The following is a 57,671-nucleotide window of genomic DNA, read 5'->3' as shown; positions in this document are numbered from 1 at the left end:
TCCAAACTTTTAAATAATTGTTCTATTTATTAAATTTGATAAATTCGCCTCAAATAAAGATAGTGAAATTATGAAATACACACAAATAAACAATTCCTTATTCATCAAAAACAGGTTTAACTTCAATAAACTACTACAAAACAACGCGATAGCTATATTCCAATCTAATGATGAATTTCCTAGAAGTGGTGATCAAAACTTTCTTTTTAAGCAAAACGCTGACCTTTTTTACCTTTCGGGCATAGATCAGGAACAATCTATATTATTACTTTACCCAAACTGTCCTAATCCGTTATACAAAGAAGTCCTATTTTTAAGACAGACTAATAACCACATTAAGGTTTGGGAAGGCCATAAGTATACAAAGGAGCAAGCAATGGCAGTTTCTGGAATTAAGAATGTTTATTGGCTTGAAGAATTTGAAAACATTTTACATAGTATAATCCACTATGCAGATTCTATTTACCTTAATACAAACGAAAATGATCGTTATGCACATTCTGTCAGTTATAGAGATATTAGATTTATTAAAGAATTAAGAGATAAATATCCTTTACATAAATATGAAAGGGCAGCGCCTTTAATGCGTGAACTACGAGCAATTAAATCTGAAATTGAGGTAGAACTTACCCAAAATGCATGTGATATCACTAAAGACGCGTTTTTAAGAGTGTTACGTTTTGTAAAGCCAGGGGTAATGGAATATGAAATTGAAGCAGAAATTATACATGAATTTATTAAAAAAAGAGCAACAGGCCATGGTTACACACCTATAATTGCTTCAGGAGAAAATGCTAATATTCTGCACTATAATGATAATAACCAAATATGTAGGGATGGTGAATTGATTCTAATGGATTTTGGAGCCGAGTATGCAAATTACAATGCTGATTTAACAAGAACAATTCCTGTAAATGGAAGATTCACTGCTAGACAAAAAGAGGTTTACAATGCTGTGTTACATGTAATGAATGAATCTAAAAAACTGATGATAGCAGGCGCCATATGGAATAGTTATCATGAACAAGTTGGAGAGATCATGACTGAAGAATTAATCAAGCTAAAGTTAATTTCAGCAACCGATGTGAAAAATCAAAATCCTACTTACCCAGCTTATAAAAAGTACTTTATGCATGGCACATCTCATCATCTTGGTATTGATGTACATGATTTGGCTGGCAGGTATACTCCTTTTGCTGTAGGAAATATTTTAACTTGCGAACCCGGAATTTATATCCCTGAGGAGGGTTTTGGCGTAAGGTTAGAAAATGATATACTTGTTACTAAAGATGGGAATATCGATCTAATGAGAGAAATACCCATAAATGTAGAGGACATCGAAGAAATTATGAATGCTTAATCCAACCTTCTACAAATTTATAAATATTAAAATCTGGTTTTAATGCAGCTTCTTCGATGGCAAGACGAAGCTGTTTCTTGTCTATATCCTGCATTTTATAATGTTGAATAATTCTTAAAGCTTTTTCGGCTAATAAAAATTTTCTACGGTCATTAACCTTATCAATAGGCTTAATTATCCAATTATACAGTTCCAGTATACCATTTTTTTTATCTGCAATGGTTTTAAAAACAGGAATTTCTGCGGTTTGTTGATGAATCATCTTTTTAAGGTTGTTGGCAAACATATCAGCGCCTTCCCTATCTGCTTTGTTTACTACAAAGGCTTGCGCAATCTCCATCAATCCAGATTTAATGTTTTGTATTTCATCTCCTGATTCTGGGACTAAAACAACTATTGTTTTATCTGCCAATCCTGCAATTTCCACTTCTGACTGACCAACACCAACAGTTTCAACAATAATTAAGTCAAACTTTGCTGCCCTTAAAACATCAATCATCTCTAATGTTTTAATAGATACTCCACCCAAAGCACCTCTAGTAGCTATTGAACGTATATACACATTTGGATTATTAAATTGTTGAGCCATTCTTATCCTATCTCCCAATAACGAACCGAAATTAAATGGAGAGGTTGGATCTACTGCCAAAATGGCCACTTTTTTGTCTTTATTTACAAAGCAATTAACAATCTCATTTACTAACGTGCTTTTACCTGCACCTGGTGGACCTGTAATTCCTATAACAGGGATGGCGTTTTGAATTGAAATAGATTGAAGCAAAGCTGATGAAGGTTCGATTTCATTTTCAACTAGTGTTAATGCCCTAGCCAAGATCCTAAAATCACCTTGCTCAATTCCTTTTTTAAGTGGTTGATAAGAGTTCATCAATACAAATAAACATATTTTTCTTATCATTACCTGCCTGATTTCCGTTTATCAGATGTAATATTATTCCTTGTAAATGAACCTTAACTTAAACAAACAACAAAAAGCGTAACTTTGCTGCCTTTATATTTTTAAATGAAAACCTATTTTAGATTATTATCTTTTGCTAAGCCAATAGAAAAGTTTGCTATACCATATGTTATTGCAACTCTTTTTGCAATAATTTTTAACACTTTCTTGTTCACGTTGCTTGGCCCAATAATGAACACCATATTTCTACAACCATGTGAAGACCAAGTTGCTGTTGCTACCAAAGGATCTTCTTGGAATCCAATGAACTTATTCGGTCAATATGTCGATCAAATTATTGCTAGTCATGACAAAATTTATGCACTACAAATTATATGTATAGTAGTTATAGCAACCGTTTTATTGGCGAATTTTTTCCGTTATTTCTCTCAGCGTTTTATGGAGGACTTAAGAGTTCATACATTGCTTAACTTAAGAAAAGCTGTTTTTAATAATGTAATGAATTTACATGTTGGTTATTTCAATAATGAGCGAAAAGGTGATATCATATCGAAAGTTGCTTCTGATGTTCAAGTAGTTCAATTTACAGTAACAAATACCTTACAAGTTGTTTTTAAAGAACCTGTGCAATTGCTGTTCTTCATTGCAGTACTAATTTCCATATCATTAAAACTTACCTTGTTTTCACTACTTGTAATTCCGGTTTCAGGTTTTATTATTAGCAAAATTGTTAAAAGATTAAAGCAACAATCAACGCAATCTCATGAATCATTTGCTAAAATGATTGGATTTTTAGATGAGGCTTTAAGCGGGATTAAAATAATTAAGGCATTTAATGCAACCTTCCGAATAAAAGATAAGTTTCATCAAGAAAACAAATTCTATTCTAATTTAAATAGGAAGATGGCAAGAAGGCAACAACTAGCCTCTCCTGTTTCTCAAACCTTAGGGATTTTTGTTGTCGTTTTTATTCTACTGTATGGTGGTGGAATGATTTTAAGTGGAAATAGTGATTTAGCTCCTGGGGAATTCGTGATTTATTTGGCAACATTCTCTCAGGTAATGCAACCAATAAAAGCGATAACAGATTCTTTTAGTAGCATACATTCTGGTATTTCTGCTGGAGAAAGAGTTTTAGCTTTAATTGATACTAAACCGGAGCTTGAAAATAAACTAGATGCTAAAGATTTAAATGGTTTTAATAATTCGTTAGTTTTAGAAAATGTATCATTTAACTACGGCGACAAACAAGTATTAAATAACATTTCGTTAACTATAGAAAAAGGGAAGACGGTTGCGTTAGTTGGTCAGTCTGGTGGTGGTAAAAGTACATTAATGGATTTGATACCGCGCTTTCACGATCCAAAATCAGGGACGGTTAAGATTGATGGGTATGATTATAAAGATTTAACCGTAGAAAGTATCCGCTCACAAATGGGAACGGTTAATCAAGAATCATTTTTATTTAATGATACAATTTATAACAATATTGCATTCGGCAAGCCAGATGCAAGCGAAGAAGAAGTTATAGCAGCAGCTAAAATAGCTAATGCGCATGAATTTATTTTAAATACTGAACAAGGCTATCATTCTCTTGTAGGTGATAGGGGCAATAAACTCTCTGGTGGGCAAAAGCAACGCATATGTATTGCTAGAGCAGTTTTAGCAAATCCTCCCATCATGTTATTGGATGAGGCAACCTCTGCATTAGATACTGAATCAGAAAAATTAGTACAAGACGCGCTAAATAATTTAATGCAAAACAGAACTTCTATTGTTATTGCGCACAGATTAAGTACTATTCAACAAGCAGATCTTATTGTTGTAATAGATAAAGGTCAAATAGCCGAAAGTGGAAATCATCAGCAATTGATAAGTCAGAATGGGCTTTATAAAAAATTGATAGACATGCAAACTTTTAATGACTAAGCTAGGATGTCAAAAAATAAAATTACCCGTTGGATAGACCGAAATAATTATAAAGTTTGTTTACAAATTAATAGAAAGTACTATAGAAGAAAAAGTAAGGGATCATTACCCTACTTCTTTATAGATATTCTTTTATATCCTTATCTTATTGTGAGGCTACTATTAGTTTTGCTTCAGATATTTAGATTTAACAAAAATTTACTCCAATCTTATTCTGACCAAAAACTAACCACTTTTTCATCAAAATTATCATTTCAAATCTCAGTTTTATTTGGGCTTAGATACTTTGTTAAAGAAGAATATACTCCAGTATATTATCAGAAAAATATGCCATTAGACAAGCTGTGGTTTAATATTCAGAACAGTCCTAAAGTTTCTATAATTATCCCTGTCCACAATCAACTGCAATATACATTAGATTGTTTACGTTCCTTAAAATTAAATCTTGCAGATAATATTTCTGTTGAAATCATTGTAGTTAATGATGCTTCTACAGATAGCACAGCCGAACAAATTAAAAAAATAAATGGCGTAAGGTTAATTAACAACAGCACCAATCTAGGTTTTTTAAATTCTTGTAGAAAAGCTATAGAAAGTGCTAAAGGTGAATTTATCTGTTTGCTAAACAATGATACCATCATTTTAAAAAATTGGTTAGAAGAATTACTCAATCCAATTGAAAACGATTTGTCGGTGGGACTTGTAGGTTCTAAATTAATTAGACCTTTTGGTTTACTGCAAGAAGCAGGGGGCATTGTTTATAAAGATGGTTCTTGTACTAATTTTGGCAGCTATCAAGATCCAAATTATCATGCTTACAACTACTTAAGAGAAGCTGATTATTGCACTGGCGCAAGTATTTTGTTTCGTAAATTAGATTATGATGCATTAAATGGTTTAGATACGCTTTACATGCCTGCTTATTACGAGGACACGGATTTTTGTTTTGCTGTTAGGCACAAGCTGAACAAAAAAGTAATTTATAATCCCTTATCAGAATTAGTGCATTTTGAAGGTATTACCTCTGGTAAAAATGCAAAGAAAGGTAACGTAAAATCTTACCAAGTTCTTAATCAGATCAAATTTGCTGAGAAATGGAAGATAGAGCTTAGCAATTATTTAGCACCAAAACAAGCGGAAGCGAGTGTTTACAAATATGTTAAGCAGCAAACTTTAGTAATTGTAGATTCTTATTTACCTCGTTATGATAAAGAATCAGGGTCACATCGGGTTTACGAATTGATTAAAATTTTCAAATCTTTAGATCTGCATCTCATATTTATTCCTGATAATGGCAAAGCAGAACAACCCTACTACGATTTGTTAACCAGAAATGGGATAGAAGTAATTTTAAATTATGCTGGTAAACTGAAGTTTAGAAATGATATTGTGGCTGCAACCAAACATGCAACCTATATTTGGGCATGTCGTCCAGGCTTAAATAAAAAGTACAGCTTCATTCGTAAACACAAACCTAATGTAAAATGGATTTACGATACTGTTGATCTTCACTATATTAGACTTGAAAGAGAAGGAAAGTTATTAAATTCGGATAAGACCTTAACAAGAGCAAAAAGGTATAAAGCACTCGAGTTATCTCTGGCAAAAAAAGCAGACATTACTGTTTGCATTACCGACGTAGAACAACAGCTGCTTATCAATGAAGGGATATCAAACACGATGGTCGTACCCAATATTCATGCATTACCATTAAATACAGTTCAAAATAAATTTGACCAAAGAAAAGATCTGTTATTTGTTGGAAGTTACGATCATACCCCAAATGTTGATGCAGCCATTTGGTTATGTAATGATATTATGCCTTTGATTTGGAAACAAAATCCAGATATTAAAATTCATTTAGTAGGTAACAATCCTAAAAAAGAAGTATTATCGTTGGCAAACGATAAAATAAAAGTACATGGTTATGTTGAACAGTTGGAGCCTTTCTTTAATTCTTGTAGGGTTTTTGTTGCTCCCTTACGTTATGGGGCCGGTATGAAGGGAAAAATTGGCCAAAGTTTAGCATTCGGACTTCCCATCGTAACTACCACAATTGGGGCTGAAGGTATGAATTTAGCTGATGGAGAGCAGGTTTGCATTGCCGATGACCCACAAGAGTTTGCTGTTAAGACTATAGCACTATATGAGAACCCACACCTATGGCAGAAGATTAGGGAAAATGCGGCAGCATCTATTCTTAATTATTCTCCAAGTGAAGTGAAGATTCAACTCGCAGATTTATTCAATCGTTTAGCTCATCAATAAAATGGATCCATTGATTTCTATCATCACCATCAATTATAACAATAAAACTGGGCTTCACAAAACAATTAAAAGCGTAATTGATCAAACCAATAAAAACTTTGAATTTATTGTAATTGATGGAGCTAGTACCGACGGAAGCACAGCATTGATAGCGCTTTACCAAGAACATTTTACCTATAAGGTGAGCGAACCTGATAAAGGAATTTATCAGGCCATGAATAAAGGGATTAAAATGGCGAAAGGCCAGTTTCTTTTATTTTTAAATAGTGGTGATACTTTATCAAACAGCACCATACTTCACCAAGTGACACCTTATTTATATTCTTCTACTGGTATAATATATGGTAATTCTGCCTATCTTGAGCCCAATGGCAAAGTTATTCGGACTTATCCAGATGAATTAAGCTTTGATTTTTTCTTCTCTCAAAACCTTTCTCACCAAGCTAGTTTTATAAGAAAATCTTTATTTACGGAGCTATTTCTTTACAATGAAGATTACAAAATTGCATCAGACTGGGAATTCTTTATGTATGCCATTTGCAAAGCAAATATAGCTTATCGGCATATTGATTTAGTTATTTGCGATTATGATGTGTCAGGAATTTCATCCATTACGACAAATCATAAAGTCATGAATGAAGAACGACGGTTGACTTTAGAAAAGTATTTTCCACTATTCATTAAGGATTATGAAAAAATGAAAGTATTCAATTCTAAAAGAGGAAGACATTTTCTATATATCCAAAAACACAATTTTGCTTATAAGATTTTAAAAGGAATGATGAATCTCATCCTCTATTTTCTACCAAAGGCAAAATAACTACTTGCTTACATTAGCCAATTCTTCTGCAATTAGGAGATCTAGGACTTGATAAAAACTAAAATCATAATCCCATTCTAATTCGCGTTTCGCTTTCGCATTATCTCCATAAATGTTCTGAATTTCATTAGGTCGATAGAATTTTGGGTTGGCAACACATTTATCCCTGGATATACCTAAAGCACTAAAAACATGATAAATAATTTCCCTTAAACTGATGGATTCTCCAGAACACACCAGATAATCACCTGGTTTATCTTTTTGGAGCATTTTATACATAGCTTCTACATAGGCTGGAGAGTAGCCAAAGTCACGCTTAACATCAATATTTCCAACTTCCAAATGAGTTTGATTACCTAAGCTAATCTGGATACTTTGTTGAATTACTTTTTTGACGAAAAAACTATCATTCCGTAAATAGGATTCGTGATTAAACAGAATTCCACAGGCAATATACATTCCGTAGCTTTCACGATAATTTGTACACGTAAAGTGCGCAGCGACTTTAGAAGTGGCATACGGACTCAAGGGATGTAGAATGCTATTCTCGGTAATTGGAAGTTGATTTACCTTCCCACACATTTCGCTGCTACTAGCCTGATAAAAACGAATTTCCTTATTAATGGATTTAATACTCTCTAGCAGATTAAAAACACTCAATGTATTGAATTCGAAGGTGGTAATTGGCTCTTCAAAAGATAGTGAAACAGAGCTCTGTGCGGCTAGGTTATAGATTTCATCAGGTTGGTATTTTATGAGGATAGTTCTAACTTGCTCGATATCCAGCAAATTACATTTTACAAGCTCAACTTGCTCCTTAATTTTAAGATAAGCTAAACCCGCCCAGTTTGGTTGATCGTTCCTCACTAAGCCAATTACTGTATAGTTATTTTTCAATAATAACGCAGAAAGATAGGCACCATCTTGTCCTGTTACGCCTGTAATAATCGCTACTTTCAATTTGATTTGATTGAATTAAATATCGAAATGCATTCTTTCGCCGTTTTCTCCCAACTAAATTTTTCGCATTGAGCAAGACCCTTCTGCTTAAATTCTTCCCTTAACTCATCGTTAGCTAAAATAGCAGAAACCTTTGTCCTTAGATCCACTTCATCTTCCAGTTCAAAATAAATTCCCGCATCTCCTGCCACTTCTGGGAATGAGCTATGGTTTGCTAGAACCACTGGGCATCCGCAACTCATTGACTCTAGAACGGGAATTCCGAAACCTTCATATACAGATGGGAAAACAAAACATTGGGCATTGACATAATACGTTGCCAACTCTACATCTTTAAAATTCCTTTGGATAACCTGTTCAGCAACACCATGGCTGCAAATTAAAGCTAATTCTTCCGCACTAAATTCATTCCCGCCAGCACATACCAAATATAAAGCTGACTGTTCTTTTAGAATGGGCGCAATAGCTTTAAAAAAGAAATCAAAATTTTTATAATGTGCCCGATTTCCTACAAACAGAATATAAGATTTTGGTAAATCCAAATCTAAAATAGAAGTGGCATCAATACTGCCTGCTAAATGAACCACTTCAATTTTTTCTGATGGCGTATTTGGATAAAATTTTAGAATATCTTTTTTCGTACTACTTGAAATCGCGATAATCTTAGTTGCCTTCTCAATCAGTTCTGCTTTATGATTTAAGGCCAGATCATCTGATTTAAAATAAGTAGGAAAAATTTCATGGATCAGGTCATAAACATTTAACACATATGGTTTATCACCAATAAGAGGTAAAAAGTAGGGGTCGTAATAAGTGGGGACAAATAGATCAAATTGTTTACATGCTAAAGCATTAACTATGTTTTTTCGATTTTGCCTTGCTGCATATCTATTTCTTCTTTTTTCCGAAAATTTAAACATGGCGATGAGTTTTAACCTTTCCATAAAACTCATCCCTTTCGCTATCTTTTCGTTATAGTGGATATTTTTTGTTAGAATAATTGGGCAAGTTGCTTGATGATTCTGGCTTTGGTTAAGTTCATAAATCAATTCGGTAAAATATCTAGAAATACCTCCAAACTTTTGCATGGAAAAAATCTGACCGTCAAATAAAATTTTCATTATTCTTTATGATGTAATGAGGTTGCAATTATTTCAATTTATTTTTAATCACTGTCCAATCTTTTTGTAACAAGGTTTCACGTTCTGGATTTTGGGTTAAATCGTATTTTCTCACCATTTTCCTCATTTTACGAATTAAGAAAGGATCTCTTTTCTTCTGAAACGGATTACCTGTCAACTTTTTCTTGGTGAACAAATGTACCCCATGTCCATCGGTATAAAAATTGTATCCGAACTGGTTGCCTATATGCTCTAAAGCCTTTGCAGTAAATAAAGCAACATGCTGTCCAGTTTCAGGGATAAAATACCACCAATCATCTACGGACTTTAGTGGTGTTGCGGGCTGCAAAACGGTACTTAAAATGATGGTGTCTGAATAGGATGTCATAATTTTAAAGGTCCCAACTGGATCAGGAAGGTGTTCAAAAACTTCAAATGCCGTGATGGCTTCGAAGGTTGAATCCGCTGGTAAGTCACTCTGTTCAAAGTATTCTGCAAATAAATTTTTACAATGAATATCCGTATGATAAAAGTTAAACCCTTTATCTCTCATTTGCCTGGTAAATATTCCATATCCACCTGCGTAATCTAAGAATTGAGCATTGGGATCGAAGTAATGGTTAAGAATTGGGATTACTATTTCACGTAAACCTTCATTTCTGGAAACTAATCCAATATCCAACTTTGTTATGGCTGATGAGTAAGCTTCCTCTAACCAATAAGGTTCTTCTGTTTGGATAAATCCAGTTTCGCTGCATTGATAATACTTGATATCATGTTTGTTAAGTACTTTAGCAGTAAACAATAGAGTAGTACTACCACCAGTTATTTTACTTTTCATTATTTCTAATTGACTTTTTTATAGCTTTCCATGTTTTTGAAAATACATTCTTCTTTTTCATTGGAGGAATATAAAATTCTTTTTGTTGGGTGTAAATATCAGCCTCTACATTTTGTGTTTTATCTGATGGATAAATTATTTCGGTTATCGAACCTAGGTCTTTATTTGCTAGTGGATGATCTCCAAAAGTATGCGTTCCTTGTTCACCAATACCAATGTTCTGCACCAAATTTACATTAGGCATGATGGATAAGTAGTGTTTCGATAAATTCAAATAAGCATATTGATAATCCCAGGTATCTATTTCCCCTTGAGCAACTTTAGTGAAAATTTCCTTCCACTTTAAAGCAAAATTTTGGTGTGCTTTAAAACCAGTAAAACCCTGATCAAAATTTACTAAAGTTTTAATTTGGAAATCGTAATCTTTCCATACTCTTCTCCAACTTGCCCATCCCCAAACATGGGTTAAATCTGAATAATAATAGCTTCCATCTCCACGGATAATCCCATCTTGAAAGTTTGATCCACTAATGTGACCTATTGTTTCATCATCTTTAAAACGATTTAACAAAGTACTACAAAAAGCAAAGAAACTAGGTTCTGGCAAACAATCATCTTCTAAAACAATGCCCATTTCTTCTTGCTCAAAAAACCAGGTAATCCCTTCACTCACCGCTTTGCCACAGCCTAAATTATGTTCCCTAAATAAAGTTTTAAGTTCACAATCCCAATCAATCGTCATAGCAAGCGCCCTTACATCGTTACAAATTTTAGCTTCAGCTTCGTTTCTTGGACCATCTGCGGCAATATATAATCTTTTAGGTTTAACAGCTTTAATGCGATTTAACACCTGAACAGTAAGTTCTGGCCTATTGAATACCAATAAAAGAATAGGGGTATGCTGATGATAATTCAACATATCACTGAAGTTTGAATATATCCACAAAAAAAACATTATTTTTTTGATCAATCAATCGCATAAGCGTTAAGTCTTCACCTTGTTGACTATAACTAATCTGCGCATAGCTTAGTTTTTTGCCAAAAATTTTTCTGATGAATTTTTTCATATCCAAATATATTCAAATTTTATAAACACAAGCATTGATTAATGCAACGTGTATTTAAAGCAAGTTGGGTAAATGTTTAGTTAATAAAAAAGCGGCCCTTGAGCCGCTTTAATTATTTAAATATTTTGATTAAAGTTTTCGTTTTACCTCTACTTGTTCGTAAGCTTCAACAATATCGCCTACTTCAATGTTGTTAAAGTTTTGGATATTTAGACCACATTCGTAACCTTTAGATACTTCCTTAACATCATCTTTGAAACGTTTTAACGAAGCCAATTCACCTGTATAAATTACAACACCATCACGTACGATACGGATTTTACTGTTTCTAGTAATCTTACCATCTAATACCATACATCCTGCAATGGTACCAACTTTAGTAATTTTAAAGGTATCTCTAATCTCAACGTTAGCCACAATTTTCTCTTCGAATTCTGGAGCCAACATACCTTCCATTGCCGCTTTAATCTCATTGATTGCATCGTAGATAATTGAATATAAACGAATATCAATTTGTTCAGCCTCTGCTAATTTACGGGCTCCTGGCGAAGGGCGTACTTGGAAACCGATGATGATTGCGTCTGAAGCAGATGCTAATAATACATCAGATTCTGAAATTTGACCTACTGCTTTACCAATAATATTAATTTGGATCTCTTCAGTAGATAGTTTCAATAATGAATCGGCAAGTGCCTCGATTGAACCATCCACGTCACCTTTAACAATTAAGTTTAACTCTTTAAAGTTACCAATTGCCAAACGACGACCAATCTCATCCAAAGTAATATGTTTCTGTGTACGTAAACCTTGCTCACGCATTAATTGTAAACGTTTATTCGCAATCTCTCTAGCCTCTACTTCACTTTCCATTGCGTTAAACTTATCACCCGCAGTTGGAGCACCTTGCATACCCAATACCTGTACCGGTACTGAAGGTCCTGCTTCGGCAACTTTTGCACCACGTTCGTTAAATAAAGCCTTCACTTTACCACTATAACTTCCTGCCAAGATTGGGTCTCCAACTCTCAGTGTACCAGCTTGAACTAGTACTGTTGTTACGATACCTCTACCTTTATCTAATGTTGCTTCGATAACTGTACCGGTAGCACGTTTGTTAGGATTAGCTTTTAATTCTAATAATTCTGCTTCTAATAGTACTTTATCTAATAGCAAGTCTACATTTAATCCGCTTTTGCTTGAAATTTCTTGGGATTGGAATTTACCACCCCAATCTTCAACCAAAATATTCATTACCGATAATTGTTCTTTTACCTTATCTGAATTAGCTCCTGGCTTATCAATTTTTGTAAATGCAAATACCAATGGAACACCTGCAGCTTGAGCATGATTAATTGCTTCTTTAGTTTGTGGCATCACCGCATCATCTGCAGCGATAACAATAATTGCAATATCAGCTACTTTTGCACCACGAGCACGCATTGCTGTAAAGGCTTCGTGACCCGGTGTATCTAAGAAGGTAACTTGTTTACCAGAGTTTGTAGTTACTTTATAAGCACCAATATGCTGTGTAATACCACCTGCTTCACCAGCTACCACATTTGCTTTACGAATATAATCTAGCAATGAGGTTTTACCATGATCCACGTGACCCATTATCGTAACAACAGGCACTCTTGTTTCTAAATCTTCAGCTGCATCCTCTTCTTCAATTACGCTATCAGCCTCTTCATCAGCTTTTACAAACTGTATTTCATAGCCAAATTCATCAGCAACAATTGTTAAAGTCTCAGCATCTAAACGTTGGTTAATAGAAACGAACATACCTAAACTCATACAAGTACCAATAATTTTGGTTACTGGTACATCCATCATATTGGCCAATTCATTTGCTGTAACAAATTCTGTAACCTTTAATACTTTAGACTGTAATTGTTCTTCTGCTGCTGCTTCTTCTGCAGTTAACGCAACATCATCACGTTTTTGACGACGTAATTTTGCTCTTTGTGCAAACTTACCAGACTTACCTGCTCCACTTAAACGAGCAAGTGTTGCTTTAATCTGATCTTGTATTTCTTTTTCTGTTGGTTCTTCTTTAGGCCCGCCTGATGTTGGTGCACCTGGTCTAGCATTTCTAAAGTTTGGACGACCACCAGCTGTATTGTTAGTATTATTTCTAAAATCCGGTCTGTTTGTAATTGGGGCAGCGGTACCTGCAGGACGAGGAGCTTGTTGACCTTGTTGCTGCTGAGGTTGACTTTGACCGCCTTGATTACCTTGACCTTGTTGAGGTGCATTTGGACCTCCAGGAGTCTTTTTACGTTTACGCTTCCGTTTAGCTGCTTCACTATCTCCTGATGAAGCTACTGGTTGATTTCTACGGTCTGGCGTTGTTGGCAAAACAATTTTACCAATAATATTTGGACCTGATAATTTTACCGAGCGAGCTTTAATTACTTCATCTTCTGCTGGAACTTGCGCTACCGGAGGAGTTGCTACCACTGGTTCAGGAGCTTTAGGTTTTTCTTCAACCTTAGTTTCTTCAACTGGTGCTTTTACTTCCTCAACAGGAGCAGGTTTTTCCACTACTGGTACTTCTTCAGCTTTCGGTGCTTCCACTTTAGGAGGCTCAACAACTGGTAAAGGCTCTTTTTTAGCTTCAACAACCGGTGCAGGTTCTTCTTTTTTTACAGGGCGAGTTTTAGGATTTAAATCGTTAAGATCTATTTTACCTACAACTTTAACGCCTGGTAATGAACTTTCTTCTGCTGGTGCAGTTTCTTTAACAGGAGCCTCCGCAACTGGCTCAACTGGTTTAGCTTCAACAGGTTTTTCTTCCTTAGGCTTCTCAGCGGGAGGAGTATATGAATGAAGGTTTTTGATTAAAATCCCCTCGTTTTCAAAATCTTGTTTTTTTCTAGGCACCTCAGGAGCTTTCTCAGCTACTTCGGGTTCATCACGACGAATTTTACCTATAACTATCTGATTGGCTTCTTCTTTTACGATTTTATCCCCCTGAAACTCTCTCATCAATGTATCATACATATCCTTAGAAAGTTTTGTAGTGGGCTTATTTTCCACAGCAAAGCCTTTCTTACCAAGAAAATCTACCGCTGTAGCAATTCCTATGTTAAGCTCTTTAGCTGCTTTAAATAAAATTATGGCTTTGTCGTCTGACATCTATTATCCTATTATTTACTAATTATATACAAAAGTAACGTTTATTCCTTGTTTATTCAAGCATAGAACGTTTATTCAAATTCCGATTGAAGAATACCAATTACTTCTTTAATTGTTTCTTCTTCTAAGTCGGTACGTTTTACTAATTCATCTACTGATAAAGCTAATACACTTTTTGCTGTATCGCAACCAATTGCCTTTAACTCATCAATTATCCAGCTATCAATTTCATCTGAGAATTCTTCGATATCCACATCTTCATCTTCTTCACCTGCTTCACGATAAACATCAATTTCATATCCAGTCAATTTGCCTGCCAATTTAATGTTATGACCACCACGACCGATAGCTAATGAAACCTGATCTGGTTTTAAGTAAACTGAAGCATGTTTTGTAACATCATCTAATTTAATAGATGTGATTTTTGCTGGGCTTAAAGCACGTTGAATGTATAATGAAACATTGTTCGTGAAGTTAATCACATCAATATTTTCATTTTTTAATTCTCTCACAATACCGTGGATACGAGAACCTTTCATACCAACACAAGCTCCTACCGGATCAATTCTATCATCATAAGACTCAACAGCAACTTTAGCACGTTCTCCTGGTTCGCGAACAATTTTCTTAATGGTAATTAAACCATCAAAGATTTCTGGAACTTCGATTTCGAATAAGCGTTGTAAAAACTCTGGCGCAATTCTAGAGATGATAATTTTTGGAGTTGCATTAACCATGTCAACTTTAGAAATTACAGCACGAACTGAATCTCCTTTTTTGAAATAATCTGCAGGGATTTGTTCTGTTTTAGGCATCATTAATTCGTTGCCCTCATCATCTAATACCAAAGTTTCTTTTTTCCAAACTTGGTAAACTTCACCTGTTACAATCTCACCAACTCTATCTTTATATTTTTTGAAGATTTCGTCTTTCTCTAACTCCAAAACCTTAGAAACCAAAGTTTGACGAGCAGCTAAAATAGCTCTACGTCCGAAACTTTCTAAAGTAATTTGCTCAATGTAATCATCACCAACTTCCATATCCGCATCTAATTGCTTTACTTCAGCAAGTTCAATTTCTAGATCATCATCTTCAGAAAACCCATCTTCCATCACTTTTCTGGTTCTCCAGATTTCCAAATCCCCGTTATCAGGGTTTACAATTACGTCACAGTTTTCATCTGTTCCATATTTTTTACGCAACATACTGCGAAATACCTCTTCCAGTACACTAATTACTGTAGGGCGGTCGATATTCTTGAAGTCTTTAAACTCTTGGAATGAATCGATTAAGTTAATATTGCTCATTTTTCTATTTAAATGAAATTAAAACCTTTGTTTCTACTATATTATTAAATTCAATTTGGGTTTCTACCAGTTGAACTTTTTTACCTTTTTCTTTTACTTTTTCTTCTACACCTATGGAAGCATCGTTAACCGAGAGCAACTTACCTTCTTTCACTTTACCATCTGCTAGCTTAACGCTTAAATCTCTGCCAATGTTTTTAAGATATTGACGATTTAATTGAAGTGGCTCACCAACACCTGGAGATGAAACTTCTAAATTATAGGCCTTATCAATTGTATTTTCTTCTTCTAAATGAAAACCAACATGTCTACTAATTGCTGCACAATCCTGAATGCTTATGCCTTCATCACCATCTACATGGATAATAAGTTTGTTATTTGGCAGCATCTTGATAGCTACTAAAAACAGCTCAGGCCTGTCTGCAATCTTTTCCTCTACGAGTTCTTTAACTCTTTTTTCTACTTGCATATCCTAATTTGTTGCAAAAGAAAAAAGGGGACTCTGTCCCCTCTTCTTCCTCTATTACCGTGCAAATGTACGAATTATTTTTTCAAAAAAAAAGTTATACCTATTTCTAATTTAGATGTTTAATAAAAATTATCCCAATTTGTATTTTCATTGACAGTTATTGTTGTGTTAGTATCTAATAAGCGAATAAAGGCAACCAACATTGTAAAATCCTAAATTAATTTTCAAGGCAATCCATACTTTATTTTTTGAATAAATCGTATGCCCCTTTAATATAACGCAGTTAGTAGAAAGCTAGAAAATAATATAGGCCAAAGTATAAATTATCGTCTTAAAATTTGTTGCTGAGTTTTTACTTTATGTCCAACATTTGATTTCACAATCTCTTCGCTTCTAGCAAACTGCGCATTCAACATTGTTTCTACAAGATATACTTTCCCTTTCACGAATGGAGTTTTTGGTGTAAAAACCAGGCTATCGCCTATAACATCTAATTTTCCAGGCCAATTAATTTCCATACTTGTTGAATCATCGTCTTCTGGTGTTTGCAACACAGAAACCAGCTCTTGATAAATCGTGTCTGTTTTAATATTATTCTTAATCTGATATAAACTAGCCTCATTAATAGCTCCAATTATAATTTTTGAGCTATCTGCAGAAAACTCAATTAACAATGGCTTACTATTTGTACTATTGCAAGCAAATAGCAACCATAAAAGATTTAAGGCTATTAAAATTCTTATTTTGTTAAACATCTAACTAAATTAACATGATGAACCCGACATAATTAAATAATTATTAAACATAGAGTAGCTGAGCCTGCGATCTCTTAGCATATAATTAAAATGAGCGACAGATGAAATGATTATTTATTAATCAAAGGCTCCATTAGATCGCTAAAAGCATAAATATAAACAGATGAAACTTATTCTCGAAATTTTACTAATGGGCTTGGCAATGATGCTTGGAGCTTACATTGTTCCTGGAGTTTCCGTTGATGGCTTTGGAAGTGCTATTATTGCGGCTGTTTTAATTGCATTAGCTAATGCAACTATCGGATTAATTTTAAGAGTTTTTACTTTTCCATTAAATGTATTAACACTTGGTTTAATCTCTTTTGTTATTACTGTCTTAATGATTTTATTGGTAGACAACTGGATGACAGGTTTTAATACTTCCGGTTTCTTAGCCGCTGCTATTTTAGCAATTGCAGTATCATTAATTAAGATGATATTAGATTCTTTATTTGGAACGAGCAAGAATTAACTCGGACTTAAAAAAGATGCATTTTCACCGTCGTGTCTACGTCAACTCACCGTCGGTTGACCGTCGAAAAGCCCATATCGACGGTCAACCGACGATATACGGACGGCATACCGACGATCAACTGATATTAAATTGTACTTTCGGATTGAAAGAAACAACCTAATTAACCACAAAAGCCACAAAGATTTTTTTCTTGTGGCTTTTATATTTTCGCTTTAAGCTTTGGTCTGTTAGCATCACTTGCTTAAAATACTTCTGCTGATAACCATTTTTTGGATTTCTGAAGTACCCTCATAAATCTGAGTAATTTTTGCATCACGCATCAATCGTTCTACATGGTATTCCTTCACAAAACCATAACCTCCATGTATTTGTACAGCTTCTACAGTAACATCCATAGCAACTTTACTTGCAAAAAGTTTAGCCATAGAACCTGCCAATGTATAAGATTTTCCTTGGTCCTTTAACCAAGCTGCCTTATAAACCAACATACGTGCGGCTTCAATGTGAGTAGCCATATCTGCCAATTTAAAAGCAATAGCTTGATGATCTGAAATCGGTTTACCAAAAGATTTTCTTTGTTTTGAATAGTTAAGTGCTAATTCATAAGCTCCTGCAGCAATGCCTAAAGCCTGCGCAGCAATACCAATTCTACCACCTTCTAATGTTTTCATTGCAAAAGAAAATCCAAATCCATCTTCTCCAATTCTATTTTCTTTTGGGACTTTTACATCATTAAACATTAATGAATGGGTATCAGAGCCTCGAATTCCTAGCTTATTCTCTTTCGGTCCAATGGTAAAGCCAGGTGTTCCGGCTTCAACAATAAAAGCATTAATTCCTTTATGTCTTAATTCTTTATGGGTTTGCGCAATAACTAAATAAGTGCTGGCTGTACTTCCATTAGTAATCCAGTTTTTAGTACCATTCAACAAATAATAATCTCCCATATCTTCAGCGGTAGTTTGTTGAGATGTAGCATCTGAGCCTGCTTCTGGCTCTGATAAGCAGAATGCACCAATTTTTTCTCCTGAGGCTAATGGCTTTAAATATTTTTCTTTCTGAGCTTCGCTACCATAGGCTTCAAGTCCATAACAAACTAATGAATTATTTACAGAGACAACCACAGAAGCTGATGCATCAACTTTAGAAAGTTCTTCCATTACCAATACATAAGAAACAGCATCCATGCCGCTGCCATTATATTTGGGACTAACCATCATCCCTAAAAACCCAAGTTCTCCCAGTTTTTTTACCTGTTCCGTAGGGAATTTTTGATGTTCATCTCTTTCAATAACTCCAGGCTTCAACTCCACTTGTGCAAAATCTCTCGCAGCCTGTTGTATCATCAGTTGTTCTTCACTTAACTCAAAAAGCATAATAATAATTTAAATAAGGTTAGATTTTCCAAATTTAGTATTTCTATTTGAAATTACTATGCAACCATAGTAATTTTTATAATAAAATGCCTCCTTTTACTATTCTGACAATATTTGGCGTTCCAAACCACGATTATTAGTTAAAAACGCTACGTTAGCGTAAGATTGTTATTTTTGTTAAATGAACCTGGCTCAACAAATATTGTTTTTCTTTAGTGCTTTAGGAGCATTTAACGGTTTTATCATCAGCATCTATCTGCTCTCTTTCAAAAAATCAAAATCAGTTACTTCTTATTTTTTAGGCTTATTGCTCTTGGCACTTTGCTTAAAAATCGGTAAATCTTTTATTTTTTACTTCTATCCAACCTTACCGGGGATCTATATCGAAATAGGTATTTTAGGGAGTTCTTTTGTAGGCCCTTCTCTTTTCTATTTTATTAAATCGGCATTAGAACAAAATTCTAAAGTGAGTGTCCTACAGAAATGGACGTATCTATTTTGGGCCTTGGCAATTGTAATTCCCAGTATCATTATCCCTTTTGATAGCCGACCCGATATATGGAATAATTATATCGGAACAATAATTTCTGTCCAGTTTACCGTGTATATTTTATTATCTGGTTGGCTGCTCAGAAATGTTTTTACTAGGCTTTTTACCGCTAAAGAAAAGATCTCATCAACAGAAAAACTATTGCTATCTGTATTTATAGGTAATGTAATAATCCCGGCTACCTACAAATTATCTGTTTTCACTTTTTTTAATGGCCCTTGCATTAGCGGCGCCTTATTTTTCTCACTTATTCTTTACCTGAACGTTTTCTTATTTATTAGCAGAAGGAAAACCAGCAATCTTTTTTCGAACGTCCAAGATTCAGAGCGATACGCCAATAAAAAAATTGGGGGAGAGCAGGCACTTACTTTAACAGAAAAACTCAAGCGAATTATATCAGAACAAGAACTCTATAAAAATCCTGATCTGAAATTAAATGACCTTGCCAAAAAAATAAATATTTCAAGTCATCAATTATCACAGCTACTTAACGATAATTTAGGCAAAAGCTTTGCTGCTTATATTAATGAATATCGTATAAATGAGGCTTGCCAACTGATCGCTACTAATAATGCCATTAAGTTAGAAGCTATTGGATATGAAGTTGGTTTCAACTCTAAATCTACCTTCTATACTGCTTTCAAAAAACTTAAAAATACAACGCCAACGCTTTACAAAGAATCACTGGGGAGTACTCAGCCAAGTCTGAATTTATAATTCCGAACTCCTGATTTTAAGAATCAAAACCTCTTCCACACTTGAGCTAAATACATTTGGGATATTCAAAAACCCCAAACACATGTTCAATAGACGATTTCTGCTTTTCTTCTCCTTAACACTATTAAGCTTAAATGTTCATTCGCAAACCCTTCTTAAAGGAAAAACAGTAGACCAAAGAGGCTATCTTCCTTATGTAAATATTATTTTAGTTGATCAACAAGACACTACTCAGGTTAAAAGTTTAACGAGTGATTCTATTGGTAACTTCGAATTAAAAAACATAAGAAAAGGGAAATATACTCTATCCTTCTCGTTAATCGGATATCAAAGAAACACCCGTACTATTTCCTTTGAAACTTCCGTCTTAAGGACTGTGGCACTTGGAGATGTAATTTTAATTGAAGAGCTAAATTTATTAAGCGAAGTTACGATATCAGGCGGAACACCCAGCTTCCGCACTCAAAATGGCCAGCTTAAAATTGGTGTTGCAAATAATGCATTCTTTAAGTCCGCCTCCAATTTGTTAGACGTTTTTAAAAAGCTCCCTGGCTTGCAGGTTAATCAAGACGGCACAATGCAATTAGCCAGCCGAGCAACCCCTACCTTATTTGTTGATGGAAAACCGGCCAACATGAATAACGACGAGATCCAAACTTATTTGAGCAGTTTATCACCTGACATGGTCGAATCTATTGAAATTATTAACCAACCCTCTTCAAAATATGATGGCGAATATCAGGGAATTATCGATGTAAAGTTAAAGAGGCATCAATCTTTAGGTTTAAAAGGAACTTACAATGGCCGTTTTCAGCGGAATAACTATAGTTTACTAGACAATAACTTATCGCTCGTTTATAAAACAAATCGCTTTATTTATGACTTAAAACTAGGCCATACTACTGGGAGCACATTTTATAAGTATCATGCTTTGCAGTATTTGCCCGATGCTAATGCGATGACTACCGACACGCGGACAGCTACCGCAAACCAGAATTATAATGTTCAGGCAAAAATCTCTTATGAACTTAAAAAAGGGCAAAACATTGAAGCTTTTGTCCGTAACTTCCAAATAACTAGAGAAGCCACATCACGCAATTTGTTAATTACCCAAAACCCTGATTTAAGCAAAACAATTGGGCTTATTAAAAGCAACAACGATGCCTTTCCAAAACAGCACAATTATGCAGGAGGCTTCAATTACGATGCTCAGTTTAAGAGCAGTGAACTACATCTAATTGCTTCTTTTGCCCAGGTTGATAACAGGCAGACTGAAGATATTCAGAACCGCAATGATTTTACCAATACATTGCTCAACTATTGGAAGACTAAGTCGAGAAATAACATCTTAATCCGTATGGCTCAAGTAGATTATGTTAAAAATATGAGCGTGGGTAAACTGGAATTTGGCGGTAAATTTGCTTATAGCACCACTCAAAACGATCTCCGTTATGATACATTAGGCAATGATGCTATTTTTAGTTTAGATCTTAAGCGTAGCAATCAGTTCCAATATCAAGAGTATATTGCAGCAGGCTATCTGTCATATATCGGCAATTGGAACAAATTTAATTATCGTTTGAGTTTAAGAACAGAGCATACTACTACCGAGGCTAATTCTATCACCACAAATATGATTACCGAAAGAAGATACCTAAAGTGGCTGCCAAGCTTGAGCCTTACTTACGCTATTAACAAAGATGAACAGCTTACTTTAAGTTACAGCAGACGGTTGACAAGACCAACTTTTGCTGCTTTAAATCCATTCCGTTTTTATTATAGTCCGCGCCACTATTGGATAGGTAATCCTTACCTACAACCCTCTACAACAAATCTTCTCGCACTCTCTTTTAGCAGGAAAGTGCTAAACATCTCACTAAATGCTGGGCGAGAGATTAACCCCATGGAGCGCTATCCTGAATACAATCCGGAGACCAACGAGTTGATTTTTTTGGGCCGAAACATCCCTTATAGAGATTTTGCTAACATCTTGGTAAGCTTACCGGTAACAGTAAATAAATGGTGGAGGATGAACAATAATGCTGGCCTGTATTATAATAAGGAATTAAGGCCTTATTTCGGAAACGTCTATAAAATACCTATCTATAACTATACGCTTAATGGGAGCCAAGTTTTTAGTTTAAAAGAATGGTTATTAGACCTGAGTTATACCTACGAATCAAAAAGTGGAAATGGGCTTTACATCATGAAACCTGTGTATGGAATTGACTTCGGACTTCAAAAGGCCTGGTTAAAGAATACAATTAACACTAAGCTTACCCTCTATGATGCATTCGACAACATCAAAAGAAGACTTATTTTTAGAGATAAAACTATGTTTAATAATGATTTTTACCACTACTTCGCATCCCAGCGACTCGTCTTCAGCTTAACCTATAATTTTGGCAATTCAACTTATAAAGCCCGGGAAAACAAAAAGAGTGATGAAGAGAATAGAGCCAATTGATAAAGCTATTATTTCAATAACTTATTATTATCATCTGGAAAAACAAGAATAGGCTGATATTTTTTGGCCTCTTCCATAGGAAGTGAGCCATAAGACATGATAATCAAGATATCACCAACTTGCACTTTTCTGGCTGTTGCGCCATTTAAGCAAATTGTACCGGTACCTCTTTCACCTCTAATGGCATAAGTTTCGAAACGTTCTCCGTTATTATTATTTACAATTTGAACTTTCTCATTTGCAATAATATTGGCTGCATCTAATAAATCTTCATCTATTGTAATACTACCTACGTAATTTAATTCTGCCTGCGTTACTTTAACACGGTGTATTTTCGATTTTAGAATCTCGATAATCATTCCGCAAAGTTAGGAATAAAGTTTAAAGTTTGGAGCTAATAGTTCTCAGCTCAAAGTCAAAAACTCAAGTTTAATTAAGAAGCATATTATCTATTAGTCTGGTTTGGCCAACTTTAGCTGCAACCAATGCAATGAGATTCTTTGCTTCTTTATCCTTAATAGGCAATAAAGTTTCCCCATTTGCAATTGTAAAATAATCCAGATCTACGCCTTGTGTTCCATTAATCATTTCTTTTGCAGAAGCTAATAGTTCTATTACGCTTAGTTTTTCAAAGTTATCCCTTACAAACTGTAATGCTTTGCTTAATATTAAAGCATTCTCTCGATCAACATTTGAGAGATGGATATTTCTTGAACTCATTGCTAATCCATCACTTTCTCTGATAATGGGGCAAGAGACAATTTCTAAAGGCATATTAAAATGTTTCACCATGTTTTTAATCATCAGTACCTGCTGAAAATCCTTCTGTCCAAAAAATGCAATGTCTGGATTAACAGCGTCAAATAGTTTCTTCACAATCTGTGTAACTCCTTGGTAATGTCCTTTTCTAAATTCTCCTTCCAGCAAAAACTCAGCGTTACCTAAATCTATGTGCCAATTTTCTAATTTAGGAAAAGTTGGATACATTTCTTTAACAGTGGGCATAAATACAAAATCACATCCAGCTTCCGTTAGCATCTTAATATCGTGCTCCAGTGGCCTAGGATATTTCTCTAGGTCTTTAGGGTCTGTAAATTGTGTTGGGTTTACGAAAATACTACACACTACTATATCAGCATGCTGTTGTGCAATCTCTATAAGAGATAAGTGCCCCTTGTGCAAAGCCCCCATTGTAGGAACTAAAGCTACTTTAGATTTTGCCTTTTTAAAAGGTTGAAGTACCGTTTTTAATGCTGATATTGTATGTATAATTTCCAAATTAACGACTGGTTTTTAAGGGGGCTAAGTTGAGCATTTATCTAAAAATTACAAAGCCTATTGCATAAGATATTGATAAATATTAATATTATACGTACCTTTGCACCTTGATAATCTTGAAATTAACATAATTAATATACAATATGGAGATGGCAAAAACGAAGCTACTGATTGTTACACACGAGATGTCGCCTTTCCTCGAACTTACCAAAATTTCAGAAATTACCCGTCAATTACCTCAAGCAATGCAAGAAAAAGGATTTGAAATCCGTATCTTAATGCCAAGGTTTGGGAACATAAATGAAAGAAGGAACAGGTTACACGAAGTTATTCGTTTATCGGGTATGAACATTATTATTGATGATAATGATAATCCTTTAATAATTAAGGTAGCCTCAATTCCTGCTGCACGTATGCAGGTTTATTTCTTGGATAATGAAGATTATTTTCAAAGAAAGTATGTTTTCAGAGATAAAGAAAACAAATTCTATGCAGATAATGATGAGCGTACTATTTTCTTCTGCAAAGGCGCATTAGAAACAGTTAAAAAACTTGGCTGGGCTCCAGATATTGTTCATTGCCATGGCTGGATGACTTCTTTGGTTCCAGCTTACATTAAAACTACGTATAAGAACGACCCAACTTTTAAAAATGCAAAGGTGGTTTATTCCGTTTACGAGAACTGTTTTACTGAAACTTTAAATACTGATTTGCATAAAAAAGCAGTTATGCAAAATATGACTGAAGATGACACAAAAGCTTTTATCAACGCAAACAACAATAGTTTACATATTGGAGCTATAACACACTCAGACGCAGTTGTTTTAGCTGATGAAAAGCTTGATAATGATGTGTTAAAATTTGTTAAAGATTCTAATAAACCAACTTTAGCCTTTAATTTAACCGAAAATTACGAGAACTTCTTCAATTTTTATGAAGAAATCTCTGATGAAGAATTGGTTTCAGTAGCTTAAAAGAAGCATTATTTAATAACAAATATGAAATTTATAAAACTAGACTTATTAACCCTGTTGATAAGTCTTTTTCTTTTCGCTTCATGCGAAAACACTTCAACAATAGGTTTAGAAGTAGATCCAAATAGTGCTGTTCAAGGAGATCTTGTTGATTCGATAACGATTAATTCTAGGACTCTACTAGATGATGTAACTGAAACAAGCCAAGCCTTAAGACACCCTCTTGGTTATCTCAAAGACCCTTTGTTTGGAACTACCGAAGCTAGCATAGCTATGGTTGTGAATTTACCAGTTAACGCTTATAATTTCGGTTCCATTCCTCTTTTAGATTCTGCTGTTCTTGTTTTAAACTATGGCGGTGAATTTTACGGTGACAGTACTGCTACTTATAGTATTGATGTTCATCAATTAGATGATAACATTTCTTTAAACGGATCTTTTCCAAGCAATAAAGCTTATACCCATTCATCAACTGTTTTAGGTAGCAAAACTGGGAAAATCTATCCTACAACTAAATATAAAGTTACTGATATTGTTGTTGGAAAAGCTGATACACTTAGAACAGTTACGCCTCAATTAAGAATTCCTATAAATAAAACATTTATTGAGGAGAATATTATAAGCATTAATGCAGAAAACCTAAAGTTTAATGAGAATTTTGTCCGTTACTTAAGAGGGTTTAAAGTTCAGCTCAACAAAACAAATTCTACAGGTAATGGAGGTTTAATGTTTTTCGATTTTGCTGGGACAAATTCATCTTTAGTTCTTTATTATAAAAAACAGAATAACGCAACAACAGGAGCAATAGATACGGTCTCTGTTAGCTTTCCGATAACAACAGCTTCAAATCCTATTGCCTCAACAATTAAGCACGATTATACAGGAACAGCAGTGGCAACACAATTGGCAAATCCTAACACCCAATATTCAACAACATTTTTGCAACCTTTAGCTGGTTTAAGAAACAAAATTACATTTCCATATTTGAGCAAATTTTCCACTAATGTTGGTAAAATTGCTATAAATAAGGCTGAATTAGTGATAGATTTAAGTTCTGGATCTGATGGAATTCCTTACGGAGCTGCGCCAAGATTGTCTCTTTATAGAAATGATATTGCGGAAAGAAGACAAAATCTTCCTGATAACAATACTGGAACACAAACTAGTAGTGGAGACCCACGAGCTTTTGGCGCTACAGTTTTCGGTGGATACTTTAATACAGTAACCAAACAATATGTTTTCGTAGTAACAGCCTATATACAAGACTTATTAGATGGGAAATTGACAGATTATGGTACTTTTTTAGCGCCCATACCTTCAACCGTATCAGAGTTTAGTGTTTTTCCTTCTATTTCAACAGGAGCCAGATCAGTAGTAGGGAGCTTTAAAAAGACTCCAGCTGCAGGAGACAATGTTATGAAATTGAATATTTATTATACGAAAATCAAGTAGCAAACTTTCATATCATTTATTCTATAAAATCCCCCGATAATTATCTATTTTCGGGGGATTTATTTTTATAAAAATTTTATGTGTGGAATTGTAGGTTATATCGGCTTCCGTGAAGCTTGGCCAATAGTAATTAAAGGTTTAAAAAGATTAGAGTATCGTGGTTATGATAGTGCAGGTATTGCATTGATTGACAATAATGATCTAAATATTTATAAAAAAGCAGGTAAAGTTCAGGAGCTTGAAAACTATGCAGAAGGAAAAAACATTTCTGGCACTATAGGAATGGGACATACCCGATGGGCAACTCATGGCGCCCCATCAGACAGAAACTCACACCCTCATACTTCTAATAATGGCAGGTTAAGTATTATCCATAATGGCATCATTGAAAACTACGCCACGCTAAAGGAAGAACTTGAAAGAAGAGGCCATACTTTTAATAGTGATACTGATACTGAAGTCTTAATACATCTTATAGAAGAAATATATAAGAATGAGAATACCGATCTCTTAGAAGCCGTAAGACTTGCTTTAAAAGAAGTAAATGGAGCCTATGCCATAGTAGTTATGGACCAAGACAATCCAAATGAACTTATTGCTGCTAGAAAAGGAAGTCCAATGGTAATAGGTGTTGGGCAAGGAGAGTATTTTATTGCTTCAGATGCCACACCAATTATAGAATACACTAAAAACGTAATTTACCTTAATGATAATGAAATAGCTTTCTTAAAAAGAGATGAACTGTTAATTAAAAGGCTAGATAATGTTGTTCAAACGCCATATATCCAAGAACTTGAGCTCAAGTTGGAAATGCTTGAAAAGGGCGGATATGATCATTTCATGCTAAAAGAAATCTATGAACAACCACGTTCAATTAGAGATTGTATGAGAGGCCGTATTTACCCAGAGGATGGCACAGTACAATTAGGGGGAATAAAAGAGTTTGCTGATAAGCTAAAGAACATTGATCGTATAATAATTGTTGCTTGTGGTACTTCATGGCATGCTGGTCTTGTTGGAGAATACTTAATAGAAGAGTATGCTCGTATCCCTGTTGAGGTTGAATATGCTTCTGAGTTTAGATACAGAAATCCAATTATCACAGAGAAGGATGTTGTTATTGCCATATCTCAATCTGGTGAAACCGCAGATACCATGGCCGCTATAGAAATGGCTAAAGAAAAAGGAGCAACAATTTTTGGTGTTTGTAATGTTGTTGGCTCTTCTATTCCAAGATTAACCCATGCAGGGGTTTATACCCATGCTGGACCAGAAATCGGAGTAGCATCAACAAAAGCCTTTACCGCTCAGGTTACTGTTCTTACTTTGATGGCTTTTTATATGGCACAACAAAAAGGAACAATTGCAAACTCAAAACTAGTTGAGTTGCTAACTGAACTAGATTGTATTCCTGATAAAATCCATAAGGCTCTGCTGTCTAATGACGTGATAAAGTCTATTGCAGAAAAATTTAAAGACTCAAGAAACTGTTTATTCCTTGGAAGAGGAAGTGGCTTTCCTGTGGCTTTAGAAGGAGCTTTAAAATTAAAAGAAATATCTTATATCCATGCAGAAGGTTATCCAGCTGCCGAAATGAAACACGGACCTATAGCTTTAATTGATGAGGAAATGCCTGTTGTAGTTATTGCTACAAAAAATTCTTCTTATGAAAAAGTTATCAGTAATATTCAAGAAGTGAAAGCTAGAAAAGGTGTTGTAATTGCGATTGTAACTGAAGGTGATACAGAAGTTAAAAAGATGGCTGACTACTGCATCGAAATACCAGATGCTGATGAAGCATTTTTACCTTTACTAGCCACAATACCTTTACAACTTTTATCTTATCATATTGCTGTAATGAGAGGTTGCAATGTTGATCAACCTCGAAACCTAGCTAAATCTGTAACAGTAGAATAAAATAAAAAGGCTCCAAATTGGAGCCTTTTTATTTTATAAGTTAGTTTTAAAATGGTAAATCTCCGGTCTCATCAACCGGGCTTACAAAGTCTTCTTCACTTTTAGGAGTTCCGCTACTTACAGGCGTATTCTCAAAATCGCTTTTTCTACCTAGCATTGTAAAGTTTTCTGCTACAACTTCGGTAACATATTTTTTCACCTTTTCTTTATCTTCAAAAGAACGGGTTCTAAGTTTCCCTTCAATATAAACTAATTTCCCTTTTTGTAAATATTTCGACGCTACTTCTGCAAGGCCTCTCCATAGCACAATATTGTGCCACTCAGTTTGCTCTACTCGTTTACCATCTTTATTATAGGTTTCTGAAGTTGCTAATGGGAAACTCGCAACAGTAACGCCTCCTTCTAAATGCCGAACTTCTGGATCTTTACCCAGGTGTCCAACTAAAATAACTTTGTTAATACCAGACATAGTTTTATTTGGTTAGTTTTATAAATATGTTTCAATAAAATTGCTAATAACTTTTGGATGTGGCAATGCTTTGAAATCCTCAATTAAAACAGATTTAATTTCTGCATGTAGATTAAAGTTAACAATATAATTATCTAAACCAAAAAATTGCACATATATAATTTGGTGTGTCAATAAATGCTTTTTCTGGCTTAACAATTTGATATTTACTTCATTACCAAATAAATATTTTATTTGATTCCAGAAGTCGGGTTTTAAGTATTCTTCATTATCCAAAGTTTCAATTAAAGGAAAATCATACATCTGTTCCCATATATCTCCCGGCTTTCTTTGCTTTGTTAAAACATGATCATCTTTAACTCCTATGAAATAGTTGAACCATCTTTCTCTAATCTTCACCTTTTTTAGCTTTAGTGGCAAAATATCAACTTTGTTATGCTTAAATGCAAAACAATTAAGTCTTAATGGGCAAATACTACATAACGGCGATTTTGGTTTACACTGCAAAGCGCCAAACTCCATAATTGCTTGATTATATAGTGAAGGTTGTTGATCTTCAATTAAACTTTGAGCAAGTTCAGTAAATTCCTTCTTTCCTAAAGTGGAGTTAATGGGTTCTTCAACACCGAAATATCTTGATAAAACCCTAAATACATTTCCATCAACTACTGCTTTAGATTGATTATTTGCAAACGAGGATATTGCTGCCGCTGTATATTCTCCAATTCCCTTAAGTTTAATAAGTTCATCATATTTAACAGGAAATATACCTCCATGTAATTCCATAACTTGCTTTGCTGTAAAAAGCATATTTCTTCCTCTAGAATAATATCCTAAACCTTGCCAAAGCTTTAAGACATGAGTTTCTGAAGCATTTGCAAAATCCTCAACCTTTGGAAAATGTTGTAAAAATTTATTAAAATATGGTAACCCTTGCTCAACCCTAGTTTGTTGAAGAATAATCTCTGATAACCAAATTACATAAGCATCCGTTGTACTGCGCCAAGGGAGGTCACGTTTATTTAATTTATACCACTTTATTATTTCATTTTGGAAGTTCATTCCGTCAAAAATACAATCAAATTATAGGATTTTCGTAAAACTTGCATTTACATGATAAGATTGATTGTAAATAAATCATCTTTTATTTTCCTATCTCATTAAAAAGCAATACTTTTGCAACCCCAAAACAGTTATAATATTTAACACACAATAACTTAATAATAGAAAAATATGACTAAGGCAGATATTATTTCAGAAATATCAACAAAGACAGGAATTGAAAAAGTAGACGTTCAAGAAACAGTTGAAGCGTTTTTCAAAGTAATTAAAAATAGCATGATTGGCGGCGAGAATGTTTACGTTAGAGGCTTTGGTAGTTTCGTTGTAAAAAAGAGAGCACAAAAAACTGCTAGAAATATTTCTAAAAACACTGCGATTATTATCCCAGAGCATTTCGTGCCAAGCTTTAAACCAGCAAAAGTATTTGTTGATAAAGTAAAAAACAACTCTAAAAAAGTTAAAGCAGAAGCTTAATATATCATGTTAAACAATATCCGTTCAAAACAGGCCATTCTTATTGTTGCAATACTATTGCTTGTTGGATTTTTGTTTTCTAGAGATGTTAAGGGTCTTGTAAAGCCGAAAGATGAAAGTGGCAAAATGCCAACAACTGCGCAGCCTACAGTTACACAGTTAACTATTGAAGAAGTATCATCAACAGCGAAAAACTTAATAAGTAATGTAACTGCAAAAGATATTTCTGCATTAGAAAGCAAATATAATGCTGCTTCATCAGTAGAGAGAATTGAAAATGCAAAACAACTAGCCCAAAAATGGGATGATCTTGAGCAAGCAGCCCCAAGTGCAATGTACTTAGAGGTTGTGGCTAAAGGAGAACCTACTTTAAATAATTGGGTGTTGGCAGGAACACGTTTCTTAAAGGCATTTGACAATACACAGGATAGTTTAGTACAACCTGTAATGCTACAAAAAGCAAATGCATCTTTTACTAGTGCATTAGCAATTGACTCAACCAATAATGATGCTAAAACCGGATTAGGGATTACCATTGTAAACGGTATGGGAGCCCCAATGCAAGGTATAGCCATGCTAATGGATGTAGTTAAGAAAGACCCAAAAAATTTAAAAGCAAACATGAATTTAGGCATGTTCGCTATAAAGTCTGGTCAGTTTGATAAAGCTATTGTTCGCTTTAATGATATCATTAGCAATATTAAAGCTTCACCAGATGCCTATTTCTTCTTAGCTACAGCTTATGAGAATTTAGGTAAAAACAACGAAGCAATAGACGCTTATTTAAATAGCAAGAAATTAGCAGCTAACCCAACCTTATCAAATTTCATTGATAAAAAGGTTACTGAGTTAAAAAATAAACGTTAATTAACAGATTAATAAAAACATTAAAAACTTAAAATTATGCCAAGCGGTAAAAAAAGAAAAAGACATAAAATGGCTACCCACAAACGTAAAAAACGTTTAAGAAAAAACAGACACAAGAAAAAATAGGATTTCCCTATTAGTGTATTGACATAAATAAATGCTTGAGAATTTTGAGCATTTATTTTTGATTCAATGTTTTTTGGTCCATGTGTAATAAGGCTTTATGCCTTAAAATCTGTAGCTTTTGGTAAAAGAATTAATAATCGATTCAACTCCTACGGGAGTAACCATAGCTTTAATTGAAGATAAATACTTAGTAGAGCTTCATAAGGAACACATTAACAACAATTACGCCGTTGGCGACATTTATTTAGGCCGCATTAAAAAAATTATGCCAGGTCTAAATGCTGCATTTGTTGATGTTGGTTATGAGAAAGATGCATTCTTGCATTATTTTGATTTAGGCCCTCAAGTACAGTCTTTAATAAAGCTTACTAAAATTAAGCGTAACGGCACAGTTAATGGCACTTTATTAGATAATTTTAAATTAGAATCTGACATTAATAAAGCGGGTAAAATATCCGATATTGTCAGCAAAAATTTGATCCTCCCTGTTCAAATTGCTAAAGAACCTATTTCTACTAAAGGGCCTAGATTAAGCTCTGACCTTTCTATTGCAGGAAGGTACATTGTTTTAGTGCCTTTTTCTAACGTAATATCGATCTCCAAAAAGATTAAAAGCAATACCGAACGTAATCGTTTAAAGAAGATTATTGAAAGTATAAAGCCTAAAAATTTCGGAGTAATCATTAGAACCGTTTCAGAAGGCAAAGGCGTTGCCGAATTACAAAAAGATTTATTGGATTCTGTATCCAAATGGGAAAACTTTATTAAAAAGTTACCTGAGGCAGAACCTTCTAAACGTGTTTGGGGAGAGATGGATCGTACTTCTACCCTAATCAGAGATATTTTAAATGCTGATTTTGCTAACGTTTATGTGAACGATGCAAATCTATTTGAAGATATCCGTTCTTATGTTCATGAGATTTCTCCAGAAATGGAAAAGATCGTAAAACATTACAAACATAAAGAACCAATTTTCGAACATTTCGGCGTAGAGAAACAAATTAAAAATGGCTTTGGAAAAACAGTAAATTTTGCTGGAGGAGCCTATTTGGTAGTAGAACATACAGAAGCTTTACATGTAATTGATGTAAACAGTGGTAATAGAACTGCTAGTAAAGAAAATCAAGAAGAAAACGCACTTCAAGTTAATAAAGAAGCTGCGAAAGAAATTGCTCGTCAATTGAGATTACGAGATATGGGTGGCATTGTGGTTATTGATTTTATTGATATGCACAAAGCAACTAACCGTAAAGTTCTTTTCGATTACTTACGCGAATTGATGTTGCTAGATCGTGCGAAGCACACCATTTTACCCCCAAGTAAATTTGGTTTAGTACAAATTACTCGTCAGCGTGTTAGGCCCGAAATGAATATTGTTACGGTAGAAAAATGCCCTACTTGCGATGGTACTGGAGAAATTAAAGCAAGCATTGTATTAATGGATGATATTGAAAGTAATTTAACTTACATTTTGCAAGAGCAGAATGAAAAGAATATCACACTTTGTGTACATCCTTATATTGCTGCTTACATCAAAAAAGGATTGGTTTCTTTACAATGGAAATGGTTCTTCAAATTTGGCCAACGCATTAAAGTGAGAGCCGTTTCATCGTACAACCTTACTGAATTTCATTTTCTGTCATCAAAAGATGAAGAGATTAAGTTATAATTACAACTTAGATTGAAGAGTTCAAAAAGCCTGGTTTTAAAATCCAGGCTTTTTTGTTTAAAACTTAATCTAATTTTTTAGGTGATTAGCTATAAATTCGTAACAACAAATCGTCATTCGTAAATCTAAAATCATAAATCAAATTGGCTAAAACAAAATCAGCATATTTCTGTCAAAGTTGTGGTTATGAATCTGCCAAATGGCTAGGTAAATGTCCTTCTTGTAACGAATGGAATACTTTTGTAGAAGAGGTTATTGATAAAGGCTCAGCAAATATTCCAACTTGGAAATCAGCCTCTGGAACGCAAAGGTTAAGTAAACCAAGCAAGGTAGAGGAAATTCAAAGCGCTACAGAAGAAAGAACCAGTACAGGGGATTTAGAATTAGATAGAGTTTTAGGAGGAGGATTAATTGCTGGTTCGGTTATTCTTATTGGTGGTGAGCCAGGAATAGGAAAATCTACCTTAATGCTACAGCTCGCATTAAATGTAACAGGCAAGAAAGTACTCTATGTTTCAGGAGAAGAAAGTGAACAACAAATTAAAATGAGAGCAGAAAGGATAACCGCAAATCCTAAGGCTGATTGCTATATTCTTACTGAAACCTCAACACAAAATATTTTTAAACAGATTGAGCAATTAGAACCAGAAATTGTAATTGTAGATTCAATTCAAACATTGCATTCATCTCATATAGAATCTACTCCTGGCAGTGTTTCGCAGGTTAGAGAATGTACGGCAGAGTTATTGCGTTTTGCTAAAGAAACCAATACGCCGGTTTTTTTAATTGGTCATATTACTAAAGATGGTGCTATTGCGGGTCCAAAAATATTAGAACACATGGTAGATACTGTTCTACAATTTGAGGGAGACAGACATCATATTTATAGAATTTTAAGGTCGATAAAAAATCGATTCGGCGCTGCTTCTGAGTTAGGCATTTATGCCATGCAAAGTAATGGTTTAAGAGAAGTTTCAAATCCCTCTGAAATTTTATTATCTCAAAGGGACGAAGAGCTAAGCGGAATAACAATTGGCGCTACTTTAGAAGGCGCTAGACCAATGCTTATTGAAACACAGGCATTAGTTAGCATTGCGGCATACGGAACACCTCAGCGCTCTGCAACAGGCTTTGATACCAAAAGAATGAACATGCTTTTAGCTGTTCTTGAAAAAAGATGCGGATTTAGGTTAAGCGCTAAAGATGTATTTTTAAATATTGCAGGTGGAATTAAAGTAGAAGACCCAGCAATTGACTTATCAATTATGGCCGCTATAATTTCTTCTCATGAGGATATTTTTATCTCTTCAAAAATTTGTTTTGCAGCAGAAGTGGGCCTGTCTGGTGAAATAAGAGCAGTAAATAGAATTGAGCAACGTATATCTGAAGCAGAAAAATTAGGTTTCGAAAAAATATTCATTTCAAATTACAACCTTAAAGGATTAAATAAGGACAAATTCAAAATTCAGATTGTTACAGTTAGCAAAATTGAAGAAGTTTTTAGTTTATTATTTGGCTAAAAATGTTCCTAAATTTTATCTATTGGAATTAAATTACCCAAAATATGATTTGCTGGGAGTTATTTCCACACCTTTTTTCCATAAAATAGGTTTTGGCATATGATAAAAAATATATAAATTATTATTTATCAGTCATTTACTCATACATCAAGATTAAAAATCAATCTTGGATAACTTATTGTCTTAATGCTTATATGTTCTTATCCAGCAATGGGTGCTAACAACAATAGGGATGATTGGCCCCACTGCTGCAAAGTAGTGGGGTTTTTTTTTGATAAATTATGATGATTACAATTAGAGTAACATTATTAATTTAGATTCCCTATTTAGAAAGATTTTAAATATTTTTGTATTGATAAGCGTAAGGATTACAACAATTTAAATACAAAAAAATGAAAAAAATTATTTTAGCTCTAGCACTATGTATGTTTAGTGCATTTGCTTTTGCACAAGATGCTACTTCTTATGAGGGAAAATCTTTTGGCGAAGGTGTTAAGAAGGGTAATGTGATTACTACTGCAGAAGTTGATGCAAAACTAGGTGAAAGCACAAAAAAAGATATGAAAGTTACTGGCGAAGTGGTTTTAGTTTGTCAGAAAAAAGGATGTTTCATGAACTTAGCTTTGCCAAATGGTCAAACCATGTTTGTAAACTTTAAAGATTATGCTTTTTTTATGCCTAAAGATTTAGCTGGCAAAAAAGTAGTAATTGATGGTTTTGCAGAAAGAAAAGAAACTTCTGTTGAAGATTTAAAACATTTTGCAGAAGATGCAAAGAAATCACCTGAAGAAATAGCAAAAATTACAAAACCTAAAAAAGAAATTGTGTTTGAAGCAAAAGGAGTCGTAATTTTAGAAAATTAGAAAGGTTCTCCTTTTTAATATTGATTGGTTGAACCCTGCTCTCTCCGGAGCAGGGTTCTTTTTTTTATAAATATTTTGTAACAGCTTTAGCAATTGTACATCTATACGTTTATATTTATAAAGACTTAAATTAATATCACATGATTATTGTAGCTGTAATTGCCATCCTTATTTTAATCTTTGGCATTGGAATATATAATTCCTTAATTAGCAAGAAAAACCAAGTAGCAAATGCATTTTCTGCAATTGATGTAATGCTTAAAAAGCGTTTCGATCTTTTACCAAATTTAGTAGAAACCGTTAAGCAATACATGCAATATGAAGGTGATACCCTTACTAAAATCACTGAATTAAGGGGCAAAGCTTTAGGAACAAATGTTAGCGAAAGTGACAAATTAGCGCTAGATCAACAAATTGGCACTGCAGTAAAAGGATTAATGGTTAGTGTAGAGAATTATCCAGACCTTAAAGCAAATACAAACTTCCTTAACTTACAAAGCACTTGGACAGAAAGTGAAGAACAAATCGCTGCAGCAAGAAGAAACTACAATTCTTCAGTAACTACCTATAATAATGCTGTTATGATGTTTCCCGGCAACATGTTTGCTGGCATGCTAGGTTATCAACCAATGCAAGTTTTAGCAGCGGCAGAAGAAGAACGTAAAAATGTAAGTGCTAAAGAACTTTTTAATAGTTAATGGCAACAAACTTTACAATAGAACCATCCGTTCAAAATGTGTTATCCGAATTAGAAATTCTTCGGAAAAAGATAGTTTCTAGCAATATTCAAGGTTGGGGTGCTATTTTTTTAGGTGTAGTTTTTTTAATCGTTGCTATCGCATTAGGGCAGTTAGTTGCTGGATTAATTGTAGCCGCTATTACCATTATTCCCGGAGGTATAATCTTGTATAGAATTAGCGATGAAACAGATTTATACAAAAGCAGATTTAAACAGGATGTTGTTGGTGCAGCATTAAATGCAGTAGATCAAACATTAACTCTAGATCCTTATAATGGAATTTTAGAGGCTGAATTTAGATTTTCTCAATTATTTACAACAGAACCCGATAGATACCATACAGAAGATCTGGTTACTGGAAAAATTGACAAGACAAGCTTCTATTTTGCGGAAGTACATGCAGAATATAAAACCGAAACTCAAACTAAAAATGGCAGACAGGTAACCTGGAATGACATTTTAAAAGGAATTGTGTTCACGGCAGATTTTAATAAACATTTTAATGGCGTAACGGTAATACGACCAAAAGATTTTGGAAGCTCAATTGGCGCTTGGTTCTCAAAGAATGTATATTCTTTTGGCGATAAAAATGTAGTAGAACTAGAGAATGATGCCTTCAATAAAAATTTTGTTGTTTATAGCACAGATCAAATTGAAGCTCGTTACATTTTAACACCAGCTATCATGGAAAGAATTGGCGATTTAAATGAGCGCTCTGCTTATACAGTTTCACTATCATTTATCAATTCGAGCATGTATATAGCTTTCCCCTTAGATCAAAATTATTTCGAACCACCTGTTTTTAAATCACTTCTGGCACCAGATTTATTAGATAATGATATGTCTATATTAAAGTTTATGTATGATATTGTACATGAATTGGATTTAAATACAAGGATTTGGACCAAGCAATAATCCTTCAATTATAACGGCATTGATTCTTTTTACTTGAAAAGCAAAACCAGCATTTCATTTTAATGTTAGTCCCGCTTTTACTTCAAGTCCTCGCTGCGCTGTGGGCTTTCCGTTCAATCGGGTTTATTGTACGGCAGGTTTTTATGAAACTATGAACTGCTTATTGCACTGTCAAAGTTATATAGCCCAAATTGAAGCGGTATGCTTTTTGTCTTCCCGAGCTTGTCGAAGGATAAAAAGATATAGCGGAAAGTTGGACTGGCATTAATTGTTGTGTTGTAATTGCGCTTCAAATTATCATTTATCTTTGTTATGCTCAGAATGACAATCTGTGTAAACAAAAAATCCCTCAACTTTCGTTAAGGGATTTTATTTTATGAATTAGTCTTCGACAAGCTCAGACCAACATTCCTATCTTTATTCTTAAATCTATTTAGACAAGTACATTGATTTATCTTTATATAACTTACGGAAATAAGGATCTTCTAAATCTTTAATGAAACGAATGGCTTCACCTGTAGATTTCATTTCTGGACCCAATTCTTTGGTTACTTCTGGAAATTTATCAAAAGAAAAAACTGGTTCCTTAATTGCATATCCTTTTAACTTACGTACTATATTGAAGTCTCTTAACTTATTTACACCAAGCATAATTCTTGCTGCAATATTAATGTAAGGCACATCGTATGCTTTTGCAATGAAAGGAACCGTACGTGATGCTCTTGGATTTGCCTCTATTACATAAACCTTATCGTCTTTAACTGCAAACTGAATATTTAATAAGCCGATTACATTTAAAGCTTTTGCAATTTTCTTAGAATAAGTTTCCATATCTGATATTACCTTTTCAGATAAGCTGAATGGAGGTAAAACTGCGCTTGAGTCTCCAGAGTGGATACCTGCAGGCTCAATATGTTCCATTAAACCTACAATATGACAATCTGTTCCATCAGAAATTGAATCTGACTCTGTTTCTTCTGCCCTATCTAAAAAGTGATCGATCAGCACACGGTTGCCAGGCAAGTCGCCTAATAATTTTACTACTGCTTTTTCTAGGTCTTCATCATTAATTACAATGCTCATTCCTTGCCCACCTAATACATAACTTGGGCGAACCAACACGGGATATCCAACTTCGTTAGCAACTACAATAGCTTCTTCGGCATTTTCTGCAACACCGTATCTTGGGTAAGGAATATTTAGTTCTTTTAACAAGTCAGAGAAACGTCCACGATCTTCTGCAACATCCATGTCGTTGTATGAAGTACCAATGATTTTAATATTGTTCTCATGTAGTTTTTCGGCCATTTTAAGAGCTGTTTGACCGCCCAATTGAACAATAACCCCAACTGGATTTTCAAGCTCAATGATTTCACGTACATGCTCCCAGAATACTGGCTCGAAATATAATTTATCAGCCATGTTAAAATCTGTAGAAACCGTTTCTGGATTGCAATTGATCATAATCGCTTCGAAACCACTTTCTTTAGCAGCCAACAATCCGTGCACACAAGAATAATCAAATTCTATACCCTGTCCAATTCTGTTTGGCCCTGATCCTAAAACAATTACTTTTTTCTTGTCAGATACGATTGATTCGTTGGTACCAAGTTCTTCCCCACTTGAAAGTATTTCTTTACCAACAAGTGAAATTTGAATTGGAGATTCTTCAAAGGTTGAGTAAAAATAAGGTGTTTGTGCAGCAAATTCAGCAGCACAAGTATCAACCATTTTATAAACTCTTCTAATACCTAATTCTTTACGGCGATTGTAAACATCATCTTCTGTTACATTGCCTAAAACGTAAGCAACTTGTATATCTGAAAAACCTCTCTGTTTTAAATTAAAGAAGAAATCTTTAGGAATATTATTTAATGAATAGCGTTTTAGCTCAACCTCAAGGTTAACCAATTCTTGAATTTGGGATAAGAACCATTTATCTATTTTAGTTACTTTACGAATTGATTCAAGTGGTACGCCCATGCTCATTGCATCTTTAATTAAGAACAATCTGTTCCAACTTGGATGCTCTAAACCATACATAATTTCATCAATGCTTCTATTATGTCTTCCATCTGCGCCTAAACCTGCTCTACCAATTTCTAAACTCTGAGTTGCTTTTTGCAAAGCCTCAATAAAGCTTCTTCCAATTGCCATTACTTCACCTACAGATTTCATCTGAAGTCCGAGTTCCATATTGGCACCTTTAAATTTATCGAAGTTCCAACGAGGAATTTTTACAATAACATAATCTAAAGTAGGTTCAAAATAAGCTGATGTAGTTTTGGTAATCTGATTTTCAATTTCATCCAAATTATATCCGATGGCCAATTTAGCAGCAATTTTCGCAATTGGATAACCAGTTGCTTTACTTGCCAAGGCCGATGAACGTGAAACACGAGGATTAATTTCGATAGCGATTATATCATCATTATCTGGATTTACAGAGAATTGAACATTACATCCACCTGCAAAGTTACCAATGGCACGCATCATTTTAATTGCTTGATTACGCATTTCTTGGTAACAACGGTCAGATAATGTCATTGCCGGAGCAACAGTAATAGAGTCTCCTGTATGGATACCCATTGGGTCGAAATTTTCGATTGAACAGATAATGATTACATTATCATTGCCGTCTCTTAAAAGCTCCAATTCATATTCTTTCCAGCCTAAAACTGCTTTCTCAACTAAAACTTCGTGAGTTGGCGAGGCTTCTAAGCCACGTTTCAAAGCAGCATCAAAATCTTCCTTTTTATGTACAAAACCACCACCAGAACCACCTAAAGTATAAGATGGGCGAATAACTAACGGAAAGCCTATATTTTGTGCAGCTTCTTTACCTTCTAAATAAGAATTTGCAATTTTAGATGGGGCAACACCCACACCTATATCAACCATTAATTGGCGGAAAGATTCCCTATTTTCAGTTTTTTCAATTGCTGCAACATCTACACCGATGATTTTTACGCCATGCGCTTTCCATATACCACGTTCTTCTGCATCAACACAAAGGTTTAATGCTGTTTGACCGCCCATTGTAGGCAATACCGCATCAATTTTAGGTAAATTAGGATTATTTGCATGATCAATTAAAATCTGTTCAATTGATTCTAATGTTAAAGGCAATAGATAAACATGATCGCCAATAACCTTATCCGTCATAATCGTTGCCGGATTTGAGTTGATAATTGAAACCGTGATTCCTTCGTCTTTAAGCGAAAGTGCAGCTTGAGAACCAGCATAATCAAACTCGCAAGCTTGCCCAATAATGATTGGTCCTGATCCGATAATTAGTACTGAACGTATAGATATGTCTTTAGGCATTGTGGGGTTTTAAAAAAGTCTAAAGTAAAAAGTCAAAAATTTGACTGATAGCTGGGAGAGATCCTCTGCTATGAAATGAAAAAATCCCAACTGCTCTGTCGGGATGCAAAGATAGGTTTTTGAATAGAGAAATTCTTGAATTTTTAAAAAAATATTGCAACAAAAAAGAGGGCGATTGCCCTCTTCTCATTTTATATATACACACACTTAATTATTGCAACATTTTTATTTCTCCAATATCAGTTGTAGCGCTATCTATAACGGCTACATTTTCTATTGATATGTCTTTATAAGGAGCATTTGCCTTTACCCAAACTGTATAAGTTCCTTTTTTCACCTTACTAAATACAAATGCACCGTTACTAATTTGGCTTCTTAGTGTATCTGTGCCTGCAATTGCTACTACTTCTTTCGCCCCTTCTGCTGGAGTTACCTTACCTTGAATTCCACCTTCTTTAATTGAACCGAATGCAAGTAATCCAATTGATAAACCTGCAATAGCCAAAATACTTAAACTTGCTCTTTTCATGACTTTAGTTTTTTAGTTAACATTATTAATTAAGCGTAAGTATTTTTCATCCAAATGGTTAATCTAAATATGTATAAAAATAACATGTCAATTAAACAGATTGTTTTAAAAAATATTGCGTTTATCTAAACTTTGCTAAACCAATAAAACAACAAAGATTTTAACCGTTCAAAAAAAAAGACAATTTTTTATGGTTTTTTAGACAGCCTAAAACTTTTAATAATATAGTTTGTTATTACTCTATGAAAAAGATAATTCTATCATTAATCATAGTCTCATGTGTTGCTCTAGGATGCGCAACAGTACAGTCGATTATCAAATCCACCTTTCCTTATACCTCTAGTTTGATTATCCCTGCTAGTTCTAAAACAAATACATTATTATCTGCAACGAGCTCTGCTAGCAGTTTTGATCAGATATTTGGTAATCAAAATGGTGCAGCTTACATTAAAGAAGTTAGGGTAGCCTCAGTAAGGTTAGATGCAAGTAATCCGACTAATCAGAATTTAGGAGTGCTTAAATCTGTTAAGATGTTCTTAGTTAACGGTAGCGGTGCAGAAGTCATGGTTGCGTCACGAAATGATATATCAGAAAATATTGGCAACAATCTTGTACTAGACATAGACAATTCACGTTTTGTAGATGATTATGTGAAAGGAAGTAATTTGAGAGTGAGGATGGAATACAGCTTGAGAAGTAGTTTATCAAGCGATGTAAGTGTAAGAGCGGCGATTAATTTTAGTTCATCGCCAAATACTAATTAGATCTAAAATTTCCTCAACAAGTTTGAGGATTCTTCATAAATAGTTTGTTTGGTTTATTGTCCGGTAGGGGTTGTTCCCTATCGGACTTTTTTGTTTTAGGGCTGAAAGGAAAAGCTTAAAGCAGAAAGATAAAATTTTATACTTTTGAAATATGTTATTACTAGCAAGCGGATTTAGCGAAAGCATAAAGCAGTTTCTTTTTGGAACAGGTTGGTTAGAATGGTTTGGAGTTTTTACCGGAATACTTTGCGTTTGGCTTGCTGCAAAAAATAACATCTGGAACTGGCCAATTGCAATTATTAGCGTATTAATTTACATTTTTATATTCTTTGAAAGTAGGCTATATGCAGATATGGGTTTACAGGTTTACTTTTTTGCCATGAATATTTACGGTTGGTATTACTGGAGCAAACAAAAGGATAATCTCGAAAAGGAAAGACCCATTAGCCTAATTACCAATAAAGAAATTACACTGTCTATTATAGGTGTAATAATTTTTACATTGATTTTAGGTTTTATTTTACATAAAAACACTGATGCATCTTTCCCATTTATAGATAGTTTTTGTACGGCTTGTAGTTTAATTGCTCAAATATTTTTAGCTAGGAAGGTATTACAAAATTGGTTAATATGGATATTCGTTGACATCATTTATGTTAGCGTTTATTTTTCGAAAGAATTATATGCAACAGGCTTGATGTATACTTTGTACATAGCTATTGCAACGATGGGATATATAGATTGGAGAAAAATTTATCGTGAACAACGCAATTAAAAAAATAGCAATTGTTGGTCCTGAAAGCACAGGGAAATCAACCATATCTATTGCTTTAGCAAAATATTACAATGTACCTTGGGTGCCAGAATATGCACGTTATTATTGCGCTGCATTAACGACTGATTGTACTTTACAAGATGAAATTAATATGTTTCATGGCCAGGTTGCATTAGAAGATTCTGTTTTGGCTACAGCTGATACTGATTTTATAATTTGCGACACTACATTTGCCACGGTAAAAATTTGGAGTGATGAATTTTTTGACGAAACACCTCAAATCGTTTTAGAGGGGTTAAAAAATCGTCTTTACGACTTCTACATTTTATTAGACATAGATTTACCTTGGCAAGATGATCCCCTAAGAGATTTTCCGCATATGCGTGATCACTTTATGGAAATTTGGCATAAAGAATTAAAAGCATTAAATGCAAATTATACAGTTGTAGGCGGCATAGAAAATCGTTTACAAAATGCTATTGAAGCCATTGATGGGTTTCTTAAGCGTTAAAATAGATAGCTCATCTATTTTTTTAAAGATTTGATAGCGTTAACGATGGAAGCGACATCCTTTTTGGCTGTCATCCTGGATGTAGGGGAAGGAAAGGCAAAAAGATATAGCGAACAGCGTGTTAAAACGCCCAAATTATTAATAAAGTCCTATCGTTTAATTTTACTTCTGGCTAATTTTCGAATCAATTTCTTAATCTCAATCATTTCATTACATTTGCATCATCAATAAGGGGTGCCTTGTTTTGTAAAAAACACAAATAAAGGCTGAGAACATACCCATTTTGAAGTTAAAAGTGAAACGTAATAAGTTATAAGTGAACCAACTTAAAACTTAAAACCTACAACTTAAAACTTTGAATGCACCTGATCCAGGTAATGCTGGCGTAGGGATGGTTTATGGAGTTTAACTAATTCGGAGGTAACCCCTACTTCCGAAACGTTTAACTAAAACAAAAATTACAAATTGAAAAAATTAAGATTTCTGGCATTACTTGCCATGCTGTTGCCTTGTGTTGCAATGGCTCAAATTACTGTTAATGGAAAAGTAACAGACAACAATCAAAAACCATTATCTGGAGCGACAATTAAACTAAAAAACAAGGCTATTACCATTCTTAGTGATAAAAATGGGGATTACATTTTAAGCCTAGCTTCAGGCAAATACACACTTAGTGTAAGTTATTTAGGATATAAAACTGAAGAAAAAACTATTGATATAAGCTCGAATAGTACGCTTAATTTCAGTTTAACTATGCAAAGTTTCGTTGGAGATGAAGTTGTGGTAAGCGCAACTAGAGCATCAAAAAATACCGCTACAACTTATAAAAACCTAGACAAGGCTGCATTAGAGAAAAATAATTTAGGCCAAGACCTCCCATACTTATTAAATCAAACACCTTCTGTAGTTGTTAGTTCTGATGCTGGCGCAGGAATTGGTTATACTGGCATAAGAATTCGTGGTAGCGATGCAACAAGAATTAATGTTACTGTAAATGGTATTCCATTAAATGATGCAGAAAGTCAGGGTAGTTTTTTTATTAACCTGCCTGATTTGGCTTCATCGGTTGACAATATTCAAATTCAACGCGGTGTTGGTACTTCTACAAATGGTGCTGGTGCTTTTGGCGCGAGTTTAAACATCCAAACTACAACAAGAAGAGATTCGGCCTATGCCGAACTGAACAATACTTATGGTTCATACGAAACCTGGAAAAACACAGTAAGTGTTGGTTCAGGACTTATCAATAACAAATTTAGTTTCGATGGTCGCTTGTCGAGAATTAAATCTGATGGTTATGTTGATAGAGCATCTTCAAACTTGAAGTCATTTTTTGTATCGGGCGCATATTATGGTAAAAAAGATATTCTTCGTGCTAATGTTTTTAGTGGTACCGAAAAAACTTATCAGGCATGGAATGGTATTTCGGAAGCTCAATTGACGGCCGACAGAAGGCATAATGATTTTACTTATGACAATCAAACAGATAACTATCAACAAGATCATTATCAATTATTTTACACACGTAGTTTAAGCAATCAGCTTGTAGCAAATGCGGCACTTCATTATACTTACGGAAGAGGTTATTACGAAGAATATAAAGAAAATCGTACGTTAGCTGATTATAACATTGCGCCGGTTGTAATTGGAGGCACTACCATTGATAAATCTGATTTAGTAAGGAGATTATGGCTTGATAACGATTTTTATGGTGTTACGTACTCCTTAAATTACACTCCAAAAAGTAATTTAAATTTTATTTTGGGTGGGGCTTACAATGAATATGACGGAAAACACTTTGATGAAGTAATTTGGGCAAAATATGCAAATTATGATGGAAGTGGTTCGATGAGACATAGATATAATGACAATGACGCTTTTAAAACAGATTTCAACATTTTTGGAAGAGCAAATTATCAAATAGAAAAAATTAACATTTTTGCAGACCTACAATACAGACATGTTTACTATTCTTATTTTGGCAAAGATGTTGCTGGCAATCCTGCACAACAAAATGCGACCTTAAATTTCTTTAATCCAAAAGCTGGTTTAACGTACAATTTCAACGAAAGAAGTAACATTTATGCATCTGTAGCTGTAGGAAATAAAGAACCGAACAGAAGAGATTTTACTGATTCTAATGTGAATAGCAGACCAAAATCAGAAAACTTAACAGATATTGAAGCTGGTTATAGAACTCAATTGAGCAATCTTTCTTTGGGCATTAATGGCTATGCAATGTTTTATAAAGATCAACTGATTAATACTGGTAAGTTAAACGATGTTGGTGGGCAAACCAGACAGAATGTGCCTGATAGCTACAGGTTAGGTATTGAATTTGATGGTCGCTGGCAAATTTTAAACAACTTCTATTGGGCTGGCACAGCTACATTAAGTCGTAATAAAATTAAAGAATTTACAGAATACATTTATGATGAGGCAGATAATTCACTATTAACCAACACTTATAAAAACACCAATATATCTTTCTCTCCATCGGTAATTGCATCAAGTGAAATTGGTTATGGCATTATTAAAAATGGAGAAATTGCTTTCATTAGTAAATATGTTGGCAAACAACATTTAGATAATACATCTGCGAATAGCCGTATATTATCTAGCTTTTTTGTAAATGATATTCGTTTAAGTTATAATACCGCTTTTGCTGGTGTTAAAAATATTGGATTGACGTTACTTGTAAATAATGTTTTTAGTACGCTTTATGAAAATAATGGGGGTTCTTACAGTTATCTTTATGGCGGAGCTTTAGATCGTGGCAATTACTATTATCCACAAGCAACACGTAACTTTTTGTTAAGTTTAAACGTTAAATTTTAATATCTAATCTTCGTCATATTGAACGAAGCGAAGCGAGGAGATATCTCATACTGATTTCCACTGCCAGGACAAAGGAAGTTGTTATGATGTTAGAGATTTCTCAATCGCAAAAGCTCATTTCGAAATGACGATAACTAGGCTTATGAAAAAATACATCGAAAAAATACATTTCATTACCCACGATATTCCACAGAGTTCGCATATTGAGCAAGTTCAGGTAGCTTGTGAAGCAGGAGCAAAATGGATTCAATATCGTTGTTTAAGCAAATCTGATGATGAACTATTAACTGATATTAATACCATAGCAGAAATTTGTGATGATTGGGGATCAACATTAATTGTAACTAATCATATTCATTTAAAAGGTAAGGCAGATATACAAGGTTTTCATATTGAAGATATGGATGCAGATTTCATCGCTCTGCGTAAACAAATTGGAGAAGAATTTACCTTGGGAGGTTCTGCAAACACGGTAGAAAATTTAATCCGGTTAGCTAATGAAGGGGCGGATTATGCTGGTTTTGGTCCTTTCAAAGTAACGACAACAAAATCTAACAACTCTCCATTGCTTGGCATAAATGGTTATACTAATGCAGTAGAGGAGTTAAGATCTAAAAATATAGATTTACCAATTTTAGCTGTTGGCGGAGTTACTTTAGCAGATATCCCTCAACTTTTAGAAACTGGCATTTATGGTATTGCAGCATCTTCAGGCATTAATCAGGCTGAAAATATGTACGAGGCATATTTAGACTTCTATAAGGCGATTGTTTAAATTGTTGACACATTAAATTTATGCTCTGCTCTTCCCATAAAAAACGGGAATCATAATGCTATAAAAGGTTTTTAGTATACAAATTAGGTTCATCTTAATTATAATCGCGTTAAGATGCCCAGTCAAGCTGAGCATGACGAATCGGAATAAAAATTACAAAATCAGGTCGTTTATGCCTATAAAAAAGCTTCTCAATAGAGGAGCTTATATTGATATACTTTTACCTACTGTGCTAGAAAGTTGTTAAAGCTATTATAGTTACAAGGCAATTATTTAAAAATATAAAACCAGCAAAGTTATTCCCTAGCTTTACTTTATGGTATATTTCATCAGTGGTTTAGGCGCCGACGAGAGGGTTTTTCAGTTTCTAGATTTATCTAAAATCGAATATCAATTTATTAGATGGAATGAGCCTAGAAAAAATGAAAGTTTATTTAATTATTGCGAAGAACTCACTAAGCAAATTGATAAACTAATGATGTAATTTTAATAGGCATTTCTTTTGGAGGAATTATCGCTCAAGAAATCTCCAAAATTATTGCTTGTAAAAAAGTAATTATCATATCAAGCGTTAAGTCTAAAAGTGAATTTAGCTGGCAACTTAGATTAGCAAGCAAATTACAAATTCATAAAATTGCGCCTCTTTGGTTTTTAACCTTAAGCAATAAACTTACGGCCGACTATTATTTTAGCTTAGAAAGTAAAGCGGAATCTATCTTACTTCATCAAATAATTAGAGATACAAATCCAAAGTTTTTGGTTTGGGCAATAGATCAAATTATGAATTGGGAGAACGAAGATTATCTAAGTAATCTGATCCATATTCATGGAACAGCCGATAAAATTTTTCCAATAAAAAATATTCGAAATGTAATAGAAATACCAACTGGCGGTCATTTTATGATTGTGAATAAAGCTTCTCAAATAGAACAGCTTATATTTGACTTATTAAAAAACCTTTAATATGGAAGCTCAACAAACAGATATTCTAACTTTAGATGATGTTAAAATATTGGTAAACAACTTCTATGGGAAAGTTAGAGATAATGAATTATTATCTCCTATTTTTAATGGAGTTATTCAAGACAATTGGCCAGCACATTTAGAAAAAATGTATAGTTTTTGGCAAACCATATTGTTAGATGTTCAAGCTTATAGCGGTAGCCCATTTTTAAAACATGCCAAGCTTCCTATAGCAAAAGAACATTTTGATACTTGGATTAACTTATTCAACGAAACTGTTGATGAGCATTTTACTGGTGAAAAAGCAAGTGAAGCAAAGTGGAGAGCAGTAAAAATGAGTGAGATGTTTCAATATAAATTGGATTATTATAAAAATAATCCTGCACAACCTTTAATTTAGCATTATAAAATTCAATACAAAATATATCCATTGGAAGAACAGTCCATTATTGTTGAGAAAAAAGATCCTTTTGCAGCCTTACGTTACCGAGAGTTTCGCTCTTATTTAGGAATGCGATTTTTCTTTACGTTTGCTTATCAAATGCAAGCTATTATTATTGGAGCTCACATTTATCATTTAACTAGAGACCCTCTTGCACTTGCTTTTATTGGACTTTCTGAAGCAATACCTGCAATTTCTATAGCTTTGTATGGTGGTTATTTAGCAGATAAACTAGAAAAAAAAGGCTTGCTGCTTAAAATTTTTTCGGCGGTTTTGCTAGCATCTATTGTAATGCTTTTGGCGACAAGTCATAAAATGAGCTCATACATTCCTACAAGTTATATTGTTCCAATTATGTACGGAATGATTTTCTGTGTTGGCTTAGCAAGAGGTCTATTTGGTCCAGCAACTTTTTCTTTAATGGCCTCTATTTTACCTAAAAAACTATATCCCAATGCCAGCACATGGAGTAGTTCATTCTGGCAATTGGCTTCTATTTTAGGTCCGGCAGCAGGTGGTTTAATTTACGCCAGCCTTGGCATATCCATATCCTACATCACGATTATTGCTTTCATTGTTTTGGCTATTGTTTGTATTTTGTTCTTAAAAACTCATCCTCCTACTTTCATCCCAAAAGAAAGCATTATTAAAAGCTTACAGGAAGGCATTCAATTTGTATTTAAAAGTAAAATGATGTTAGGTGCGATGAGCTTAGATTTATTCTCAGTGTTTTTTGGTGGTGCAGTTGCTTTGCTTCCCATATTTGCTTATGACATTTTACACGTAGGATCTGAAGGTTTAGGTTTCATGAGAGCTGCTGCTTCCTTGGGTTCTGTATTAACGATGTTAATTATGACCAGATTCTCTCCTATGAATAGGCCTTGGAGAAACTTATTAATTGCAGTAACAGGTTTTGCTGTGAGTATTATTTGTTATGGCTTATCAACTAGTTTTTATCTGACTTTATTCTTTTTATTTTGCGAAGGAGCATTTGATAGTGTGAGTGTGATTATTCGTTCTACTATTATGCAATTGCTTACACCAGACCAAATGCGAGGGAGAGTTTCAGCAGTAAACAGTATGTTTATTGGCTCATCAAATGAAATTGGTGCATTCGAATCTGGTTTAACCGCAAAATTAATGCGTACAGTGCCTGCTGTAGTTTTTGGAGGAAGTATGACTTTGGGAATCGCAGCAATTACTTATTTCAAAACAAAAAGCTTACTCCCATTAACTTTAAATGATATTAAACCTGCAGATAAAATAGAAGATCAGATTTAGACCACTGGCAAATTAGTTGAATTTTTAGGTTTCAAATAGTCTTTTCTGATTACCAAATAAATGATGCTGCCTAAAAAAGGAGCAAATAAAACCAGTGCTAAAAAAACAAATTTCATTAATCCCGTTTTAAACTCCGATCGCAAAATATCTACAATACAATAAACTATTAACAAAATCGGAATAGCCACAATGGCTAAAATTACGCCGACACCTATATTTAAAAAATCTAAAAGCATACTTGTAAAATAGATCTAGCCCGCAAAAAGTTTTAATTTTCTGAAAAGCAAAAACTCTTTTCCAATTAATGTCAGTCCGGCTTTCCATTATATCTGCTCGCTTGCTCACAGGATGTCATTTCAATCCGGTTTAAATAACATCAGCCTGTGTTACTATTAAAATATTAAATGCATAAAAAAAAGCATTGTCATTCCGACTTTGGGGGTATTTTTCAGCATAGTATTTAAATTAATAGATTCTTCGCTTCGCTCTGAATGACAAAAAATTCTTATTAGCTATCAATACGTTCCCCAACCTGCTGTCTCCACATGGCAAAATACAAGCCTTTTTCGGCTAATAAATCTGCGTGTTTACCCTGCTCAATAATATTTCCTTTTTCCAACACATAAATTTTATCTGCATGGCGAATAGTAGATAAACGGTGAGCAATTAATATGGTGATGTGGCTAGTTAAAACAGACACGTCACGTATAGTTGTCGTAATTTCTTCTTCTGTTAGCGAATCTAAAGATGAAGTTGCTTCATCAAAAACTAAAATATCTGGGTTACGCAATAATGCCCTAGCGATTGATAAACGCTGTTTTTCTCCACCAGAAACCTTTACCCCACCTTCTCCAATTACGGTATCTAAACCTTTATCAGCCCTTGCTAATAAATTATGGCAGGCAGCTTGATGAAGAACCCTCATTATTTGTTCATCGCTTGCATTTGGCTTTACAAACTGTAAATTTTCACGAATAGTACCTGAAAATAGCTGTGTATCTTGCGTTACAAAGCCAATTTTTTCACGCAACTGATCTAGATCAATTTGCTTGCCTGATATTTTGTTATAAAATACTTCACCTTCTACTGGTTGGTATAAACCTACCAATAGTTTAACCAAAGTAGTTTTACCTGAACCCGATGGACCAACAAAGGCTATCGTTTCTCCATTATTTACAGCAAAACTTACGCCGTTTAGCGCATTGTGTTTACCAGATAAATGCTTGAAACTCACATTTTCAAATGCCAAAGTTTCTACCTTTTCTATTTGAGCAGGATTTGCTGGTTTTACATCAATTGGTGTATTTAATATCTTTTTAAAATTGCCTAAAGAAACTTCGGCCTCACGCCAAGCTAAAATAACATTACCCAACTCTTGTAGCGGACCAAATAAGAAAAACGAGTAAAACAAGAAAGAAAAGTATTGTCCTGGGGTAATGGCTTTATCAAAAATTAACATCAATAATACTACAACCATTGTACTTCTAACCAAGTTTACGGTAGTTCCTTGCACAAAGCTCATACTTCGTACATACTTAACTTTCCTTAATTCAAGCCCTAAAATTTTATAGGTGGTTTTATTTAATCGGTCTATTTCTTGACTAGCTAAGCCTAAACTTTTAACTAGTTCTATATTTCTTAATGATTCTGTAGTAGATCCTGCCAAAGCAGTAGTTTCTGCAACGATAGATCTCTGTATTGTCTTTATTTTACGACTTAAAAACCAACTTAAAAAGCTAATGATTGGGATAGATGCTGCATAAATTAACGACACTTTATAACTCACGCTAAGTGAATAAACAATAACAAAAATTAGCCCGATTAAACTCACAAAAAGAATGCTAATGAAGGAGGTAATGAATTTTTCGCTGTCCGTTCTCACCTTTTGTAAAATCCCTAAAGTTTCCCCACTTCGTTGATCTTCAAATACTTGGTATGGTAATTCTAGAGAGTGTTTCAATCCATCGGCATACATTTTAGCACCAACTTTTTGTACAATAATATTGGTAAAATAATCTTGAAAGTTTTTAGCTATTCTAGAAACCATGGCCGCACCAACTGCTAAACCAACAAGGCCTAATACACCCCAAATGTATTCACTTCTACTTAATTCGTTATGTCTATTGATAAATCTATCTAAAATCTGACCTGTAAAATAGGGATCCATCAGAGAAAACCCTATGTTGAATGCCGCTAAAACTAAAGCTAACACCACAACCCACTTATATGCTTTTAAATATTGGAGCAGTAATTTCATTTTTTATTTTGTTTGGAAGGCAAAAATAAACAAAGGGAATGAAGCTTAGCAACATTCCCTTTTAAATTACATTTAGACGATATACAAATTAGATCGTCATGATATCTTTTTCTTTTACTTCTGCGTGTTTATCTACTTTAATAATATAAGCATCTGTTATTTTTTGAACTTCAGCTTCACCTGTTTTAATTTCATCATCAGAAACACCTTCCCCTTTTAACCTTTGAATTTTAGTGTTAGCATCTTTACGGATATTACGAACAGTAATACGGCCTCTTTCTGCTTCTTCTTTTACTTTTTTAACTAAATCTTTACGGCGTTCTTCTGTTAAAGGTGGTACAACCAAACGGATGATAATACCATCATTTTGAGGGTTGATACCAATATTTGCTTCCATAATGGCACGCTCAATTGGCACTAATAAAGCTTTTTCCCAAGGTTGGATAATCAAGGTACGAGCATCTGGTGTAGTGATGCCACCAACTTGAGATAAGGGAGTTGGATTGCCATAATAGTCAACCATAATTCCATCTAACATTCCAGCTGATGCCTTACCAGCTCTTATTTTGGTTAATTCAGCTTCACAATGGGCAATCGCTTTGTCCATGGCACCTTGTGCATCAACCAATTGTTTCTTTATGAGGTCATTCATGTTTTGTAGTGTTTATGCAAAAATATAAAAATTGCTCAAAATTAACCTTGAACTAGTGTTCCTATTTCTTCGCCATTTGCAATTTTCATAAAGTTGCCATTTTTATTCATATCGAACACAATAATAGGAACTTTGTTTTCTTCGCAAAGTGTAAAAGCTGTCATATCCATTACGTTTAATCCTTTTGCATAAACTTCTCTGAAAGTAATTTCTGAATATTTTGTTGCATTTGGATCTTTTTCTGGATCTGCTGTATAAATTCCATCAACACGAGTACCTTTTAGTACTGCATCTGCATTAATTTCAATTGCTCTTAATGCTGCTGCAGAATCCGTTGTGAAATATGGATTTCCAGTACCTGCTCCGAAAATAACAATACGGCCCTTTTCGAGGTGACGAACAGCTCTTCTGCGTACAAATGGTTCGCAAATTTGCTCCATTTTAATGGCCGACAATAAGCGAGTTTTCAAGCCAACTTTTTCAAGTGCATCTTGCAATGCCATACTGTTAATTACAGTAGCTAGCATACCCATGTAATCTGCTTGCGCTCTGTCCATTCCAGATTTTTCTGCGCTAAGTCCGCGAAAAATATTTCCACCACCAATTACAATCGCTATTTCTAGGCCTTTATCATGAACTGCTTTTATATCTTCTGCATATTGCCTTACACGCTCATTATCAATTCCATATTGCTTATCGCCCATTAACGACTCGCCACTTAGTTTCAGTAAAATCCGTTTATACTTCATGACCTCAAAAATAACCACATTTTTTTAATTAAACCTGATGCATAGCAAGAAAGTTTCATAATCGATTATATCTTTTTTTGTGATGAAGTTTTCTGCAGTTGCTATTTGGTACAATGTTCAATCTAAGAAAAATTAACTATGATTTAAAAACATGCTTCAAGTTTAATTCAGACGACAATAAAAGAAGGTCTGCATTATAACCAATTTCAATTTTACCCTTATTGTTTTGTTGACCCATCACTTTAGCGGGATATAAACTAGCCATTTTTATCGCTTCGGCTATCGGAATGTTGCAATAGTTTACACAATTCTGTACTGCTTGTACCATAGTAATATTTGAACCAGAAAGTGTACCATCCGGTGTGATAAATTTATCTCCTAATAATTGATGCTGGTAAGGCCCAATATTGCATGCAGTAACAGCATCCGTAATTAAAAACAAGCGATCTTGCATTAGTTTTTGGCTCATCTTTATGATTTCAAAATCTACATGACTACCATCGGCGATGATACTTGCCATTGCTGTTGGGTGATTAAATAAAGCTGTTGGTAAGTTTGGTTGTCTGTGATGGATTGATGGCATCGCATTAAACAAATGGGTAGTAGTAGTTATCCCTTTATTATAGGCTAGCGTTGCTTGCTCAAAAGTGGCATCGCTATGCCCCATTGAAAGTACTATGCCATTATTTAACAACAGCTGAATAACTTCATCATCTTGTAGCTCTGCAGCGATGGTCATCATTTTTATAACGCCATCTGCTTTTTCAAGCAATGATTGTACTTCTTCTAGAGTGGCTTTCTTAATAAATTCAGCAACGTGTGCACCTCTTCGTTTTGCATTTAAATAAGGGCCTTCTAAATGCAAACCCATAAAACCCTTGGCTTGAGAGCGGTAAGCCTTAGCAGCTTCAATTGCTTGATGAATAATTTCTGTAGCGTTAGTTGCTACACAAGCTAAAAAATTTGTAGTTCCTTTGCTAATCAAATCTTCGTCCATTTGAGCCAAAGTAGCTGCAGTTGGATAAGCAGAAAATAAATTACCACCGCTACCGTAAATTTGTAGCTCAATAAATCCGGGGACTAAATAATCTTGTTCTGCATCAATAACCTCACAACCATTTGGTATAGTTCCATCAGTAAAAGCAACTATCTTACCTTCGTTAATTAGAATGGTTTGGTTAGCAATTAATTCATTATCTCTAAAAAAACGACTATTGGTTATGGCAATCATAGGATGAAGTTATGTTGCAAATATAGAAGATTTAAACACATAGAAACATAGGGCACATAGGTAGGTCTTAAAACTTTGCAACTGCTAATAATTGCACTAGCTTCTGTTTTATAAACCCGATAGTAGTGAGCACTGTCCCGATTCTTCATCGGGTGAGTAAAACGGATAGCGGGACGAATGTTAAGATGGAAAAAGATTTGGCTTTACCTTAAATAGATTTGCAAAGCAAGAAAGATTGCTTCGTTGCTACGCTTCCCTCGCAGTGACGAAATTCATTGAAACAAAAAAGCCCCGATAAATCGAGGCTTTTAATATTTAAAAAGGTCTTTATTAAGAACCTAATTGTACTCTTTTGAAAGCTGTTACTGTTAATCCTTTAGCAGTATTGTCTAAGAATTTACGAACATCTACTGAACCGTCTTTAACAAACTCTTGGTTTAATAAAGTGCTGTCTTTGTAGAATTTGTTCAATTTACCAGCAGCAATTTTTTCAACCATTTCTTCTGGTTTACCTTCTTGACGAATAACATCTTTAGCAATTTCGATTTCACGCTCGATAGTAGCAGGATCAACACCGTCTTTATCAACAGCAACTGGGTTCATTGCAGCAATTTGCATTGCAACATCTTTACCAGCTTCAGTAATATCTACACCATTTGCACCTTCAAATACCACCAAAACACCCATTTTACCATTAGAATGGATATAAGATACGATTTTCTCACCAGATACATTTGCGTAATCTTGAATAACGATTTTCTCTCCTATTTTACCAGTTAATTCAGTTATGGTTTCAGCAACTGTACGTCCATCTTCCAATGTAATCGCTGATAATTCTTCAGTAGAAGCAGGATTGTTAGCAACCGCTGCAGCTAAAACAGCCTGAGCTAGATTACGGAAATCTTCAACTTTAGAAACTGGTTCAGTTTCACAAGCTAAAGCAACTAATTTACCATTTGTGCCATCTGCTGAAACATTGATTGATACTAGACCTTCAGAAGTAGCATTACCAGAACGAGCGGCAGATACTTTCTGACCTTTTTTGCGCAATAAATCAACAGCAGCTTCGAAATCGCCATTGGCTTCTACTAATGCTTTTTTGCAATCCATCATACCGGCTCCGGTTTGTTGGCGTAATTTATTTACATCTGCGGCAGTAATTTGTACTGTAGACATTTTGTATGTTTTTTATTTTTTTATAAAATATTATGGGTTGAAGGTTACAAGGTTATGGGTAAACCCGCAACTCGTAACTCTCAACCCATAACTTAATTTAAGCTTCTGTAGAATCTTCTGTTGATGCTTGTGCGTCAGCAGTTTCTTTTTTAGTTGGTCTTTTCTCACCAGCAGCTCTAGGCTCTTTAGATTCTGGAGCATCGGCAGCAGTTTTAACAGCTACAGCTTCTTTTTCAGCTTCATCATCTTTTTCGCGTTTGCGCTCGTCTAAACCTTCTTCTATTGCTTTGATAATTACATCAGTAATCAATAAAATTGATTTAGTTGCATCATCATTCGCAGGAATTGGGAAATCGATGTTAGATGGATCAGAGTTAGTATCAACCATTGCAAAAGTAGGGATGTTTAATTTCATCGCCTCTGCTACAGCAATATGCTCTTTTTTAACGTCGATTAAGAAAATTGCAGCCGGTAAACGGTTTAAATCTGCAATACCACCCAATAAGCTTTCTAATTTGATACGTTCACGTTGAATCATCAAACGTTCTTTTTTAGAAAGGATTGAATATGTACCGTCTTTAGTCATTTTATCGATGGTAACCATCTTTTTAATTGACTTGCGTACTGTAGCAAAGTTGGTTAACATACCACCTAACCAACGTTCGGTTACGAAAGGCATGTTTACTTTTCTTGCTTGTTCAGCAACGATTTCTTTAGCTTGTTTCTTAGTAGCTACAAATAAGATCTTACGACCTGATTTTACGATTTGTTTAATCGCTGCTGCAGCTTCTTCAGTTTTAGTTAAAGTTTTGTTTAAATCTATAATGTGAATCCCATTGCGTTCCATAAAAATATATGGTGCCATTTTCGGATTCCATTTGCGGGTAAGGTGACCAAAGTGTACACCTGCATCCAATAAGTCTTGATATGTAGTTCTTGCCATTGTGTTTGTCTCCTTTAAGATTAACGTTTACTGAATTGGAATTTCTTACGTGCTTTTTTACGTCCTGGTTTCTTACGTTCAACCATACGCATATCACGGGTCATTAACCCTTTAGCACGTAATGCTGGTTTTTTCTCAGCATCTAATTCAACAATAGCCTTAGCGATTGCCAAGCGAACTGCTTCTGCTTGTCCTTTTACTCCACCACCATTAACATTTACGTTAACATCATATTTACCAATTAATTCAGATACTTCGAATGATTGGTTAACAATGTATTGTAGAGGTAATGTTGGGAAATATACTTTGTGATCTTTACCGTTAACGGTAATAGTGCCGTTGCCTTCTTTTAAATAGATACGGGCAACTGCAGTCTTTCTTCTTCCTGAAGTGTTTGTAACTGACATTTCTTTTCTCTTTTAATTAAAGTGTAATGGTTTTTGGTGATTGTGCCGAGTGCGGATGCTCCGAACCAGCGTAAACAAAAAGATTGGTGTACAATTTTTTGCCCAATTTTGTTTTTGGTAACATACCACGAACAGCCTTCTCAACTACGCGAGTAGGGTGTTTTGCCATTAATTCTTTAGGAGAAATAAATTTTTGACCACCTGGATAACCAGTATAAGAAACATATTGCTTATCGCTTAATTTGTTTCCTGTCAATTTTACCTTGTCTGCATTAATAACGATAACGTTATCACCGCAGTCTACGTTTGGGGTAAACTCTGGCTTGTGTTTTCCTCTAATAATCATTGCGATTTTAGAAGACAAGCGCCCCAAAATCTCTCCTTGTGCATCAACTACAACCCACTGTTTGTTAACAGTTTTGGCATTGGCAGAGACAGTTTTGTAACTTAACGTATTCACTTGCTTTTTATTTAATTTGTTAAAAAATATATTAATTCCCTGTTTTTTAGGGACTGCAAAGATAGGGAGAATACTTTAATTACCAAAGGGTTGGCAGAAAAAAAGTTGGGTATTGAGAGTTATGGGTTAAGAGGTTAGGTTGTTTAACTAGGAAAATGCTCAAAAACAATTAATTAAGGTGTTTTGAAAAGCAGGGTAGAGGCTTTTTTGAATGATAGTTCTGGCTTTACGCTAAATCTTTATTTTCAAGCTTTGACAACTTTCTTTCTATTGAGCTATTAAAGTTGTCAAAGCTAAAAAGAAAATAAAGGATATCGCTTCAATCCAGTTTAAATGGCAAGGATTGTGTAAGGAATGAGGGTTGCATGTAACAACACTTTATAATTATTTGAATAAAACATCCTCGATATAAAAGAGGACGCTTGCGGGTTTAAATAAGAAAAGAGCAATAAATATTTAACTTTTTATAGTTTTGACACTCCAATTTATAGCATACCATAGGTAGCGCAATCCAAAAATCACCGCCAGGCAAATTAAAAAGATGTTTAAAGTAGCCTTATTTATTTGGCGGGAGTTTAAAATAGTTTTACTTTCTTCCTTATGTATGAACCATATAGTATTAACTCCTTTTTGTAAGGAATTTATTTTTTGACTCAATGCGGTATCCGATTTTTCTAAACCTAAATCTTCT

52 protein-coding genes (1 of these 52 only partly in view) are annotated in these 57,671 nt (G+C 34.3%); 26 read left to right on the top strand and 26 right to left on the bottom strand.

The genetic code is table 11. The annotated features are described in order from the left end of the window. The first annotated feature begins 70 nt into the window (after positions 1-70). The gene (locus FA048_RS04590; protein ID WP_136839023.1) at positions 71-1,360 is read left to right on the top strand and encodes an aminopeptidase P family protein; all 1,290 of its coding nucleotides are present in this window, start codon (positions 71-73) and stop codon (positions 1,358-1,360) included. Here the strand turns inward: FA048_RS04590 and meaB are convergent. After that, complete coding sequence (meaB, locus tag FA048_RS04585) at positions 1,347-2,276, bottom strand: methylmalonyl Co-A mutase-associated GTPase MeaB (RefSeq protein WP_225872472.1); 930 nt, start codon at positions 2,274-2,276, stop codon at positions 1,347-1,349. The two genes, FA048_RS04590 and meaB, sit on opposite strands and share 14 nt — an antisense overlap. A 105-nt stretch (positions 2,277-2,381) precedes the next feature. On the opposite strand from meaB, the gene FA048_RS04580 reads away from it, so the two are divergent. The 3 genes from FA048_RS04580 to FA048_RS04570 are packed head-to-tail and all read left to right on the top strand — an operon-like array spanning position 2,382 to position 7,293. Continuing rightward, positions 2,382-4,205, top strand: coding sequence for an ABC transporter ATP-binding protein (locus tag FA048_RS04580; protein WP_136839022.1), 1,824 nt, complete (start codon positions 2,382-2,384; stop codon positions 4,203-4,205). A 6-nt stretch (positions 4,206-4,211) separates the two neighbouring features. Next, complete coding sequence (locus FA048_RS04575; RefSeq protein WP_136839021.1) at positions 4,212-6,473, top strand: glycosyltransferase; 2,262 nt, start codon at positions 4,212-4,214, stop codon at positions 6,471-6,473. 1 nt (position 6,474) lies between these two features. Then, on the top strand, positions 6,475-7,293 hold the full coding sequence (locus tag FA048_RS04570) for a glycosyltransferase family 2 protein (protein ID WP_136839020.1): 819 nt from the start codon (positions 6,475-6,477) through the stop codon (positions 7,291-7,293). Here FA048_RS04570 and FA048_RS04565 read toward each other — a convergent pair whose 3' ends face one another. The 8 genes from FA048_RS04565 to FA048_RS04530 form a co-directional block, all read right to left on the bottom strand. Beyond that, positions 7,294-8,253, bottom strand: coding sequence for a GDP-mannose 4,6-dehydratase (locus tag FA048_RS04565; protein ID WP_136839019.1), 960 nt, complete (start codon positions 8,251-8,253; stop codon positions 7,294-7,296). Next, positions 8,250-9,374 (bottom strand): glycosyltransferase family 4 protein, encoded by a 1,125-nt coding sequence (locus tag FA048_RS04560; protein WP_136839018.1) that lies wholly within the window; start codon positions 9,372-9,374, stop codon positions 8,250-8,252. Before FA048_RS04560 ends, FA048_RS04565 begins: the two co-directional genes overlap by 4 nt. Positions 9,375-9,402: 28 nt before the next feature. After that, positions 9,403-10,215 carry a class I SAM-dependent methyltransferase gene (locus FA048_RS04555; RefSeq protein WP_136839017.1) on the bottom strand — a complete coding sequence of 271 codons (813 nt, stop codon included), beginning with the start codon at positions 10,213-10,215 and terminating at the stop codon, positions 9,403-9,405. Beyond that, a complete protein-coding gene (locus FA048_RS04550) occupies positions 10,205-11,134 on the bottom strand; it encodes a nucleotide-diphospho-sugar transferase (protein ID WP_136839016.1) in 930 nt (309 codons plus the stop codon). Before FA048_RS04550 ends, FA048_RS04555 begins: the two co-directional genes overlap by 11 nt. A gap of 277 nt (positions 11,135-11,411) precedes the next feature. Beyond that, positions 11,412-14,420 (bottom strand): translation initiation factor IF-2, encoded by a 3,009-nt coding sequence (infB, locus tag FA048_RS04545; RefSeq protein WP_136839015.1) that lies wholly within the window; start codon positions 14,418-14,420, stop codon positions 11,412-11,414. A gap of 71 nt (positions 14,421-14,491) precedes the next feature. After that, the gene (nusA, locus tag FA048_RS04540) at positions 14,492-15,727 is read right to left on the bottom strand and encodes a transcription termination factor NusA (RefSeq protein WP_136839014.1); all 1,236 of its coding nucleotides are present in this window, start codon (positions 15,725-15,727) and stop codon (positions 14,492-14,494) included. 4 nt (positions 15,728-15,731) lie between these two features. Then, complete coding sequence (gene rimP, locus FA048_RS04535) at positions 15,732-16,196, bottom strand: ribosome assembly cofactor RimP (protein ID WP_136839013.1); 465 nt, start codon at positions 16,194-16,196, stop codon at positions 15,732-15,734. Between the two features lie 323 nt (positions 16,197-16,519). Then, positions 16,520-16,951 carry a hypothetical protein gene (locus FA048_RS04530; protein WP_136839012.1) on the bottom strand — a complete coding sequence of 144 codons (432 nt, stop codon included), beginning with the start codon at positions 16,949-16,951 and terminating at the stop codon, positions 16,520-16,522. Positions 16,952-17,114: 163 nt separating this feature from the next. Here FA048_RS04530 and FA048_RS04525 point away from each other — a divergent pair, with 163 nt between their 5' ends. Continuing rightward, positions 17,115-17,462, top strand: a complete 348-nt coding sequence (locus FA048_RS04525) for a phage holin family protein (RefSeq protein ID WP_136839011.1) — start codon at positions 17,115-17,117, stop codon at positions 17,460-17,462. Positions 17,463-17,698: 236 nt separating this feature from the next. Here FA048_RS04525 and FA048_RS04520 read toward each other — a convergent pair whose 3' ends face one another. Continuing rightward, positions 17,699-18,841 (bottom strand): acyl-CoA dehydrogenase, encoded by a 1,143-nt coding sequence (locus FA048_RS04520; RefSeq protein ID WP_136839010.1) that lies wholly within the window; start codon positions 18,839-18,841, stop codon positions 17,699-17,701. Positions 18,842-19,022: 181 nt separating this feature from the next. Here FA048_RS04520 and FA048_RS04515 point away from each other — a divergent pair, with 181 nt between their 5' ends. Both FA048_RS04515 and FA048_RS04510 read left to right on the top strand, forming a co-directional pair. Then, positions 19,023-20,108 carry a helix-turn-helix domain-containing protein gene (locus tag FA048_RS04515; RefSeq protein ID WP_136839009.1) on the top strand — a complete coding sequence of 362 codons (1,086 nt, stop codon included), beginning with the start codon at positions 19,023-19,025 and terminating at the stop codon, positions 20,106-20,108. A gap of 82 nt (positions 20,109-20,190) precedes the next feature. Further along, positions 20,191-22,575, top strand: coding sequence for an outer membrane beta-barrel protein (locus tag FA048_RS04510; protein WP_136839008.1), 2,385 nt, complete (start codon positions 20,191-20,193; stop codon positions 22,573-22,575). A gap of 8 nt (positions 22,576-22,583) precedes the next feature. On the opposite strand, the gene panD is transcribed toward FA048_RS04510, so the two are convergent. Both panD and panC read right to left on the bottom strand, forming a co-directional pair. Continuing rightward, positions 22,584-22,934 (bottom strand): aspartate 1-decarboxylase, encoded by a 351-nt coding sequence (panD, locus tag FA048_RS04505; protein WP_136839007.1) that lies wholly within the window; start codon positions 22,932-22,934, stop codon positions 22,584-22,586. A gap of 70 nt (positions 22,935-23,004) precedes the next feature. Then, complete coding sequence (panC, locus tag FA048_RS04500) at positions 23,005-23,853, bottom strand: pantoate--beta-alanine ligase (RefSeq protein ID WP_136839006.1); 849 nt, start codon at positions 23,851-23,853, stop codon at positions 23,005-23,007. 149 nt (positions 23,854-24,002) lie between these two features. Between panC and FA048_RS04495 the strand changes: the two genes are divergently transcribed. The 3 genes from FA048_RS04495 (at position 24,003) to glmS (ending at position 28,196) form a co-directional block, all read left to right on the top strand. Beyond that, positions 24,003-24,827: a glycogen/starch synthase gene (locus FA048_RS04495; RefSeq protein ID WP_136839005.1), complete on the top strand. Its 825-nt coding sequence runs from the start codon at positions 24,003-24,005 to the stop codon at positions 24,825-24,827. Between the two features lie 24 nt (positions 24,828-24,851). Continuing rightward, on the top strand, positions 24,852-26,279 hold the full coding sequence (locus FA048_RS04490) for a DUF4270 domain-containing protein (RefSeq protein ID WP_136839004.1): 1,428 nt from the start codon (positions 24,852-24,854) through the stop codon (positions 26,277-26,279). Between the two features lie 78 nt (positions 26,280-26,357). Then, positions 26,358-28,196: a glutamine--fructose-6-phosphate transaminase (isomerizing) gene (gene glmS, locus FA048_RS04485; protein ID WP_136839003.1), complete on the top strand. Its 1,839-nt coding sequence runs from the start codon at positions 26,358-26,360 to the stop codon at positions 28,194-28,196. Between the two features lie 46 nt (positions 28,197-28,242). Here glmS and FA048_RS04480 read toward each other — a convergent pair whose 3' ends face one another. After that, positions 28,243-28,665, bottom strand: coding sequence for a single-stranded DNA-binding protein (locus FA048_RS04480; protein WP_136839002.1), 423 nt, complete (start codon positions 28,663-28,665; stop codon positions 28,243-28,245). Between the two features lie 18 nt (positions 28,666-28,683). After that, positions 28,684-29,727 (bottom strand): A/G-specific adenine glycosylase, encoded by a 1,044-nt coding sequence (gene mutY / locus FA048_RS04475; protein WP_136839001.1) that lies wholly within the window; start codon positions 29,725-29,727, stop codon positions 28,684-28,686. A 171-nt stretch (positions 29,728-29,898) separates the two neighbouring features. Between mutY and FA048_RS04470 the strand changes: the two genes are divergently transcribed. From FA048_RS04470 to FA048_RS04440, 7 genes are all read left to right on the top strand, one after another. Then, on the top strand, positions 29,899-30,201 hold the full coding sequence (locus FA048_RS04470; protein WP_055133196.1) for an HU family DNA-binding protein: 303 nt from the start codon (positions 29,899-29,901) through the stop codon (positions 30,199-30,201). A 6-nt stretch (positions 30,202-30,207) separates the two neighbouring features. Beyond that, complete coding sequence (locus FA048_RS04465) at positions 30,208-31,068, top strand: tetratricopeptide repeat protein (protein ID WP_136839000.1); 861 nt, start codon at positions 30,208-30,210, stop codon at positions 31,066-31,068. 244 nt (positions 31,069-31,312) lie between these two features. Further along, positions 31,313-32,863, top strand: a complete 1,551-nt coding sequence (locus tag FA048_RS04460) for an Rne/Rng family ribonuclease (RefSeq protein ID WP_136838999.1) — start codon at positions 31,313-31,315, stop codon at positions 32,861-32,863. A gap of 143 nt (positions 32,864-33,006) precedes the next feature. Then, on the top strand, positions 33,007-34,383 hold the full coding sequence (gene radA, locus FA048_RS04455; protein WP_136838998.1) for a DNA repair protein RadA: 1,377 nt from the start codon (positions 33,007-33,009) through the stop codon (positions 34,381-34,383). Positions 34,384-34,775: 392 nt separating this feature from the next. Continuing rightward, the gene (locus FA048_RS04450; protein WP_136838997.1) at positions 34,776-35,246 is read left to right on the top strand and encodes a DUF4920 domain-containing protein; all 471 of its coding nucleotides are present in this window, start codon (positions 34,776-34,778) and stop codon (positions 35,244-35,246) included. A gap of 140 nt (positions 35,247-35,386) precedes the next feature. After that, the gene (locus FA048_RS04445; protein ID WP_136838996.1) at positions 35,387-35,944 is read left to right on the top strand and encodes a LemA family protein; all 558 of its coding nucleotides are present in this window, start codon (positions 35,387-35,389) and stop codon (positions 35,942-35,944) included. Continuing rightward, positions 35,944-36,900: a DUF3137 domain-containing protein gene (locus FA048_RS04440; RefSeq protein ID WP_136838995.1), complete on the top strand. Its 957-nt coding sequence runs from the start codon at positions 35,944-35,946 to the stop codon at positions 36,898-36,900. The genes FA048_RS04445 and FA048_RS04440 overlap by 1 nt, the downstream gene beginning before the upstream one ends. Positions 36,901-37,329: 429 nt before the next feature. Here the strand turns inward: FA048_RS04440 and carB are convergent, their stop codons facing one another. Continuing rightward, positions 37,330-40,227 carry a carbamoyl-phosphate synthase large subunit gene (gene carB / locus FA048_RS04435; RefSeq protein WP_136838994.1) on the bottom strand — a complete coding sequence of 966 codons (2,898 nt, stop codon included), beginning with the start codon at positions 40,225-40,227 and terminating at the stop codon, positions 37,330-37,332. Positions 40,228-40,438: 211 nt separating this feature from the next. Next, entirely contained in the window at positions 40,439-40,756 is a 318-nt protein-coding gene (locus FA048_RS04430) for a carboxypeptidase-like regulatory domain-containing protein (protein WP_136838993.1), read from the bottom strand. Positions 40,757-40,998: 242 nt separating this feature from the next. Between FA048_RS04430 and FA048_RS04425 the strand changes: the two genes are divergently transcribed. The 9 genes from FA048_RS04425 (at position 40,999) to FA048_RS04390 (ending at position 49,105) form a co-directional block, all read left to right on the top strand. Next, positions 40,999-41,520, top strand: coding sequence for a hypothetical protein (locus tag FA048_RS04425; RefSeq protein WP_136838992.1), 522 nt, complete (start codon positions 40,999-41,001; stop codon positions 41,518-41,520). Positions 41,521-41,671: 151 nt separating this feature from the next. Continuing rightward, positions 41,672-42,295, top strand: a complete 624-nt coding sequence (pnuC, locus tag FA048_RS04420) for a nicotinamide riboside transporter PnuC (RefSeq protein ID WP_136838991.1) — start codon at positions 41,672-41,674, stop codon at positions 42,293-42,295. Then, positions 42,279-42,806, top strand: a complete 528-nt coding sequence (locus FA048_RS04415; RefSeq protein ID WP_136838990.1) for an AAA family ATPase — start codon at positions 42,279-42,281, stop codon at positions 42,804-42,806. Before pnuC ends, FA048_RS04415 begins: the two co-directional genes overlap by 17 nt. 465 nt (positions 42,807-43,271) lie before the next feature. Further along, positions 43,272-45,644 (top strand): TonB-dependent receptor, encoded by a 2,373-nt coding sequence (locus FA048_RS04410; protein WP_136838989.1) that lies wholly within the window; start codon positions 43,272-43,274, stop codon positions 45,642-45,644. Positions 45,645-45,786: 142 nt separating this feature from the next. After that, positions 45,787-46,419, top strand: coding sequence for a thiamine phosphate synthase (locus tag FA048_RS04405; protein ID WP_136838988.1), 633 nt, complete (start codon positions 45,787-45,789; stop codon positions 46,417-46,419). A gap of 316 nt (positions 46,420-46,735) precedes the next feature. After that, on the top strand, positions 46,736-46,903 hold the full coding sequence (locus tag FA048_RS19685) for a hypothetical protein (protein ID WP_169306811.1): 168 nt from the start codon (positions 46,736-46,738) through the stop codon (positions 46,901-46,903). Between the two features lie 296 nt (positions 46,904-47,199). Further along, positions 47,200-47,382: an alpha/beta hydrolase gene (locus FA048_RS04400; protein WP_136838987.1), complete on the top strand. Its 183-nt coding sequence runs from the start codon at positions 47,200-47,202 to the stop codon at positions 47,380-47,382. Between the two features lies 1 nt (position 47,383). Further along, positions 47,384-47,782: a group III truncated hemoglobin gene (locus tag FA048_RS04395; RefSeq protein WP_136838986.1), complete on the top strand. Its 399-nt coding sequence runs from the start codon at positions 47,384-47,386 to the stop codon at positions 47,780-47,782. 30 nt (positions 47,783-47,812) lie between these two features. After that, on the top strand, positions 47,813-49,105 hold the full coding sequence (locus FA048_RS04390) for an MFS transporter (protein WP_136838985.1): 1,293 nt from the start codon (positions 47,813-47,815) through the stop codon (positions 49,103-49,105). On the opposite strand, the gene FA048_RS04385 is transcribed toward FA048_RS04390, so the two are convergent. From FA048_RS04385 to FA048_RS04340, 10 genes are all read right to left on the bottom strand, one after another. Further along, positions 49,102-49,341 (bottom strand): PLDc N-terminal domain-containing protein, encoded by a 240-nt coding sequence (locus FA048_RS04385; RefSeq protein ID WP_136838984.1) that lies wholly within the window; start codon positions 49,339-49,341, stop codon positions 49,102-49,104. The genes FA048_RS04390 and FA048_RS04385 overlap by 4 nt on opposite strands. 272 nt (positions 49,342-49,613) lie before the next feature. Beyond that, entirely contained in the window at positions 49,614-51,362 is a 1,749-nt protein-coding gene (locus FA048_RS04380) for an ABC transporter ATP-binding protein (protein WP_136838983.1), read from the bottom strand. 88 nt (positions 51,363-51,450) lie between these two features. After that, the gene (gene frr, locus FA048_RS04375) at positions 51,451-52,014 is read right to left on the bottom strand and encodes a ribosome recycling factor (RefSeq protein ID WP_136838982.1); all 564 of its coding nucleotides are present in this window, start codon (positions 52,012-52,014) and stop codon (positions 51,451-51,453) included. A 41-nt stretch (positions 52,015-52,055) separates the two neighbouring features. Then, positions 52,056-52,763 carry a UMP kinase gene (pyrH, locus tag FA048_RS04370; RefSeq protein WP_136838981.1) on the bottom strand — a complete coding sequence of 236 codons (708 nt, stop codon included), beginning with the start codon at positions 52,761-52,763 and terminating at the stop codon, positions 52,056-52,058. Between the two features lie 136 nt (positions 52,764-52,899). Beyond that, positions 52,900-53,994: an N-acetylglucosamine-6-phosphate deacetylase gene (gene nagA / locus FA048_RS04365; RefSeq protein ID WP_136838980.1), complete on the bottom strand. Its 1,095-nt coding sequence runs from the start codon at positions 53,992-53,994 to the stop codon at positions 52,900-52,902. Positions 53,995-54,324: 330 nt separating this feature from the next. Further along, a complete protein-coding gene (gene tsf, locus FA048_RS04360) occupies positions 54,325-55,170 on the bottom strand; it encodes a translation elongation factor Ts (RefSeq protein ID WP_136838979.1) in 846 nt (281 codons plus the stop codon). A gap of 97 nt (positions 55,171-55,267) precedes the next feature. Next, positions 55,268-56,113: a 30S ribosomal protein S2 gene (gene rpsB, locus FA048_RS04355; protein WP_131551444.1), complete on the bottom strand. Its 846-nt coding sequence runs from the start codon at positions 56,111-56,113 to the stop codon at positions 55,268-55,270. Between the two features lie 20 nt (positions 56,114-56,133). After that, positions 56,134-56,520 (bottom strand): 30S ribosomal protein S9, encoded by a 387-nt coding sequence (gene rpsI, locus FA048_RS04350; protein WP_136838978.1) that lies wholly within the window; start codon positions 56,518-56,520, stop codon positions 56,134-56,136. A 16-nt stretch (positions 56,521-56,536) separates the two neighbouring features. Then, the gene (gene rplM / locus FA048_RS04345; protein ID WP_136838977.1) at positions 56,537-56,980 is read right to left on the bottom strand and encodes a 50S ribosomal protein L13; all 444 of its coding nucleotides are present in this window, start codon (positions 56,978-56,980) and stop codon (positions 56,537-56,539) included. 456 nt (positions 56,981-57,436) lie between these two features. Beyond that, on the bottom strand, positions 57,437-57,671 hold the 3' portion of the coding sequence (locus FA048_RS04340) for a hypothetical protein (RefSeq protein ID WP_136838976.1). The gene runs 722 nt beyond the window's last position; only the last 235 of its 957 coding nucleotides appear in the window; its start codon lies off the right edge, out of view — the gene reads right to left on this strand; the stop codon is at positions 57,437-57,439.

The sequence above is a fragment of the Pedobacter polaris genome, from assembly GCF_005116505.1.
GTDB lineage: Bacteria > Bacteroidota > Bacteroidia > Sphingobacteriales > Sphingobacteriaceae > Pedobacter > Pedobacter polaris.
Note: the sequence above shows the minus strand (reverse complement) of the source record. Positions and strands in the feature narration are given on the sequence as shown.

Coding starts and splice junctions, on each gene's coding strand:
- FA048_RS04590 (WP_136839023.1), top strand. CDS start 71: ATGAAATACACACAAATAAACAATTCCTTATTCATCAAAAACAGGTTT.
- FA048_RS04445 (WP_136838996.1), top strand. CDS start 35,387: ATGATTATTGTAGCTGTAATTGCCATCCTTATTTTAATCTTTGGCATT.
- FA048_RS04440 (WP_136838995.1), top strand. CDS start 35,944: ATGGCAACAAACTTTACAATAGAACCATCCGTTCAAAATGTGTTATCC.
- frr (WP_136838982.1), bottom strand. CDS start 52,014: ATGAATGACCTCATAAAGAAACAATTGGTTGATGCACAAGGTGCCATG.
- tsf (WP_136838979.1), bottom strand. CDS start 55,170: ATGTCTACAGTACAAATTACTGCCGCAGATGTAAATAAATTACGCCAA.
- mutY (WP_136839001.1), bottom strand. CDS start 29,727: ATGAACTTCCAAAATGAAATAATAAAGTGGTATAAATTAAATAAACGT.
- FA048_RS04430 (WP_136838993.1), bottom strand. CDS start 40,756: ATGAAAAGAGCAAGTTTAAGTATTTTGGCTATTGCAGGTTTATCAATT.
- rpsI (WP_136838978.1), bottom strand. CDS start 56,520: ATGTCAGTTACAAACACTTCAGGAAGAAGAAAGACTGCAGTTGCCCGT.
- FA048_RS04400 (WP_136838987.1), top strand. CDS start 47,200: ATGAATTGGGAGAACGAAGATTATCTAAGTAATCTGATCCATATTCAT.
- glmS (WP_136839003.1), top strand. CDS start 26,358: ATGTGTGGAATTGTAGGTTATATCGGCTTCCGTGAAGCTTGGCCAATA.
- FA048_RS04470 (WP_055133196.1), top strand. CDS start 29,899: ATGACTAAGGCAGATATTATTTCAGAAATATCAACAAAGACAGGAATT.
- FA048_RS04515 (WP_136839009.1), top strand. CDS start 19,023: ATGAACCTGGCTCAACAAATATTGTTTTTCTTTAGTGCTTTAGGAGCA.
- FA048_RS04530 (WP_136839012.1), bottom strand. CDS start 16,951: ATGTTTAACAAAATAAGAATTTTAATAGCCTTAAATCTTTTATGGTTG.
- infB (WP_136839015.1), bottom strand. CDS start 14,420: ATGTCAGACGACAAAGCCATAATTTTATTTAAAGCAGCTAAAGAGCTT.
- FA048_RS04550 (WP_136839016.1), bottom strand. CDS start 11,134: ATGTTGAATTATCATCAGCATACCCCTATTCTTTTATTGGTATTCAAT.
- FA048_RS04580 (WP_136839022.1), top strand. CDS start 2,382: ATGAAAACCTATTTTAGATTATTATCTTTTGCTAAGCCAATAGAAAAG.
- nusA (WP_136839014.1), bottom strand. CDS start 15,727: ATGAGCAATATTAACTTAATCGATTCATTCCAAGAGTTTAAAGACTTC.
- rimP (WP_136839013.1), bottom strand. CDS start 16,196: ATGCAAGTAGAAAAAAGAGTTAAAGAACTCGTAGAGGAAAAGATTGCA.
- FA048_RS04570 (WP_136839020.1), top strand. CDS start 6,475: ATGGATCCATTGATTTCTATCATCACCATCAATTATAACAATAAAACT.
- FA048_RS04510 (WP_136839008.1), top strand. CDS start 20,191: ATGTTCAATAGACGATTTCTGCTTTTCTTCTCCTTAACACTATTAAGC.
- FA048_RS04560 (WP_136839018.1), bottom strand. CDS start 9,374: ATGAAAATTTTATTTGACGGTCAGATTTTTTCCATGCAAAAGTTTGGA.
- FA048_RS04490 (WP_136839004.1), top strand. CDS start 24,852: ATGAAATTTATAAAACTAGACTTATTAACCCTGTTGATAAGTCTTTTT.
- FA048_RS04425 (WP_136838992.1), top strand. CDS start 40,999: ATGAAAAAGATAATTCTATCATTAATCATAGTCTCATGTGTTGCTCTA.
- FA048_RS19685 (WP_169306811.1), top strand. CDS start 46,736: ATGGTATATTTCATCAGTGGTTTAGGCGCCGACGAGAGGGTTTTTCAG.
- nagA (WP_136838980.1), bottom strand. CDS start 53,994: ATGATTGCCATAACCAATAGTCGTTTTTTTAGAGATAATGAATTAATT.
- FA048_RS04495 (WP_136839005.1), top strand. CDS start 24,003: ATGGCAAAAACGAAGCTACTGATTGTTACACACGAGATGTCGCCTTTC.
- pyrH (WP_136838981.1), bottom strand. CDS start 52,763: ATGAAGTATAAACGGATTTTACTGAAACTAAGTGGCGAGTCGTTAATG.
- FA048_RS04525 (WP_136839011.1), top strand. CDS start 17,115: ATGAAACTTATTCTCGAAATTTTACTAATGGGCTTGGCAATGATGCTT.
- carB (WP_136838994.1), bottom strand. CDS start 40,227: ATGCCTAAAGACATATCTATACGTTCAGTACTAATTATCGGATCAGGA.
- FA048_RS04395 (WP_136838986.1), top strand. CDS start 47,384: ATGGAAGCTCAACAAACAGATATTCTAACTTTAGATGATGTTAAAATA.
- panD (WP_136839007.1), bottom strand. CDS start 22,934: ATGATTATCGAGATTCTAAAATCGAAAATACACCGTGTTAAAGTAACG.
- FA048_RS04520 (WP_136839010.1), bottom strand. CDS start 18,841: ATGCTTTTTGAGTTAAGTGAAGAACAACTGATGATACAACAGGCTGCG.
- pnuC (WP_136838991.1), top strand. CDS start 41,672: ATGTTATTACTAGCAAGCGGATTTAGCGAAAGCATAAAGCAGTTTCTT.
- FA048_RS04380 (WP_136838983.1), bottom strand. CDS start 51,362: ATGAAATTACTGCTCCAATATTTAAAAGCATATAAGTGGGTTGTGGTG.
- FA048_RS04405 (WP_136838988.1), top strand. CDS start 45,787: ATGAAAAAATACATCGAAAAAATACATTTCATTACCCACGATATTCCA.
- FA048_RS04450 (WP_136838997.1), top strand. CDS start 34,776: ATGAAAAAAATTATTTTAGCTCTAGCACTATGTATGTTTAGTGCATTT.
- FA048_RS04555 (WP_136839017.1), bottom strand. CDS start 10,215: ATGAAAAGTAAAATAACTGGTGGTAGTACTACTCTATTGTTTACTGCT.
- FA048_RS04385 (WP_136838984.1), bottom strand. CDS start 49,341: ATGCTTTTAGATTTTTTAAATATAGGTGTCGGCGTAATTTTAGCCATT.
- rpsB (WP_131551444.1), bottom strand. CDS start 56,113: ATGGCAAGAACTACATATCAAGACTTATTGGATGCAGGTGTACACTTT.
- FA048_RS04575 (WP_136839021.1), top strand. CDS start 4,212: ATGTCAAAAAATAAAATTACCCGTTGGATAGACCGAAATAATTATAAA.
- meaB (WP_225872472.1), bottom strand. CDS start 2,276: ATGATAAGAAAAATATGTTTATTTGTATTGATGAACTCTTATCAACCA.
- FA048_RS04480 (WP_136839002.1), bottom strand. CDS start 28,665: ATGTCTGGTATTAACAAAGTTATTTTAGTTGGACACCTGGGTAAAGAT.
- FA048_RS04465 (WP_136839000.1), top strand. CDS start 30,208: ATGTTAAACAATATCCGTTCAAAACAGGCCATTCTTATTGTTGCAATA.